This window comes from Streptomyces canarius, from assembly GCF_014650735.1.
GTDB classification, from domain to species: Bacteria; Actinomycetota; Actinomycetes; order Streptomycetales; family Streptomycetaceae; genus Streptomyces; species Streptomyces olivaceoviridis.
In genome coordinates, this window is record NZ_BMVN01000045.1 from 1 (window position 1) to 57,671 (window position 57,671).

Sequence of the window (57,671 nt, forward strand, 5' to 3'; positions counted from 1 at the left end):
CAGACCGCGCGGCAGACCACCGGAGGCGCCCTGGTAGGCCGCGTCGAAGGCGAGGGCGACGAAACCGCGCTCGGCCATCAGCTGCGCGTACGTACCCGACGTCTGCTCCTTCACGGCGGTACCGGGGTGGCCGACCACCAGGGCCGGACGCGGGCCCGGCGCCGGGGTGTCGGGGGTGTAGAGGTGGGCGGCGATCTCGATGCCGGCGCTGTCGAAGGTGACGGTGGTCCTGGCCATGGGGGCACTCCTGCCGAAGTCCGAAGAAGGTGGTGTGACACACCCGGAACGGCCGGCCCCCCGAAGTCGGGGGCCGTCCCTGCCGGGCACACATCCACACTCCGCCACCCCACACCCCGGCGGAAGAGACAAGTTCCTGCCCGGGAAGGATCCTGCCCCCCTTCCCGCCGCCTCGGGAGGGCGCGGCACACGTGTCCCTCCGCCCCGGCGGCCCGCCGTCCGCGCACCCCGGCCCGCCGTGCGGGAGGTCGTCAGGGGCGGACCGCGAGGATCCAGCGGTTGGCGGCCAGCGCGTCGTCCGGCGTCGGCCGCAGACCGACGCCGTGACGGTCCGCGAAGTCGAACGGCGTGTGCACGGCCGTGTCCCAGCCCCGGGCGTCGAGATCGGCGACGGAGTCCGGGCGGGGCGCGGTGTCGAACAGGGCGAGCAGGTCGATGCCGAGCCGCTCCCGGACCGCCGCGTAGACGGGATAGTCGCGTTGCCCGGCCGGGTCCACCCCGCGTTTGACCTCGTAGCCGAGCGCGCTGCCCGGTGCGCTGTGCGCGTTGACGGTGGCGAGCAGTTCCTGTTCCGCGGCCGGCGGCAGATACGGCACCAGCCCCTCGGCGAGCCAGGCCGTCGGACGCGTCGGATCGAAACCGGCCGCGAGCAGGGCGTGGGTCCAGTCCTGGCGCAGGTCGGCGGCGAGGGCGACGCGGGCGGCCCGCGGTACGGCCCCGAGCGTGTCCAGGACGGACTGCTTGAAGGCGAGCACCTCTTCCAGGTCGATCTCGAAGACCGTGCTGCCGTCCGGCCACGGCAGCCGGTGGGCGCGGGTGTCCAGACCGGCTCCCAGCACGACCACCTGCCGGCAGCCGCCGGCCGCGGCGCTGAGCAGGAACCCGTCGAAGACGCGGGTGCGCAGACCGAAGAAGCGGGCCAGCCGGCCCCACAGCGGATCGGCGTCGCCGTCCGGCACCTCGTCGAACCGGCGCGGCCAGTCGGCGCAGCCGGGCGCCGCGCGGACTAAATGCTCCGCGTACTCGTCCCGCGCCGGCGCGTCGGGCCGGGACGTCTCGATCGCGCGGGCCGCGGCGACCAGGAAGGCGGTCACGCCCACCCCCGCGACTCCGGTGCTGCTTGCTCGGGCGGTATCGGTCATGTCGCTCTCCGCGGTGCCGTGTCCTGGGCGGTTCCTGTGTGTCTAACACGTCGTCCAGCGGGTCGGGGGTTCACTCGACACGTGTGCGGATACCGGGCCCGGCGCCCGGCGGCACCCCGCGCCGAAGGCCGCCCGCGCCCGCCCCCGCCGCCCGTCGCCGTACCCCTGACGGCATGATGGTGCTCCCCGCACCCACGCGCCCGGAGGGGAAGACATGTCCGCCGTACCGGTACCGGAAGGCCGCCCGGCCTCCGTCTCCATCCTGCTCGTCGAGGACGACGAGGTGATCCGCAGGTCCGTCGCGCTCGCCCTGGAGCGCTACGGCTACCAGGTCGCCACGGCCGGGGACGGGCTGACCGGGCTGGAGCGGTTCCGGGAGGGCGGGCACGACGTGCTGCTGCTGGACGTGATGCTGCCCCACCTGGACGGTGTCGGACTGTGCCGGCGCGTCCGGGAGACCAGCACGACGCCCGTACTGATGATGTCCGCGCGCGGCGACGCCCTGGACGTGGTCTCGGGTCTGGAGGCCGGTGCCGACGACTACGTGGTCAAACCCGTGGACACCGCCGTACTGGTGGCCCGGATCCGCTCGCTGCTGCGCCGTGCCACCTTCGGCGCGGTCGACGCCTCGGCCGTCGCGAACGCGCGGAAGGACACCGTGCTGGTCTTCGGTGACCTGGCCGTCGACACGGCGGGGCTGGAGGTGTCACGGGGCGGTGAGCCGGTCGCGCTGGCCCCCACCGAACTGCGGCTGCTGTTGGAGTTCGCCGCCAACCCCGGCATCGTCCTCGACCGGCAGACGCTCCTTCGCACCGTGTGGGACTACGGCTGGGAGGGCGACACCCGGGTGGTCGACCTGTGCGTGCAGCGGCTGCGGAAGAAGATCGGCGCCGACCGGATCGAGACCGTACGCGGCTTCGGCTACAAGCTGCGGCGGACCTGACGTGCACACCGTCCGCTCCCTGCTCAACTGGCGTTCGCTGCGCTGGAAGACCGCCCTGCTGGTGGCCGTGGCCTGCTGCGCCGTCGCGCTGACCGTCGGACTGCTGGTCCACCGCAGCACCCTGGAGCGCTCCATGAACGACGGCGCGGCCAAGGCGGTGACCGCCCTGTCCCACTCCGTGGAGCGCTACGCGCGCGAGGGGACGCCCGAACCGGGCGACGAGCTGGACCCCGGGGCCATGCCCAAGGAGCTGCTGCGCCGGCTCCACGAACGGAAGGACCCGGTCCACAACCCCGTCACCTGGTACGACGGCGATCCCCACGCCCCCCGGATGTGGGCGGCGACCAGCTACCGGGGCGAGCCCTTCGCGGTGTACGCGGACATGACCCCCGATCTGCTCGCCCGGCAGGCGCTGGACCGGCACATGTGGAAGTACTCGCTGGTCGTGCTCGGGATCGTCCTGCCGGTGTCGGCGCTCGCCGCCGAGCTGCCCCACCGCAGACTGCGACGGGTGGCCAGGACCGCGCGCCGCATCTCGGACGGCGACCTGGCCGCGCGGACCGGGGCCGGCGGCGGGGACGAGATCAGCGCCATCTCCGCCACCGTGGACGCGATGGCCGACAGCCTGCACGAACGCCTGCTGGCCGAGCAGCGGTTCACCGCCGACGTCGCCCACGAACTGCGCACCCCGCTGATGGGGCTCGTCACCGCGAGCGGCCTGCTGCCCGAGGGCGAGGCGACCGGTCTGGTCCGGGACCGGGTGGCGGTGCTGCGGAACCTCGTCGAGGAACTGCTGGAGATCTCCCGGCTCGACGCGGGTGCCGAGACGGCCGATCCGCGCCCGGTGCCGCTGGCCGCCGTGATCCGCGACTCGCTGGCCCGCACCGGCCTCGGGGCACGGTTCACCGCGCACGGGGAGCCGTGGGTCGACACCGACCCGCGCCGGCTGGACCGGATCGTCGCCAACCTGGTCGCCAACGCACACCGGCACGGCCGCGCGCCCGTCGAGGTCGAGGTCACGGGCACGACGGTCACCGTACGCGACCACGGCCCCGGTTTCCCCGCCCACCTGCTGGCCCACGGACCGCAGCGATTCCGCACCGGGGCGGCCGAGCGCGGCCACGGCCACGGCCTGGGCCTGACCATCGCGCTGGGCCAGGCACGGGTCATCGGCGCCCGGCTGGATCTGGCCAACTCCCCCGACGGCGGGGCGGTGGCCGTGCTCCGGCTGCCCGCCGCGCCCTGAACACACCGTCGTACCCGGGCGCCGATACACGACGGATGCACAGCCGAGCGGTGCCGGAGAGACGGCCACCGCCTCCCGGACACGCCCTCCGCGCAAGGTAAGCGAGGTGCGTGGACGTCACGCACCTGCCCGTAGGAGGTGCGTTCCCATGTGCCCGGCCACCGTTCCCGGCGAGTCCGAGCTGTGCCCCGACCAGGTGCCACCGTCCACCGCCCCGCCACGCACGTCTCGGCCGCGCCGCCCGCTCCGGTCGCGCCTGGTCGTCTCCGGCGCCGCCGGTGCCGGCGCGCTGACCGCCCTGGTGGTGCTCGGCACCGTCGTACACCCCGGTGGTGACCGTCCGGCGGCCCCCGGGTCGCCGGCGTCCCTGTCCTGGCCGGCGCAGGGGCAGACCAGCATCCACGTCGAGGGCCTGGGCTCCCGGGGCGCACTCGGCTCCCGTGGCGCGCAGAAGCCCGTGCCGCTCGCCAGCGTGACCAAGGTGATGACCGCGTACGTCATCCTGCGCGACCATCCGATCCCTCCCGACGGGGACGGTGCCCGCATCACCGTCGACGCGCGGGCGGCCCAGGAGTCCAGCCTGGGCGCGGAGTCGACGGTGGCGGTCGAGGCGGGGCGCCGGCTGAGCGAACGGCAGGTGCTGCAACTGATGCTGCTTCCCTCCGCCGGCAACATCGCCCGGATGCTGGCCCGCTGGGACGCCGGCTCGGAGGAGGCGTTCGTCGGGAAGATGAACCGCGCCGCCCGCGATCTGGGCATGACGAACACCACGTACACCGACCCCAGTGGCATCACCCCGACGACGGTCAGTACCTCCGAGGACCAGCTGAAGCTGGCCCGGCAGGTGATGCGCGACCCGGTGTTCCGGTCCGTCGTCGCCGAACGGGAAGCCGGTGTGCCCGGGGTGTCCGGCACCGTCCGCAACACCAACACCCTGGTCGGCGAGAACGGGGTCATCGGCGTCAAGACCGGGTCCAGCACCCCGGCGGGCGGCAACCTGATGTGGGCGGCCACCGCGCCGGACCGCGACGGGCACCAGCGGCTGGCGCTGGGCGTCGTACTGCACCAGGAGGCCGGCACCGGCTCCGAGCAGGGTCTCGACGCCGTGCTGTCGGCCGGCGGTTCGCTGATCGCGAGCGTGCGGCGGTGGGTGGCGGCGATCGGACCGGCCACCCGGTGACGGGCCCGGCGCAAGCCGACGGTGCGTGTCACGGTCCGTGTGCCAGGGGCCGCGTCACCGCGTTGCCCGGCGTGCTGGCGGTGCCGAGGTGGTCCTACGACGACGGGCACCGCCGGCGGCGGCTGCGCGAACGCGGCGGGTGCCGGCCGCGGCCCGCCACGCGCCGGGCCGTACGACGAGCCGAGCCACACCCGGCGCCGGTCACTCCACGGCCGGGTCACACCACCAGCCGGGTCACCCCGCCGTTGACGTGGAGGTTCTGGCCGCTGACCCACCGCGACTGCGGACCGGCGAGGAAGGCGACGACGTCGGCGATGTCGGCCGGGTCGCCCAGCCTGCCGAACGGCGACAGCTGAGCGGCCTGCCGCAGGGTCTCCTCGGTGTTCAGGGACCGCAGCAGGTCCGTGTCGGTGAAACCGGGTGAGACCGTGTTGGCGGTGATGCCGCGCGGCCCGAGTTCGCGCGCCGCGACCGCCGTGAACTGTTCGACGGCACCCTTGCTGCCCACGTACACGGACGCGCCCGGAACCGTCATCCGGGTGTTGATCGTGGAGACGCTGATGATCCGCCCGCCGTCGCGCATGTGCCGGGCCGCCTCCTGGAGGGCGAGGAACACGGCCTTCGCGTTGACGGCCATGATCCGGTCGTAGTCCTCCTCGGTGACCTCCGCGATCGACGCGGGCAGCGCGGACCCCGCGTTGTTGACCAGGATGTCCAGGCCGCCCAGCCACTCCCGGGCCCCGCTCAGGAACCGCCGTACGGCGTCGGGCTCCGCGAGATCGACGCGGAACGCCTTCGCCGCGCCGCCGTTCGCCTCCGCCGCGCGTTCCACCTCGGCGGCGCGCTCGGTGCCGGAGAGGCAGGAGAACGCCACGCGCGCCCCGTCCGTGACGAGGCGTTCGACCACCGCCCGGCCGATCCCGTTGGACCCGCCGGTGACGATGGCCCCCTTTCCGCTCAGTACAGGCACGTCGTCCTCGCTGTTCGTTCCGGCGAAGTCCCGCCTCAGGCCTGCTCCTGCGGCAGACCGATGGTCCGGGCGATCTCCCAGATCCGGTCCGACCAGGGAGTGGGCGCGAAGGTGGTGCTGTCGAGGCGGACGACGGTGCGGCTGCCGTGCGCGTACGTCGTCTTCCCGTCGGCCGAGCACACCCGGTAGCCCGCGGTGGCGGAGGTGGTGCCCAGCCGCGTCATCCACAGGTGTACGGCGTACTCGCCGACCCCCGCCACGGGCTGGTCGTAGGTGATGTCGAAGTGCTTGGCGGCGTTGAAGCCGTCGCCTTCCAGGCCGCTCTTGCCGCCGATGCCCTTGTCCCGCCAGAACCACCCCCACGCCCGCTCGACCAGCACCTGGTAGTGGCCGTTGTGCAGCAGGCCCATCGAGTCGAGGTCGTCGAAGTGGACGACCACGGGCATCAGGACACCGACGTCGGTGCCGGGCGTGTCGACGGTGGGTGTGGGGGACATCGGTCTTCTCCTCGCGTCATGTGTGTCTCTTCGGACGATACCTGTCGCGACGGTGCCGGGCACGCAGTGATACATGTGTTTCGGTCGGATGTGAACGTGTGTCCACGGCGGGACGAGGTGGGATCAGTGATTCACGCAACTGATATCGTCGATTCATGACCACGGAGACGGCAACGGAGCAGGCAGGCACGACACTGCGGCAGAAGATCGTCCTGGCCGCCGCCCGGCTCCTTGAGGAGGGCGGCCTGGACGCGGTGTCGACCCGCGCCGTCGCCGCCCGCGCCGGCGTGCCGACACCGTCGATCTTTCGGATCTTCGGAGACAAGGAAGGGCTGCTGGAGGAGGTCGCGGAGCACGGTTTCCGGCGCTACCTCGACGTGAAGGCCGAACTGCTCACCGGCGACGACCCGGTCCAGGCGCTGCGCGACGCGTGGGACCTGCACATCCGCTTCGGACTTGAGCACCCGGCCTACTACTCGCTCGTCTACGGCCAGGTCCGCCCCGGCCACATGCCGCAGGCCGGACGACGGGCCGCCGCCGGACTGCGGCACATGATCACCCGAGTGGCCGCGGCCGGGCGTCTGCGGATGAGCGTCGAACGCGCCACCGAGGTGATGCACTCCGCCGGTGTGGGCACGATCCTCACGCTGATGAGCCGGCCCGAGGGCGGCTGCGACCCGCGGACCGCCGAGACGGCACGCGAGATGGTGATCGACACCCTCACGCTCCCGCCCGCGGGAAGCGGCGACGGCGACGACGGCGCCCCCCGCGCCGCCGTCGTGAGCAGTGCCATGGCGCTGCTGGCCGCCCTGGGGCAGGAGGGCACCGTGGCGCTCAGTCCCGCGGAGCTGAGTCTGCTGCGTGAGTGGCTCAACCGACTGGCCGACGCGGTGGACGTGGAGGACTGACGCGGTGGCCACGGTCGCAGTCCGTCCGGCACGGATGGTCAGTCGTCGTGGCGCACACGGTCACGTTCCGGCCGGCGCGGCGGCGCATCGTGGGGGCATGACCAGCAACGACACGTCCACTTTCGGTGGACGCCTGCTCATCGGCGCGACCGGCTCCGCCGCGATCGCCATGCTCCCGATGTACATCAACACCCTGCGCACCACCTTCACCGGGACCGTCACCGTCCTGATGACGCACACCGCTGCCACGTTCCTCCCGCCGCACACCGTCGGCTTGTTCGCGGACCGGGTGGTCACGGGCGCGACGCCGGACGACTGGGCCCACGAGAACCAGGCGACCCTCGCGGCGGAGCACGACATGATGGCCGTCCTGCCGGCCACCGCCAACATGCTCGCCGCCACCGCCACGGGTGCCGTGCCGAACATGCTGACCGCGACGATCGCCGCCGCCGACTTCCCCGTGGTGTTCTTCCCGGTGATGACCGGCGAGATGTGGCTGAAGCCCGCCGTCCAGCGCAATGCCGACCAGCTCCGCCAGGACGGCTACCACGTCGTCGACCCGCAGTGGGGACAGCGCTACGACGTCGGCCTGAAGCAGCTCGTCAAGGCTCCCATGCCGCCGGCTCCGCCCCAGTTCGTCGAGGTCGTCCGGGAACTCATGCCCCGGTGCGGGCCCGGGGAAGGCTGAGGACGCCCCGGGGACGGCCGGGGAGCCGCCGCATCCCCTCCGGTGACCGGACCGTCACCGCGCACCCGGCCGCCGGGCCCGGTAGGCGCCGGGCGTCATGCCCGTGACGGCCCGGAACGCCCGGTGCAGCTGTGCCTCGCCACCGAATCCGCACGCGCGGGCCACGGCGGCGAGGGGGCGTTCGGGGTGCGACAGCAGCAGCCGCCGGGCGTGCGACACCCGCAGTCGGCGGATCAGCTCCGTCAGCGATTCGCCGTCCGCGGCCAGGGCGCGGTACATCGTCCGCCGGGAGATCGCGCAGCCCGCGGCCACCCCGGCGGCGTCGAGGCCGGGATCCGTGGCGTGCCGGCGCACGAACCGGTGGATCCGTTCGCGGGTCAGCGCCGTGGCGGACGCCTCCCGCGGCGCGCTGCCCGCGGCCCAGGCCAGACCGGTGTCCAGCAGGTCGACGGCGTGCGGCAGCAGAGCCGCCGCCGCCCCGGCATCGTGCCCCTGCATACGGTTGAGGCCGACGAGGAAGTCCGCGATGACCCGGCCGGGCCCCGAGGAGCCCAGCTCCACGCTGGTCGCCCCGGCCGGCGGGCGGTGCGCCAGCCGGGCTTTGGGCACCTTGACCACCAGCTGGGAGAAGCCGTCCTCGAAGTCCAGCGCGTAGGGGCAGGTGCTGTCGACGAAGGCCATCGTGCCCGGCGTGAGCAGGGCGACCCGCCCGTTCTGCTCCAGCCTGCCCCGGCCGCGCAGCTGGATGTTGGCGAGGAAGACGTCCTCGGGGTCGCGTCCGATCAGCCGGCGCGTCCGGACCACCTGCTGGGGGCCCGCGGTCAGCTCGGCGAAGCCGATGCCGTCCAGGACGGAGTGCTCGATCCGCCCCTCGAAGACCCCGTCCGGCCCGGGGCGCACCGCCACTCCGACGAACGTGTCACAGATGACGTCGGCCCAGTAGGCGAACGCGTCGGAGGTGTCGACGTCCGCGCTGGACCACACGGTGCGCGGAACGGGGCGCGGGCAGGTGTTCATACCTCCATGATGGCGCTCCGCCGACCCATGGGGCAGCGCGCCAGGTGCGTCGACCCATGGGTCGACGCACCTGGCGCGCTCACCCCCGGCTGACCCAGGTGCCGTCCCTGGACCGCATCGCCGGACCGTCACCGGGCTCGGGTGCCGGTCGGATCAGTCGGCGGGCGCCGCGCCGGAGATCGGCTCGGCGCGGGCCCCTCCGCTCCCGCCACCGCCCCGCCGGTGCTCAGGACGTGGACCACTTCTGGTTGGGGCTGCCGGAGCAGGACCACAGCTGGAGCCGGGTGCCGTTCTCCGTGCCGTTGTCCCGGACGTCCGTGCACTTGTCGGCGAGCGTGCTGACCAGGTCGTGTCTGACGTTCAGCTCGAACCGCTGCGCCGGACTCCCGTCGCAGGAGGCGAGTTCGAGGTCCGCCCCGTCGGCGGTCGAACCGTTCACGAGCTGCACGCACATGCCGAGCGCCCGCATGGTTCCGCCCGTGAACGTCCAGTGCTGGGAGGCGGATCCAGAGCAGTCCCGGATCATCAGGCCCGCGCCCCGCACGGCCTCGCCGCCCACGATGTCTATGCAGCGCTGTGAGGCGTGGCTGAACACGTTCACCCCCGGTGCCGCGGCCGGCGCGGTCGTCCTGGTCCCGGTCGTGGCCTTCGCCGTGGCGGTGGAGTGCCGGCCGGGGGACGCGGAGGCCTTGCTCGACGCGCTGCTGCCGGGCGAGGCGGACGTGGGCGCGCGGGAACCGTCGGCCTTCTCGTCGGGGTCGGTCGCGGACGCCGTCACCGAGGGCGCCGGCACGTCGCCGAACCCGTCGATGACGTCGGTGCCCCGGCCCCGGGAGTCGACGGTCACCGAGGTCCCGTCGCGCTTGCCGTCGTCGTGACCGTTGACCAGGCCCAGGGTCAGCAGGACACCGCCCGCCGCCAGCAGTCCGACGACGCCCACGACGCCGAGAGCACCGCGCAGTCCCTCGCGCCGGATCTTGTCGCCCTTGCCCCGGCGGAACGTGTCGAGTGAGACGACCTGGTCCGCGGCGGGGCTCCGGTCCGTGTCGGCGCGGCGTGCGAAGGTGTCGCCGGGTCTGTCTGCGGCGGAGCCGCCCACCGCGCCGTCGGCGGCCGGGGACGACGGTCCGTTACCGCGGCCGGTGTTCCCCCGCGATCCCAGGGAGGAGATCTGGGTGAGCCGGGGCAGCGAGGTGCCTCTCCCGGCCGCGTCGGGCGCCCGGTCACCACTGCCCGGCGCGGGCGGCTCCGCGCCGCCGGCCGCGGTGCCGTCCTGGCCGGGCCCGGAACCGGAACCGGAACTGACGGATCTGGCGCTGCCCGGGACTCTCTTCGGGAGATCCCCCGCGGACCGGGGCGTGTGTGGAGGCTTCATGTGTTCCTTTCCAGCGGAGCCGGAGCATCGGCGGCGATGTCGCGGGGGGTGGCCCGACCGGTCTCCGGGACGGTCCGGCCCTGTCACCCGGGTAGCGGATCCGCCGCCGTTCCGGTTCACCGCTACGGCATGTCACTACTACGACACGTCACCGCTACGACATGTGACATGTGACTCATACCGGTCGGCGAGTGAGGACTCAAACCGGCGCATCGGACGGTGCGGCCGGCCGCACCGGTGGGCGGACGCCGCCGCACACACGAACGCCACCCGACCTCGCGGCCGGGCGGCGCCTGGGTGCTCCTAGGCCCAGCAGCCGTTCACGGTGGCGGCCAGACCGTCCATCGCGTCCTTGATGTCGTTCGGGGCAGCCGTCGAGCCGTTCTCGATGAAGGAGAAGACCCGCCACTCGCCGTCGTCGGTCCGGGTCAGACCGCTCAGGGCGATGGCACCGGTGAGGGTGCCGGTCTTGGCCTGCACCTTGCCGACGGCGCACTGGGAGTGCGGGTCGTCGAACCGGCCCCACTCCGGGCCGAGGGTGGAGCCCGCCTCACCGGCGACGGGCAGGCCGTCCAGGATGGCGCCCAGGGTGTGCGCGTAGCGGGGCTGGGTGAGCAGTTCGAGGATCTGCGCGAGCGTGGCGGCCGGGACGCGGTCGGTGCGGGACAGGCCGCTGCCGTCGTGGATCTCGAAGTTGTCGAGGGAGACGCCGTAGCGGTGGCTGAGCACGTGGCGCACGACCTCGGTGCCGCCCTCGAAGGTGGCGGGGCGTCCCGCACCCAGAGCGGTCATCCGCAGCAGGGTCTCGGCGATGTTGTTGTCGCTGGTCTTGAGCATCTTCTTGACGATGTCCGCCAGCGGGGCCGACCGGTGGTGCGCGACCGGCACATCGGTGTGGCGGGCCGTGCCGCGCGTGACGTCGCCGGAGACGGTGACACCGTCCTGGGCGAGCAGTCCGGCGAAGGTCTGCCCGGCGTCGATCGAGGTGTCCTGGACACCGCGGCCGTCGACGACGAGGGCGCGGACCGGGGCGACGGTGTCCGGGTAGTAGCCGTCGTTCCAGCCGTCGGCGAGAGCCGGTGCGGGGAACAGGCTGTCGTCCACGGCGACCTTCACCGTGCCGAGGCCGGCCTTCTTCAGCCCGGCGACCGCGGTCTTCGCCAGTTCCGCGAGGTCGGCGCTGCTGAGCGTGCGGTCGCCGCCGCCGACGAGGGTGAGGGTGCCGTGGCCGTAGACGACCCTGGTGGTGAAGCGGTGCTCGGGGCCCAGCACGGTCAGCGCCGCGGTCGCCGTGGCCAGCTTGACGTTGGAGGCCGGCATCAGCGCGGTGGAGCCGTCGTGGTCCCACAGGGTTTCGTCGGAGTCCGCGTCGAGGACCACGCCGCTCACGTCGGCGCCCAGCCGCTGGTCGAGCACGCGGGCATCGAGGTTCGCGGCCATCTGCTGGTCGCTGGGGTCGGCCGACTCCGCGCCGCCGGACGCGCCGCCGGCCGTCGTCGTGGTGCCGTTGCCGGCGGCGAAGGCCGAGGGCCCGGCCAGCGCGGCCGAGGCGACGGGCACGGCCAGCGCCAGCACGACGGTACGCCGCAGACCCGCGCTGCTCTGCTTCGTCCTCCGGTGCCGGCGACGGCCGCCCGGCACGAAGGAGCTGGTCTGTGTTTCCGCTGTGGAGTTGTTCATGGATTCCAGGTTCGATAGAGATACGTGTGAAATGGACCGGCGCGCACCTTACTCCGTCGCGTCCCGGCCCCGGACAGCTTCCGTCTCTCGCCACCACTTCTTCACACCGACGTCATCCCGGCGTGTGCCTAGACTGAGACAGATGTCTCGGGAACGGGAGTCGGGCACACTGTGTTCGTCCGTTCGACGCGCCACCGGGCCGGTGTGACATGTGGAGGGTACCGTCCGATGAAGTCCGCACGCCGGGAGAACGCACGGTGGCTCGCGGCGGGTACGTGGGCCGTCGTGCTGGGGCTGGCCACCGCGGGATGCTGGTTCTCCGGCCGGCCCGGCGAGTCGCCGAGCCATGCCGGTGACGCGACCGCCGACCGCGTGACCGCGGGCCGGGTGTGCCGGTCCGCCCTCCCGCGCGGCATGGAGCTGTCCTGTGGGACGTACGGCTTCGGCGACCTGCGGTACGTCTGCGCCGCCGGGCGGCACGAGGGTGCGCGGTGCGAGCGGACGTCGCAGGTGACGGTGCGCAACCCGGGCCGTGCCCTGGTGTACGTGACGTACCTGGCGGGCGCGCGGCCGGGCGTGCGCGAGGAGGGCCCGCGGCAGGCGGTCGAGCCGGGCGGCGAGACGACGCTGCGCCCCGGCGCGGGACGGCTGTTGTTCGACATCACGCTGCGCGGCACGGACGCAGGGCCGAGCCGCCTGGAGGTGGTCGGGGTCCGGTGAACCCGCAGGGGGCCGGCCCGCGTGTTGTGTGAAACGGCTTCCGCGGCCGGCCGGGCGGCCGGGCGGGCGGGCGGGCGGCCCGCGTTCCCGTCCCCGCGTGGACCGGCCGACGTGGTGAGCGCGTTTCCGTCCCCCGCGTGGACCGGCCGACAGGGCAGGCGCGTTCCGCGGCCGGCTCGGACCCCCGGGACTGTCCCGGGGCAGAAGGTGAGGAATCTCGGATGGACACGCACCAGCAGGCACGGCCGGTCGGTGAACCGCACGAGCGGGTGATCATGAGCCCGGAGTTCAAGGCGGACGCCCACCGGCAGTACGCGCGGCTGCGCGCGAAGGGCCCCGTCCACCCGGCGCAGTTCTTCCCGGGCATCACGGGCTGGGTGGTCGTCGACTACGACCTGGCCCGCGAGGCGCTGACCCATCCGGCGCTGCTCAAGGACCCGGAGCCGGCCGCGGAGATGCTGGAGGCGGCGGGCTTCCTGGGCCACAAGCGCGGCACCGGGTTCGGCGGCCAGATGCTGGAGGCGGACCCGCCCGAGCACACCCGGCTGCGCCGTCTGGTCTCCGGCGCCTTCTCCCCGAAGCGGACCGCCGAGATGGAACCGCGCATCACCGAGATCGCGGACCGGCTCGTCGACGCCATGCCGCCGTCCGGCGAGCTGGACCTGGTGGAGGCCTTCACCGCGCCGCTGCCGGTCGCGGTCATCGCCGAACTGCTCGGCATCCCCGAGGCCGACCGCCAGGACTTCCGCCGCTGGACGACGCTCGCCTTCCAGGTGGGCCACCCCGAGTACGCCTCGGCGGTGGCGAGCCTGCACGGGTTCCTGCGCGGGCTGGCCGACGACAAGCGCCGCGCTCCCGGTGACGACCTGATGTCCGCGCTGGTCGCCGCCCGGGACGAGGACGACGGCCGCCTCTCCCCGGACGAACTGGCCGGCACCGCGGCCCTGCTCGTCATCGCCGGCCACGAGACCACCGTCAACCTCCTGGGCAACGCCGTGCTGGCCCTGCTCCAGCACCCCGACCAACTGCGGATGCTGCGGGAGGACCTCGGCCTCCTGCCCGACGCGATCGAGGAGTTCCTGCGCTACGACACCTCCGTCGAGCGCACGACGAACCGGTACGCGGCCGAGGACCTGGAACTGGGCGGCGTACACATCCCCCGTGGCGGCATCGTCGCCGTGGCCCTCGCCTCCGCGAGCCGTGACGCCCCCCTGCCGGGCGGCGGCGACCCGGACGTGCTCGACATCACCCGTCCCGCCGCCCGGCACCTCTCCTTCGGCCACGGCATCCACCACTGTCTGGGCGCCCCGCTGGCCCGCCTGGAGGCCCGCATCGCCCTGCGCACCCTCCTCACCCGCGTCCCGCACCTGGAACTGGCGGTGCCCGCCGATTCGCTGGACTGGTTCCCGGCGGGCATGGTGCGCGGGGTGCTGTCGCTGCCGGTGCGGTACCGCAGGACCTGATGCCGGCTGTCACACATGTGCCGGCCGGCCCGGTGTCCGCCGTCCAGTGCCGCACCGGCGCCCCTGCCCGGCCGGCCTGGTGACGCCCGGAGCGGGTGTGCGGCGACCGCGGGTGTCCGGCCGGGCGTGTGACGGCCCACCTCCTGAGACGGCCATGTCGCCATCCGGCCCCGCCCTGTTACGTTTGCGGGCATCCGAGGCGCCGGCGCCGACCCGCGGCCGGAGCCCGAGGCCGGCAGCCGGGGGTGGGGATGGACGACAGGACCACGTTCGGCCGGTTGTTGCGTGCGGCCCGGCGGCGTTCGCTGTTCACGCTGGAGAGCCTCGCCGAGGCGTCCGGGGTGAGTGTGCGGGCCATCAGCGACATGGAACGGGGGCAGAGCCTGCCGCGGCAGGCGACACTGGGCGAGCTGATGGACGCCCTGGAGCTGGACGAGGCCGATCGGCGGCGGCTGGTGCAGGCGTCCGCGCGCCGCACCTGGCAGGTGCCGCGGCAACTGCCTCCCGATCCGGCCGGGTTCTGCGGTCGCAAGGAGGCGCTGGCGGAGGTCCACGGTGTCACGGCGCCGGTTCCCGGGCGGGCCGGGCGCGCGGTCGTCTCGGCGATCGTCGGTATGGCGGGGATCGGCAAGACGGCCCTCGCGGTGCACTGGGCACACCGGGTGGCCGACCGTTTCCCGGACGGGCAGCTGTATGTGAACCTGCGCGGATTCGAGGACTCCGAGCAGCCCCTGGACCCCGGAGAGGCTCTGGGCGGGTTCCTCAGAGCGCTGGGTGTGCCCAGTGGTGATCTGCCGCGCGGCACCGACCGGCGCGGCGCGCTCTTCCGGGAACACACCGCGTCCCGGCAACTGGTCGTCGTCCTCGACAACGCGCAGGACGAGGAGCAGGTCAGGCCGCTGCTGCCGGGTGCCGCGGGCTGCCTGACGATCATCACCTCGCGCAACCGGCTGGCCGGACTGGCGGCGCGCGAGGGGGCCTCACTGATCGGCCTGGACGTGTGGACGAGGCAGGAGGCGCTCGCCGCGCTGGCCGTGCGGATCGGCGAGGAGCGGTGCCGGGCCGAGCCGGAGGCCGCCGCCCGCCTGACGGAGCTGTGCGGGTGTCTTCCGCTGGCGATCGCCGTGGTGGGCGCGCAGCTCAGCGCCACACCCGGGATACCCCTGCGGCTCGCCGCGCGCGAGCTGGAGGAAGCCCGGCTGGACGCTCTGTCGACCAGCGACCGCCGGGCCGATGTCCGGGCCGTCTTCTCCTGGTCGTACCGGGCGCTCGACGCCGGGACGGCACGGGTGTTCCGGCACCTGGCCCTGCACCCCGGGCCGGCGGCATCCGTCGAGGCCGCGGCCTCACTCGTCGGGGCGGAGCCGGCGCGGGTCCGTCGGCAGCTGCGCGCGCTCGCCTCCGCCAGCCTGCTCTCCCGTGACGCCGACGGCCGCTACGTCCTGCACGACCTGGTCCGCGCCTACGGCATCGAACTCATCGAGAGGGAGCGCGACGACCGCTTGGCCGCCGAGATCCGCCTCATGGACTACCTGCGGCACAACGCGTACGCGGCCGGACTGTACGTGTCCAGGTACAAGGCCGACCCGCCCGGCGCCGCGGCCGAGGGTGTCGTGCACGTCCCGGTCGACAGCCGCGAGGAGGCGCTCGACTGGTACCGGCAGGAGGAGTCGACCACGGCCGCCGTTCTGCACGTCGTCCAGGACCCCCGGCTGCTGCGGCACTGTGTCGACCTCGTGCTGGAATGGGTGGGCTACAACACGGTCGAGGGCCGCTGGGCGGAGGAGATCACGGTCGAGCGCATCGCACTGGAGGCGGCCGGCGCGCTCGGTGACCCGGTCGCCATGGTGAGAACCAGCGCGATCCTGGCACGTGCCCTGATCGAGACGGGCAACCACGACGACGCGAACGAGCCGATCGGCGTCATGCTCACCCACATGCACCGGCTGCCCGACGCGGACCGCGCCCGCGCCGAGCTGAACCTCGCCTGGCTGCGTGAGCGGCAACGGCGCTTCACCGAGGCCCTCCGGCACGCGCGCAACGCGCTCATGATCTACCGAGCCCTCCGGCAGCCCGACAGGATCGGACGTGCGCTCTGCTATGTGAGCTGGTCCCTCGCCACACTCGGCGAGTACCGGCGGTCCATCGCCACGTGTGAGGAGGCGCTGCCCATGCTCCAGGAGGCCGGGGAGCGTCGTTTCGAGGCGCATGTCTGGAGCACCATCGGATACGCCCGGCAGGGACTGGGCGATCTCGACGCCGCCGTCGCCGGCTACGAGAAGTCGCTGCGGCTCTTCGGTGAAGTGCTCGACGACTACGGCGCCGCCGAGGTGTGGGACCATCTTGCGTCCGCTCAGCTGGAACGGGGGGACGCGGAGCAGGCGCGGGAGAGCTGGGCCAGGGCGGCCGAGCTGTTCGGCGGGCTCCGTGTCGCACGCGCCGCGCAGATGCGAGCCAAGGCACGGTCGGTGGCACGGCCGGGGACGAGGACGGCCCACCGCGCCGGGACGTGACCACCGGCCGCCGGGCCGCGGCAGCTGTCGTCGGACGGGTGAGAACAGCATCATCAGTGGCACAGCGACACGCAAGGAACAAGGCGACGGCAGTGCATCAACACAACGCGACGCGTTCCCTCGACGGCACCGGTCCGACGACGGAGCCCGGAGACCGGCAGGGGCGACTTCGCCGCTTCGGACACGTGGCACGCCCGGGGCCCGATACCCGTGAGCGTCTCGTTCCGCCCTTCCCGGAGCCGGCGGTCCGGCTGTGGGAGCTGACACGTCTCGATCCGGCACGTGTGTTCCCCGTCGCGAAGGCGATGGACTGGGTGGGGCCGTTACTCGTCGCCGTCCTGGCCGGAACGCTCCGCTTCTGGCACCTCGGCCGGCCGCGGGCCCTCGTCTTCGACGAGACCTACTACGCCAAGGACGCCTGGTCCCTGCTGCGGCTCGGCTACGAGGGCACCTGGCCGGACCGCAAGATCTCCGACCCGCAGATCCTCGCCCACCCCCAGGCGATCCCGCTCTCCGACACCGGGGCCTTCGTCGCGCACCCGCCGACGGGCAAGTGGGTGATCGCCCTCGGCGAGTGGATGTTCGGCCTGGACCCGTTCGGCTGGCGGTTCATGACGGCCGCCCTGGGCACCCTGTCGGTGCTCATGCTGTGCCGGATCGGCCGCCGCCTGTTCCGTTCGACGCTGCTGGGCTGCCTGGCCGGCGCGCTGCTGGCGGTGGACGGTCTGCACCTGGTGATGAGCCGTAACGCGCTGCTGGACCTCGTGGTCATGTTCTTCGTCCTGGCGGCGTTCGGCTGCCTGCTGATCGACCGGGACCACGCGCGGGCCCGGCTCGCGGCGGCCTTGCCGGTCGGCGCGGACGGCCGTGCGCGCCCGGACGCGCGCACCGGTGACCATGCCGGGACGGGGGTCCGCCCCTGGCGGCTCGCCGCCGGCCTCTTCCTGGGACTGGCGGCCTCCACCAAGTGGAACGGGCTGTACGTCCTGGCGTTCTTCGTGATCCTGACGGTGCTGTGGGACGTCGGCGCCCGCCGCGTCGCCGGGGCCCGCCGCCCGTACCGGGCGGTGCTGCGCAAGGACCTCGGCTGGTCGGTCCTGTCCCTGGTGCCGGTCGCCGTGACGACGTACCTGGCGACATGGACCGGCTGGTTCCTGTCCGACAAGGGCTACGGACGCCACTGGGCCGACGGCCGCGGCGGCACCTGGTCATGGGTTCCCGCTCCGCTGCGCAGCTGGTGGCACTACGAGTACGGGGTCTACCAGTTCAACGTGGGGCTGCACTCTCCCCACGCGTACGAGTCCAACCCCTGGAGCTGGCTGGTCCTGGGCCGCCCCGTGCTGTTCCACTACGAGTCGCCGAAAGCCGGGCGGGACGGCTGCCACACGGCGGTCGACTGCTCGCAGACGGTCCTCGCCCTCGGCACCCCGCTGCTGTGGTGGTCGGCATGCTGCGCCCTCGTGTACCTGCTCTACCGGTGGGCGCTGCGCCGCGACTGGCGGGCCGGCGCCATCCTGTGCGCGGTGGGCGCCGGTCAACTGCCCTGGTTCCTCTACCAGGACCGCACGATCTTCTCCTTCTACGCGGTGGTCTACGTGCCGTACCTGTGCCTGGCCGTGACGATGATGCTGGGAGCCCTGTCGGGGCCGCCGGGCGCGGACCGCGGACGCCGCACCGTGGGCGCGGTGGCCGCCGGCGTGCTCGTCCTGCTCATCGCCTGGAACTTCGTCTACTTCTTCCCGCTCTACACCGGGCAGACGATCCCGTACGCCGACTGGCACAGCAGAATGTGGCTCGACACCTGGATCTGACGGCCGGGTCGCGCATACGTGCCAGGTTGCCCGGCATTGCGCGAAACGCACATGTGTGTTCCGCTCTGTATGTGGACCGCGGCACCTGACGCAAGGGCCCACGCACTGGCCTGACACACCGACCTTCCTGACCCGAGGAGAACACGCAATGCTTCGCAACGGACTGGAACCCTGGCACCTGCTCATCGTGGCGGTCGTCCTCATCGCGCTGTTCGGGTCGAAGAAACTGCCCGACGCCGCCCGCGGACTGGGCCGCTCGATGCGCATCCTCAAGAGCGAGGCCCGGGCGATGCGGGAGGACGACGCCGCGGACGGGACCACCGCCTCCACCGTGCCGCACGCCGGCCGCACGCCTGCCGCGGACACCGCCACGGCAGAGCCCGTCACCGAGCGCTGACCGCCCCGCGGGCGACCGTGGCCGTCTCCGCCGGTGCGAACCCGGCCGAGGGCCGCATGCCGTGGCCCTCGGGCCGCCGGGGGGCGGAGCCGGACAGTCGTCCGACCCAGGGACGGACGACGCCGTCGCGCCCGTGACGCAGTCATTCGACGGATGTGTGCGCAATGTCGGTTCCCCGACACTGATCAGGCGCTGCTCACACGCGCCGGGCCGAGAACAGGCGGGCAACAGCCCACGAGCTTCCCCGCCGCCCCGGACGCGCTCACGACCGACGAAAGGCGACCCGTATGCCCACCTTCGCTGACCACGTCATCGCCTCCCTGAAGGCCTCGGGCGTGCGGCGCCTGTACGGCCTGCCCGGCGACTCCCTCAACGGTCTGACGGACGCCATCCGGCGCGACGGCGAGGTCGACTGGGTGCACGTGCGGCACGAGGAGAGCGCCGCCTTCGCGGCGGCGGCCGAGGCCGGGCTGACCGGAGATCTCACCGTCTGCGTCGGCAGCTGCGGTCCCGGCAACCTGCACCTGATCAACGGGCTCTTCGACGCCCAGCGCAGCCGCGTGCCGGTCCTCGCCATCGCCGCCCAGATCCCGGGCAGCGAGATCGGCTCCGGCTACTTCCAGGAGACGCGCCCGCAGGAACTGTTCGCCGATTGCAGCGTCTACGCGGAGGTCGTCACCAGCCCCGAACACGGGCCGCGCGTCCTGGAGATGGCGATGCGGGCGGCCGTCGAACGCAGGGGCGTGGCGGTCGTCGTCGTACCCGGCGAGATCTTCCTCGGCAAGACCGGCCGCGACCTGGCCCCCACGGTGGTGCGCCCGGCCAGGACCGTCGTCCGCCCGGACGACGCCGACCTGCGCGAGGCCGCCGCGCTGCTGAACGACGGGCAGCGGGTGACGATCCTGGCGGGCGCGGGCGCGGCCGGCGCCCACGACGACCTGGTCCGGCTCGCCGAGACCCTCAAGGCGCCCGTCGTGCACGCGCTGCGGGGCAAGGAGTACGTCGAGTACGACAACCCGTACGACGTCGGGATGACCGGTCTGCTCGGCTTCGCCTCCGGTTACAAGGCGATCGAGGAGGCCGACACCCTGCTGATGCTGGGCACCGACTTCCCCTACCGGCAGTTCTATCCGCAGGGCGCGAAGGTGATCCAGCTCGACATCCGCGGCGAGCAGATCGGCCGGCGCACCCATGTCGACCTGCCCCTGGTCGGCAGCGTGCGCGACACCCTGCCCGCGCTGCTGCCGCTGCTGACCGTCAAGAGCGGGCGCAAGCACCTCGACGAGGCCCTCGCCCACTACGCCCGCACGCGCAAGTCGCTGGACGCGCTCGCCGTCAACGACCGCGAACGCACCCCGATCCACCCGCAGTTCGTGGCCCGCACCCTGGACCGCCTCGCGGACCGGGACGCGGTCTTCACCGTCGACGTCGGTTCCCCGGTGGTGTGGGCGGCCCGCTACCTGACCTTCAACGGACACCGGCGGCTGCTCGGTTCGTTCAACCACGGCACCATGGCCTGCGCCCTGCCGCACGCCGTGGGCGCGCAGGCGGCGTATCCGGGGCGTCAGGTGGTCTCGCTGTCGGGCGACGGCGGGCTCACCATGCTCCTCGGGGAGCTGTTCACCCTGCGGCAGAACCGCCTGCCCGCCAAGATCGTCGTCTTCAACAACGGCTCGCTGAACTTCGTGGAGCTGGAGATGAAGGCGGCGGGCATCGTCAACTACGCGACCGAGCTGGACAACCCGCAGCTCGCCGAGGTCGCCGCCGCGGTCGGGCTGTGGGCCCGCCGGGTGGAGCGGCCAGGTGACCTGGAGGACGCGCTCAAGGGCGCCTTCGCGCACGACGGACCCGCTCTGGTCGAGGTCATGACGGCCCGCCAGGAGCTGTCCGTGCCGCCGGCGGTCACGGTCGAGCAGGCCAAGGGTTTCACCCTCTACGCCATCCGCACCATCCTGTCCGGCCGGGGCGAGGAACTCCTCGACCTGGTCACCACCAATGTCGCCCGGCGGATCCTGCACTGAGCGGCCGGGCATCCCGAAACACATGCCTCCGGTGACATGTGTGCTCCAGGGCACACCTGAAACGCTTGCCTCAGGCAACCGAGCAACTCCATAGTTGCCTTAAGCAAGAATGTTGGGAGGCACGTGTGGCCGACGCAGCGCAGTACGAGGAGCTGATGCGCCAGCTGAGCGCCATCGGGTCCGTACGGCGGGAGCTGGGCCGGAACCTTCCGGACGGCTGCTCCAACGTCACCGCCACGGTGCTGGCACTGCTCGGCCGCGACGGCGACATGCGCATCGGCAGGCTCGCCGAACTGCTCGCCGTCGACATGTCCGTCACCAGCCGCCACGTCGCGCACGTGGCGGCCCGGGGCTGGATCGACCGCAGCCCCGATCCCGCCGACCGGCGCTCGCGCATCCTGCGCCTGACCCCCGCGGGCCGGGCCGTGCTCGCCCGGCTGTCCGAGCACACCGCCCGGACGCTCGCCCGGCGGCTGAGCGGCTGGAGCGACGAGGAGATCCGGCGGCTGACGTGCCTCATGGCCCGGCTCCGGGCGAGCTTCGAAGATCCGTGGACCGATGAGGAGCCCTGGGCGGAACGGCACCCCGGGACCGAACAGGACCCCGGCACCGGACCGCCCAGGGACGAGCGCTCGCCCCGTACCTCCCAGGACGACCGGTCACCCCACGCCCCCGAGGACGACCGCTCGCCCCGTACACCCGCTGTCACCACGTAAGGACGAGAAACCCCATGACAACCACCCCGAAAGCCGGTGTGCGGGCCCACGCCCGTCCAAGAGGAGGTTCGCCCGACGCGCCGATGACCCACGCGCAGATCATGCGCGCCCTCTCCGGACTGCTGCTCGGCCTGTTCTGCGCCATCCTGTCCTCGACCGTGGTCACCAACGCGCTGCCGAGGATCATCGGCGACCTCGGCGGCGGCCAGAGCGCCTACACCTGGGTCGTCACCGCCTCCCTGCTGGCGGTGACCGCCTCCACCCCGCTGTGGGGCAAGCTCGCCGACCAGTTCAGCAAGAAGATCCTGGTCCAGTCGGCGCTGGTCGTCTACTCCATCGGTTCCCTGGTGGCCGGTCTCGCGCCGAACCCCGCGACGCTGATCACCGCCCGTGTCATCCAGGGCCTGGGCGGTGGCGGTCTGTCCGCGCTGGCGCAGGTCGTCCTGGCCGCGATGATCTCTCCGCGCGAGCGCGGCCGGTACTCCGGCTACCTGGGCGCGACCTTCGCCGTGGCCACCGTCGGCGGCCCGCTGCTCGGCGGTGTCATCACCGACACCAGCTGGCTCGGCTGGCGCTGGTGCCTGTTCGTCGGCATCCCCTTCGCGCTCGTCGCGCTGGTGGTCCTCCAGCGGACGCTGAACCTGCCCGTCGCCAAGCGCGACGTCAAGGTCGACTGGGCCGGCGCCTTCTTCGTCAGCGCGGCCGTCTGCACCCTGCTGATCTGGGTCACCTTCGCCGACGACAAGTACGCCTGGCTGTCCTGGCAGACGTACACCCTGGTCGGCGCGTCGATCGTGCTGGCGCTGATCTTCCTGTTCGTCGAGACGAAGGCCGCGGAGCCGATCATCCCGCTGCGGCTGTTCCGCAACCCCACCATCGCCCTCGCCTCCCTCGCCTCCCTCTTCGTCGGCATCGCGCTGTTCGCGGGCACCGTCTTCTTCAGCCAGTACTTCCAGCTCGCGCGCGGCGACTCCCCGACCATGTCGGGCGTCATGACGATCCCGTTCATCGCGGGCCTGTTCGTCTCCTCCACCGTCTCCGGCCGGGTCATCACCCGCACCGGCAAGTGGAAGGGCTGGCTGCTGACGGGCGGTGTGCTGCTGACGGCGGGCCTGGCCCTGCTGGGCATGCTCCGCTACGACACCCCGTACCTGTTCATCGCGCTGTGCATGGCGCTGATGGGCCTCGGCGTCGGCATGACGCTCCAGAACCTCGTGCTGTGCACCCAGAACCAGGTCGCCCCGAACGACCTCGGTGCCGCGTCCTCCACGGTGACCTTCTTCCGGTCCCTCGGCGGCGCGGTGGGCGTCTCCGTGCTCGGCTCGGTCCTCACCACCCGCATCGGCCACTACGCGCGCGAGACCGTCACCCAGCTCAGCCCGCCGGACCAGGCCGTGGCCGCCAAGGCGTCCGGCGGCGGCCAACTGCCCGACCTCGCCCTGCTGCCGGCCCCGGTCCGCACCTGGCTGGAAAGTGCCTACGGGCACGGCATCGGCGACATCTTCATGTACGTCGCCCCGGTCGCGCTGATCGCCTTCCTGGTGACCCTGTTCATCAAGGAGGTCCCGCTGCGTGCCTCCAGCGGCCTGGTCCAGGCGGCGGAGGCGGCCCAGGCGGCGGAGACCGCCGAGGCCGTCGCCGGGATACCCGTGCCGGCGGAGGCCGTCGACGCGGTCGCGCAGGCCCCCGGGGCCGAGGGCATCCCGGTCCGCGGCCGGGTCCGCGCCGCCGGGAGCGAGCCCGTCCCGCGGGCCGCGGTCACGCTGACCTCACCGGAGGGCCGGCAGGTGACCCGGGCGGAGGTACAGGCCGACGGCTCCTACACGCTGCAAGCCCCCGGCTTCGGGCGGTACGTGCTGATCACCTCCGCCGACGGCTACCAGCCGCAGGAGTCCACGATCGTGGTCGACGACGAGTCGGTCGTCCACGACGTCCTGCTGACGGCACCGACGGGCTGACCGGTACGACACAGCCGTGCCGCTTCCGCCAGGGACCGGCACGGCCACCGCCGTACCGTGCCGGCCGGGGCTACCGGCCGGGTCTCCGACGGCTGCGACGCCCCACACGTGCCCGAGGGGCTGGAAACGCGGGCGAGGTGTCTGACGCAGTGTCAATCACGCCGCCAGAGCGTCAGACGGCAGAGGCGCAGCCGGATCGACGATCTCAGACACGTATCTTTCCTCCCCTGTCAGCCGGTTGGGGGCGACCGCGCCCATCGGATACTGCCACGGAACATCCCGCCGGCCACCGGCGGGCCGCCACTCGCCGCGACAGCGGCGGGAGTTGGCGTGATGCTTGAAGCGGGCCGAAGCCCGAACCGGCCCGTCCCACCCCACGCGGCTGTGGCATCGTCCCGACGGCCGCCCGAGCAACGAGGTGAAGCCCGTGAGCGCACCCGTCCGCCCCCCGTCGGCCGCCACAGGCGGCACCGGCGGCGTTCCCGCCGAGCCGACCAGGTCCGCGCAGCGGGTCGTGGAGTGCCTGCAAGCGAACGACGTGCCGTACGTCTTCGGTGTCCCCGGCGCGAAGATCGACGCGGTCTACGACGCGCTGGTCGACGGGGGACCGGAACTCGTCGTCTGCCGGCACGAGCAGAACGCGGTCTTCATGGCCGCGGCCGTCGGCCGGCTCACCGGAATCCCGGGAGTGGTCCTGGTCACCTCCGGCCCGGGCACCAGCAACCTGGCGACCGGACTGCTGACCGCCACCACCGAGCAGGACCCGGTGGTCGCCCTGTGCGGCGCGGTCTCCCGGCCGGACCGGCTCAAGCGCACGCACCAGTCGATGGACGCCGCCGCGCTGCTGACGGCCGTCACCAAGTCCGCCGGCGAGGTCAGCCACCCCGACAACGTCCCCGAGGCCGTCGCCAACGCCTTCCGCTGCGCGCTGACCGAGCCACGCGGCGCCGCCGCCGTGATCCTCCCCGCCGACGTCGCGGCGGAGACCACGCCCGCGGCCATCCGCAAGCCGCTGCCCGTTCCGCCCGCGGGGCCCGCCCCCGCGGAGCAGATACGCGAGGCCGCCCGGATCCTGCGCGGCGCCCGCAACCCGGTCGTGCTGGTCGGCGCGCGCGGTGCCGGCGAGGCGGCCTGCGCGGCGATCCGCTCCCTCATCGCCGGCGGCGGACTGCCGGTGATCGAGACCTTCCAGGCGGCCGGTGTCGTCTCCCGTGACCTGGAGAGCCACTATCTCGGCCGGGTCGGGCTCTTCCGCAACCAGCCCGCCGACGTCGTCGCCGCCGCCGCGGACGTCATCCTCGCCATCGGCTTCGACCCGGTGGAGTACGACCCCGGACTGTGGAACACCGACCCGGAGCGCACCGTCGTGCACATCGACGCCCTGCCCGCCGAGATCGACAACCACTACCAGCCCGCGCTCGAACTGCGCGGCGACATCGCCGCCACCCTCGCCGAACTGGCCCGCCACACCGGGCCGGTCCGGCTGGACCCCGAGGCCGACGCCGCCGTGGCGGCGCAGCGCGCCCGGCTGACCGCCATCGACGACGAGGCCCGTGCCCGGCCCGTCTCCGACCGGGGTCTCGACCCCGCGGCCGTCTGCCTGGAACTGCGCGACCACCTCGACGACCAGGCCACGATCGCCTGCGACATCGGCTCGGTGTACATCCACATGGCCCGCCACTTCCGCGTCTACGAACCGCGGCGGCTGCTGTTCTCCAACGGCCAGCAGACCCTCGGCGTGGCGCTGCCGTGGGCCCTCGCCGCCGCTCTGGTCCGCCCCGGCACGCAGATCGTCTCCGTCTCCGGGGACGGCGGGTTCCTGTTCTCCGCACAGGAGCTGGAGACCGCGACCCGGCTGGGCCTGACCTTCGTCCACATCATCTTCCGCGACAACACCTATGACATGGTCGGTTTCCAGCAGGACCTCAAGTACGGGCGCAGGAGCGGCGTCGCCCTCGGCGACTACGACGCCGTCGCCTACGCGGAGGCGTTCGGCGCCCGGGGTGTGCGCGTGCGGACCATGGAGGAGTTCGGCAGCGCGCTGCGCCAGGCGCTCGGGGCCGACGGACCCACGATCATCGACGTGCCGGTCGACTACTCGCGCAACACCGAACTGGGCGAGCACCTGATCCCCGGCGCGTTCGAGTGAGGGGAGAACAGGACATGACCGCGACCGAAGCCGCCGCCGACCGGCTGCACCGATTCGTCTCCGCGCTGCGGCACCTGCCGCCGTTCCGCGACGCGCCACCGGAGCTGTACCAGACGTCGACCATGGCCGCCCTGCTCGCGGGCGTCTACGACGGTGACGTCACCGTCGCCGAACTGCTGCGGCACGGCGACTTCGGCCTCGGCACGTTCGACCGGCTCGACGGCGAGATGCTCGTCCTCGGCGGAACCTGCTACCGCCTGCGGGCCGACGGCTCGGTCGAGAAGGCCGGCGGCGACGAGCTGACCCCCTTCGCCGCGGTGACCCGCTTCCGGCCCGAACGGCGTGCCGGGCTGTCGGGGCCGCTGACCCGGGCCGAGACGGAAGAGGCCGTGGGCGGACTGCTGACCAGCCCCAACCTGGTGCACGCGGTACGGATCGACGGACACTTCACCGCCCTGCGCACCCGGACCGTGGCCCGGCAGCACCGGCCGTACCCGCCCCTCGCCGAGGCGACGGCCGGCCAGGCGGAGAACACCTTCCGCGAGGTGTCCGGCACGCTCGCCGGCTTCTTCACCCCCTCCTTCGAGCAGGGTGTGTCCGTCGCCGGCTACCACCTGCACTTCATCGACGAGAGCCGGACGCGTGGCGGCCACAGCCTGGACTTCACGCTCGCCGACGCACGGGTCGCCGTCGAAGCGATACCGGAACTGCGGCTGCGGCTGCCCACCACCCAGGACTTCCTGCGGGCGCGCCCGCCCTCGGCCCCCCTGGACGAGCAGATCCGCCGTATCGAGAACGGCTGACGGCCCGGACGGTATGTCTGTCCGAAGCGCACATGTTCTCCCGCCGGGACCCCGTCACACACGTGTCTGTGATGGCCGACTTTCACTCTTGTGGGTGTGCCGAAACGTGTGATTGCCTCGGAGAAAGAACGGTCGTTCTGCCTTGCGGCTCGGCCCCGACGAGAAGGACACACGATGATCAACCGACGCCTCCTGCTCCGCACGACCGGCGGCGCGGCGGCCGGCGCGCTCGGCGCCGCCGCCCTGTCGTCCACCGCCGCCGCGGCGGAGCCCGCCGGGCACTCCGCCGCCCCCCACCCGGTGGACCCCGACCCCACCGCGGGCGTGACGCGCACCCTGCTCCAGGAACACCCCTCGCCCGCCCAGGGCTGGGAAGCCGTGCAGACGCTCGTGCAGATCCCGCGGCACAAGGAGTCGGGCCGGCACAGCCACCCCGGCATCGAGGTCGGCTACATCATCCGCGGCGACGTCCTGATGGAGTTCGACGACAGGCCGCCGCTCAGGCTGCGCACGGGGGACCCGTTCTTCATCCCGAACGGCGTCATCCACAACGCCCGCAACGTCGGCACGGTGACGACCATGATGCTCTCCACGTACGTCGTCGACGAGACGAAGCCCCTCGTGACCACCTACTGATGCCGGACCGGGCGCACTCGTACACCGGGTGCGCCCCGGGGGCCGTTCCGTCCGTACCCTGCTGCCATGACGTCGGGCGCCACCCACCACACGCATCCGCGAGACCGGCTGCTGGGCACAGCGGCCCGGCTGTTCTACGAGAACGGCATCCACACCGTCGGCGTGGAACAGCTGGTCACCGAGGCCAAGGTCACCCGGGCCACCTTCTACCGCCACTTCGCCGGCAAGGAGGGCCTGGTCCTGTCCTACCTGCGGCAGCGGGACGCGCGCGTGCGCCAGGAGGTGGCCGCCGTCCTCGCCGCCCACCAGGGACGCGAGGCCCTGCTCGCCATCATGGCGATGATCGGCGACAGCGTGCGGCGGCCGGGGTTCAGGGGCTGCGGTTTCCTCAACGCCGCCGCCGAACACCCCGACCCCGGGCACCCGGTGCGCCGCTGCGTCGCGGAGCACCGCCGGTGGTTCCTGGGCGTCCTGCGGGACGCGGCCGACGCGGCGGGCCACCCGGAACCCGAGGACCTGGCGCGCACGCTGGTCGTCCTGCGGGACGGGGCGATGGCCGGCGGCTACCTCGACGACCTCGGGGACGTGGCCGAGACGCTGCGGAAGACGACGGAGCGGCTGCTGGACGCCTGACCGGCCCGGACAGGCCCCGTGCCCCGGGGCCACGCGTCCTTCCCGGTGCTCCACCCGTGGGCCGGGAGCGGCATGCGTTCCGCACCGCTCACCCGACCTCGGCGCCCACCGCCCGCGTCACCGGTACCGCCGCCGCCCGCACACCCGGTCCGAGCGCGGCGAGCACACCGACGGCTCCCGCGCCCGCGAACAGCGCCAGCAGGGCGGCCCACGGCACCGAGACCACCGCCCCGTGCTGTCCGGCCACCGCCGCCACCCCCGCCGCCGCGCCCGCGAGGATGCCCAGCCCGGCGCCCAGCGCCGAGACCACCACCGCCTCCACCCGCAGCATGGACCGCACGCCCGCACGGTCGAGACCGACCGCGCGCAGCAGGCCGATCTCCCGCACCCGCTCGAAGACCGCCATGCCCATGGTGTTCGCCACGCCCAGCGCCGCGACGGCGACCGTGACACTGAGCATCGCGTACAGCACCGACAACAGCGGGCCGAAGCCGCGCTCGGCGTCCCGCGCCGCGTCCGCCCGGTCCTCGACGAGCAGCACCGGATTGCGCAGGGCCCGGCGGATCTCCTCCTTCAGCACGGCCGTGCGCCCCGGCTCGGCACGCACCAGCACCGACACCACCGCACCCTCCGGCGCACCGCTCCCGGCCACCGCGCTCTCCGGCAGCAGGGCCGGGCCGAGGGCGTCGGGGCCGTCGTAGACCGCGACGATCCGGCGGTCCAGCGCCGGGCCGTCCGCCGCGCCCTCGTCCGACAGACGCCTGCCGGCGATCCGGTCGCCCAGGTGCCACCCGTGCTCCTCGGCCAGGTCCCGCGTGACCGCGATGGCGTCGGTCCGGTCGGCCAGCTCGTCCAGGTCGCCCGCGCGCACCGTGAGGTCGGCGAGGCGTCCTGGGCCCACGGCCCGCGGATCCACCACCGTGGTCCACAGGTCGGAACCGTCGCGGAGGCGGATGCCGGCCTCGCGGACCGCGCTGACCGCCGCCACGTGCGGCAGCCGTGCCACCCGCGCCGCCGTGTGCGCGCCGATCTGCGCGTAGTCGACCGCGGTGATCCGCAGGTCCGTCGGCATGCCGGCCTCCGCCTGACGCCCCGCCGTGGCGCTCAGCGAGGACAGCGCCATGGTGACCGCGCTGACGAGCGCCACGCACACGGTGAGCGCCCCGGCGGTCGCGGCCGTACGCCGTGGATCGCGGCGCGCGTTGGCCAGGGCCAGGGTGCCGCGTACCCCGGTCAGCCGCCGCACCGGCGCGCGCAGCGCCCGGGTGGCGGCGCGCGCGAGCTGCGGCGTGAGCAGGATCAGCCCGGCCAGCAGCACCGGCGTGGCGAGGGACAGGACTGCGAGGTCGCCCTCGCCGGCGGCCATCAGCAGCGCACCGGCCGCGGTGACCGAGAGGCCGGCCAGGTTGCGGCGCCGCAGCGCGGCGGCCGGGGTCGGCAGGTGCGTGCGCAGTGCCGCCACCGGGGCGACGGCGGAGGCCCGCAGGGCGGGAACGTACGCGGCGGCGGCCGTGAACCCCACGCCGACGCACAGGGCCGTCAGCAGCGGAACGGGGGACAGCAGCGCCGACGCAGCGGTGTCCGCGGGCCCGGCGGCCGGTCCGAACAGGGCGCCGAGCAGCGTGGCCACGCCCACCCCGAGCGCGTACCCGGCCACGGCCGCCACGGCTCCGACGACGGCCGCCTCGGCGAGCACCGTGCCCAGCACCCGGCGGCGGCTCGCGCCCACCGCGCGCAGCAGGGCGTGCTCGCGTGCCCGCACCGCGCTCAGCATGGTGAAGGTGTTGCTCACCAGGAAGGCGGAGACGAACAGGGCGATGCCGGCGAAGAGCAGCAGGAGCGTGCCGAGCTTCTGCCGGTCGGGCGCCGCCGCGGCCTCCCTGTCCAGTGCGGCACGGGTCACCGCGTCGAGGCCCCGCGGCAGGATCCGCGACGCCCGCTGCGCGAGGGCCGTCGCCGAGGTACCGGGGGCGGCCGTGAGGGTCACCGACGCGTACCGGCCGGGCGCCGGCGCGAACAGGGCCCGTGCGGTGGCACCGTCGAACGCGGTGACCGTGCCGCCGGCGGCGGTGGCGGGGTCGTACACGGTGAAGACACCGGTGAGCCGGACCGAGCGGACCTCGCCGGCGACGACGACCCGCATCCGGTCACCGACCCGGTGCCCGGCCCGCTCGGCCGACCACCGGTCCACGGCGATCTCCCCGGGACCCTGCGGGCCGCGCCCCCGGGTCATCGGGTAGCGGGGGTCGGCGCCGTGCGCGTCCGGTACGAAGTTCACCCCGGCGTCGGCGGACGGCGGCCCCACCAGGGTGCCGTCGCGCGCCACGAGGAAGGCCGGGCCGCGCAGGGTGCCCCGGGCCGCCGCCACCCCGGGCAGCGCGGCGAGCCTGCGCCGCAGCGCCTCGCCGGGCGCCGCGCCGCCTCCGGTGGGACGCACCTCCACGGACACGTCCGGGCGCGAGGCCCGCTGGAGCCGCTCGGCGCCCCGGGCCAGGGACTCGGTGTACAGCAGGGAGCCGCTGACGCAGGCGACCCCGATCAGCACGGCCAGGGCGGGCAGGACGAAGCGGTGCCGGTCGCGGAGCACGGAACGCACGACGGTACGGAGCATGAGGCCTTCCAGTGCTGCGGACGGGGGTGACGGTGCCGGGGAGCCGGCGGACGGTCCGATCCTGACCGGGGCCGGGGTGCGCGCGGATCAGCCGGAGGTGCGAAGGTCCGGGGCGCGGGCCGGGCGTTACTCGGCCGAACGGACGAGGCGCGGCGGCGAGGCGGCGCCGTACCCTCCCGGCATGAACCAGCTCTTCGACGTCCCGGCGGGAGGCAGGCGGATCGCGGCGGCCTGCGCGGCGGTGCTCCTGATCGCCGCGGTGGCGGCCGAGGGCGCGGACACCGGCTCCGTGCCGCTGGCCGCGGCCTGGACGGTGGCCGGCGGCCTGCTGCTCGCCGCCGCCGCCGTGCGCCGGGACCGTTTCGACGCGGTGGCCGCCGCGGGCGTCCTCGCGTCCTGCCTGGTGACCCTCATGACCACCCGGGTGGCCGCCCGGCCCGACACCACCTTCGGCCTCGTCGAGACCTGTGCCCTGCTGCTGGTCGTCGTCCGCGCGGCGCGCCTGCGTCCGCCGCTGCGCGCCGCGGCACTGGCCGGCGGGGCGCTGGTCGCGCTGACCGTGATCCTCCTGCGGCTGCCGCGGTCCGAGTACGAACCGCTCGTGCCGTTCGTGGTCCCGGCGCTCTGGTTCGCCGCCGTCCTGGCGGCGGTACTGGGCCTGTACCTCCGGCTGCTCGACCGGTACCGGGCGCAGGAGCACCAGGCCGGCCTCCAGGCGCAACGCCTCGACTACGCGCGCGAACTGCACGACTTCGTCGGCCACCACGTGACCGCGATCATCGCCCAGACCAAGGCCGTCAGGTACGCGACGGCGGCGGGCCGCCCCCCGTCGCCGGAGGAACTGGACGGCATGCTGGCGGCCGTGGAAGAGGCCGGGTCGCAGGCCATGCAGTCGATGCGCGGCATGGTGGCGGTCCTGCGCGACCCCGCCGGCCCGGCGTCCACGGCGGGTCCGGGCGGGGAACTCGCCGACCTGCGCACCCTGACCGAACGCTTCTCCGCGACCGGCCCGGCCACCAGGCTCGCCCTCGATCCCCGCCTCACCGCGGCCGCTCTGCCGCCGGGGGTGGCCGCCACCGTGCACCAGGTCGTACGCGAGTCGCTGACCAACGTGCGCAAGCACGCGCGCGGGGCCGAGTCGGTCACCGTCGACGTACGGCTGGGCGGCGACACCGCCCGTCCGGCGGTGCTGGTGTCGGTGACCGACGACGGACCGGACGCCGCCGGGAGCGGCGCGGAACCCGCCGACGGCGGCGCGGGCGAACCCGCCGCCGGGGGCATGGGCCGGCCCGCGCGCTCCGGCTACGGACTGGTCGGGCTGGCGGAACGCGCGGCCATGGTCGGCGGCACCGTCACCGCGGGGGCGCGGGCGGGCGTCGGCTGGCTCGTCGAGGCACACATCCCGCTGCCCGGCCCGCTCCCCGTCCCCGGCGACGACCGGCGTCACGGTGACGACCGTACGGCTGCCACCCTGGAGTCATGACGATCAGCATCCTCATCGCCGACGACCAGCAGATGATCCGCTCGGCCTACGGCATGATCCTCGGCGCCCAGCCCGACATGGAGATCGTCGCCTCGGTGGCCGACGGCACCAGCGCGGTCCGCGAGGCCCGGCGGCTGCGTCCCGACGTGTGCCTGCTGGACATCAGGATGCCGGGGATCGACGGCCTGGAGGCGACCCGGCTGCTGGCGGGCCCGGAGGCGGCCGACCCGCTGAAGGTGCTCATCGCCACCACCTTCGACCTGGACGAGTACGTGTACCGGGCGCTGCGCAACGGCGCCTACGGCTTCCTCCTCAAGGACGGTTCCCCCGCGCTGCTCGTCGAGGCCGTGCGGGCGGTGGCCGCCGACAACGCCCTGATCTCCCCGGCGGTGACGGTGCGGCTGCTCCGGCACATGACCGACGCCGCGTCCGAGGCCGCGTCCCTGTCTGCCCCCGGCAAGCCCGCGGACCGGCGGCGCGGCTCGTCCCGGACCCGCCCGACAGCGCTCGAACTCCCGCTCACCGCCCGCGAGCTGGACGTCGTACGACTCGTCGCGCGCGGCCGTACCAACGAGGAGCTGGCGGCCGAGCTGCACGTCTCCCTGTCCACCGTCAAGACGCACCTCGGGAGCGTCCAGCGCAAGCTCGCCGCCCGCAACCGGGTGGAGATCGCCGCCTGGGCCTGGGAGAACGGGGTGTGCACCGGCCAGGACGCACGGGGTCCGGCCGCCGGCTGACGCCACGGACGCGCTGCGGAAACGGTGTCGCCGGGCACCCGTCCCTCACGGATGCCCGGCGACACCTGCCGCGGTCGGTGCGTCCCCTGGGGACCGCGGCGGTTCCGGGGAGGTCAGGACATATGTTTCTCGCCGCGGACGTCCCGCGCGATGGAGCGGACCCCATGTTTCCACGGCGGTGTGTGTAGGGCCCGCCCTACAGGTGTGCCCCGGTGACGCCGCTCCCGGTGGCGAGGGCCAGGCCCAGTTCGTCCGCCACCTCCAGCACCGTCTTCACGGCGTCGGGGGCGGTCCGGAAGTTCACGAAGCAGACGCGCAGGCAGGTGCGGCCGTCGACGACGGCCGGCGCGAGGAAGACCCGGCCGTCGGCTTGCAGGGCGCGGGCGAGACGCTCGTTGTGGGCGTCGAGTTCCGCGTCGGCCAGCCCCGGAACGACGTGCCGGAAGCAGACGGTCGACAGCATCGGCTCGTGCAGCAGCTCGAACGAGGCGTGCGCCCGCACCTCGTCGGCGAGCAGCGCGGCGTGGGCGAGCGTCCGCTCGATCCAGGCACGGAACCGGTCGGCGCCGTGCACCCGCAGGGACAGCCACACGCGCAGGGAACGGAACGGCCGCGAGTACTCGAAGGTGTGGTCGACCGGGTTGCCGGTGTCCTCCTGGTGGAGCATGTAGCGCTCCTCGTGGCCGAACGCCGCCCGCAGCGGGCCGCGCCGCCGCAGCATGACCACGCTGCAACTCTTCTGCACGCCGAGCCATTTGTGCGCGTCGACGGTGACGGAGTCCGCCCGGTCGAGCCCGGCGAACAGGTGCGCGGCCGTCCGGGTGGCGGCGGCGGGCAGGCCGTAGGCGCCGTCGACGTGCAGCCACACGCCCTCGCGCTCACACACGTCGGCGATCGCGGCGAGCGGGTCGACCGCCCCGGTCAGCGTGGTGCCGGCGGTGGCGACGACGGCGACCGGGGTGCAGCCCTCCGCCCGGTCGCGTACCAGGGCCGCGCGCAGCAGGTCCGCCCGCATCCGGCGCTGCCCGTCGGTCGGTATCCGGCGCAGCGCCCGGCGCCCCAGTCCCGCCGCCTCCACGGCCCGTACGACGGAGTGGTGCGCCTCGTCCGAGCAGTAGACGGTGGCCCGCCGGCCGGCCACCCCGTGCTCGCGGGCGCCCGGCAGCGCCTGCTCCCGCGCCGCGAGCAGCGCGGTGAAGTTGGAGGTCTGGCCGCCGCTGGTGAAGTGCCCCTCCGCCACCGGGTAGCCGACGAACTCGGCCACCCAGCGCACGGCCTGCTCGTCGAGCAGGTCGGCGGCCCCGGCGGCGGTCGCCAGGTTCGCGTCGTAGGCGGCGGACAGCGCCGAGGCCAGCACACCCGTCTCCAGACCGGTGGAGCCGACGTAGGCGAGGAACAGCGGTCGCGACGGCGACACACTGGCCTCCAGGACGCGCACCGCGTCGTCCAGCGCGGCACGTGTCTCGCCCGGCAGCTCCGGCAGCGCGCCGCCGAGCCTGCCGACCAGCTCCGCGTCCGGGTGCGGTTCGCTCGGCCGCGGACGGTCGAACGACTCCCACGCCGTCGCCAGGTAGCGGCGGAGGTCGTCGAGGATCTCCGCCCGCTCGGCCGGGGCCGCGGGCGGGCCGCAGGGCGGCACGGACAGGGGAAGTTCAGGGGATCGAGGCATGGAGGCAGCGTGCGGAACACGTGTGGGACCCCGCAACAGAGCGACCTGTCACTGAGCATTATGATACGTGCACAAGGCATCGAATATCAGAATGGTCACCATGGACGCTCTCGACGCCCGTATTCTGCTCGCCGTCGACGACGACCCCGACGCCAGCAGCCTCGCCCTGGCCAAGCGACTGGGCATCGCCCGCAACACGCTCCACTCCCGGCTCCAGCGGCTGCGGGCGAACGGTGTCGTCCGCGAGTTCTCCCGGCGCGTCGACCCCGCCGCCCTCGGCCACGGCCTCGTCGCCTTCGTCTCCGTCGCGCTGAGCCAGACCACCGGGCGCCGGGCCACCGCCGCGCTCGCGGCCTTCCCCGAAGTGGTCGAGATGCACTCCACCACGGGCGAGGCCGACCTGCTGCTGAAGGTCGTCGCCCGTGACACCGCGGACCTGCACCGCGTCTCGGGGGAACTCCTCGACGTGCCGGGTGTCGTGCGCACCAGCACCGTCGTCTCGCTGCGCGAGGAGCTGCCGCCGCGCACCCGCGCGCTGATCGAGCGGGCCGCCGAGGGGGGAGGGGAGGCCGGGCGGCCGAGGCGGAACCCGCCCGACGCCGTCCGTCCGGTGCGGGAGGCCACGAGGGCGCGTGCGGAGATCCCCTTGCATGAGTGATACACAAATCGTAGGGCTCCCCCTATGGCCCCGCCGTCCGACCGTTGGGCATGCTGAGGACATGTGCATCAACATCGTCGTCGTCGACGACGACCCCGGATTCCGCCGCATCGCCACGACGCTGCTGACGGCACGGGGCCTGCGTGTCGTGGCGGAGTCCCGGGACGGCGCCTCGGCCTTGGCCGCGGTGCGGGCACACCGCCCCGACGGACTGCTGCTCGACCTGCACCTGCCCGACCTGGACGGACTGAGCGTGGCCCGCCGGCTGACCGAGGAGGACGCTCCGCCGCGGATCGTGCTGACCTCCACGGACAAGTCGTTCTGGTCGCAGGAGGAACTGCGCGGAGCGGGAATCGAGTCCTTCGTCGCCAAGGACAAGCTGTTCGACGCCGATCTGCGGGGCCTGTTCGCCCCCTCGGCGCCCTGACGGCCCGGCCCGGCCGGGCCCGCGGGCCCCGGACAGTGGGCCCCGGCGGCTCCCGCTACTGCCCGAGGTAGCGCAGCACCGCCAGCACCCGCCGGTGCTGCCCGGAAGCCGACTGGCTGAGCCCCAGCTTCATGAAGATGCCGGTCACGTGCCGTTCCACGGCGGCGACGCTCACGAAGAGCTTCTCGGAGATCCCGGTGTTGGAATGGCCCTCGGCCATGAGGGCCAGAACCTCCCGCTCCTTCGGCGTCAGCGCCGCCAGCGGGTCCTCCGGGCGCTTGCGCCCCAGCAGGGCCGAGATGACGTCCGGGTCGAGGGCCGAGTCGCGGGCCACGACCCGCTCGACGGCGTCTGTGAGGATCTGGGGACTGGCCACCTTCTCCTTCAGCAGGTAGCCCACCCCGCTCGGGTCGTCCCCGACCAGATCGAGCGCGTAGGAGGAGTCGAGGAACTGCGAGAGGACGATCACGGCGGTCTCCGGCCGCACCGCGCGGATCTTCCGTACGGCGTCCAGGCCGTCGGCCTCCAGGGCCGGCGGCATCCGGATGTCGGTGATCACCACGTCGGGCCGGTGTTCCTCGGCGGCGCGGACGAGGTCTACCGCGTTGTCGACGGACGCGACGACGTCGATGCCCGCATGGCGCAGGATGGTCGCGATGCCCTCGCGCACGATCGGCTGGTCTTCTCCGAGCACCGCCCGCAGTGGTTGGCTCATGACAGGAATCCTAGCCTGCGGTGAGCGTGTCGAGTTGACGAGGAGCGTGATCGGCACGGGCACCGGAGGGCATCGCCCCCGCCGCCGGGAAGCGGCCGGGGCGATGTCCGGTCGGGCGCGGACCTCAGCTCGCGTCGGCGAGAGCGGCCAGGACGTCCTTGGTCGTGCCGGTCTCGGCGATGCGCGGGTAGATCCTCGCGATGGTGTGATCGTGGGCCGCGCCGTCGGTGTCGGTGACGGCGTCGACCGGCACCGTGACGTGGTAGCCCTGCTCGTGCGCGTCACGAACGGTGGACTCCACGCCGCTGCTGGTGGCGATGCCGGTGACCACGACCTGGGTGACACCTCGCTCGCTCAGCCACTCGTTCAGGCCGGTCTTGGTGAAGGCGCTGCGGGAGTACTTGGTCACCAGGTGGTCGCCCTCGGTGGCGCCCAGTTCGGGGGCCAGTTCGGTCCACTCCGCGGACGGGGCGGGGAAGCTCGCGCCGAGGTCGTTGCGCCCTGCGGGGCCTCCGGCGACATTGACGAGGACGACGGGCAGGCCGCGGCGGCGGAACTCCGCGAGCAACTCGGCGTTACGAGCGAGCACATCGGCGGCCGGGTGCGCGAGGGGCAGCCCTACGATGCCCTTCTGGAGGTCGACGACGATCAGAGCGGTCTTCGGGTCCAAAACGGTGACAGGCATGGTCTCTCCTTGACGGACGGTTTCGAGGTGGAGCGGGCTGGGCGTCGAACGGACAGGGCAGGGGCTCAGGGGTAGTCGGCGAGGCGGCGCAACGCCGGCACACTCGCGGCGAGGAGATCGGCTTCCTCGGGTGTGAGGCTGTGCAGGATCGCCCGCGTGAGCCAGTCGTCCTTGGCGAGCCGCCCGGTGCGGAAGTGCTCCCGGGCGGTGTCGGTGAGGGCGAGCAGAGTGCGGCGGCCGTCGGACGGGTCCGCCGAACCGGTGACCAGCCCCGCTTCCTCCAGCGCCTGGACGACCTGGGCCATCGACTGGGGACGCATTCCCTCGGCCCTCGCCAGTGCGGTCGTGGTGGTCGAGCCGTCGCGCTCCAACCGCAGCAGCACGGCCTCCTGCGACTTCGTCAGATCACCCACCGTGCTCTGCTCGCGCAGCCTGCGGACGAGCCGGCTGAGCACGATACGCAGATCCGTGGCGAGCAGCAGGGAGTCCCGACGCCGATCTTGTTGCTGTCGGTCATACATGTTTCTACGGTAACACGTATGCAGGTACCTGTTCAGTTGCCTTGATGGATGCCGGGCGCTCAGGCGGAGACCGCCGCCGAGTCGACCTCCCGCGCGTACAGGCGGGCCAGCTGGACCCGGGAGCGGACGCCGAGCTTCTCGAAGGCGTGCCGCAGGTGTGTGTTCACGGTGTGCGGGGACAGGAACAGCCGCTCCGCCGCCTCGCGATTGGTGGCACCGTGGGCGATCAGCCGCACCACGCCGAGCTCCGACCGGGTCAGCCCGCGCCATTCCGGCTCCGGGACGGCGGGGGCGGCGGCGCCCGCCGCGCCGAGGGGCCGGATGCCGAGTTTGCGGAGCCTGCCGTGCACCCGCCGCCCGTCGCGCTCCGCCCCGCACCCGGTGTAGAGCCGGGACGCCTCCTCGAAGTGGGACCGGGCCGTGGCGGCGTCGGCCTCGGCGGCGCACTCCCCGGCGTCCTCCAGGGCGCGGGCCCGCAGCAGGGGACGGGCGGTCCCGTAGCGTTCCGCCGCCTCGGCGAGCAGGTCCGCGTCCCGGGCGAACAGGCCCCGGGCGTGCGCGGCGGCGCCCGCGAACAGCGGCAGACCGGGGTTGAGCCGGGCCCGTTCCTCGGCGAACTCCACCGCCGCGGCGGCCATGTCCCGCTGGCCGGAGGCCAGCGCCGCCGCCACCAGCAGCACCACGTCCCCGGCGTCGAGGCAGGTCGCGTGGAGGAAGCCGCGGCGCAGGTGGGCGGCGGCCACGCCGAGCTGGTGACGGGTCAGGGCCTCGTCCCGGTACAGGGCGGTCAGGACCGCGATCCACGCCCCGGCCCTGCGCGACTGCCGGTCCTCGGCCTCCAGGTAGGTCTCCGCCAGGGCCGAGCACGCCTCCAGTTCGGCGTCGTCCCCGGTGTGGAAGGCGATCCGGGCCCGGGCGCACACCATGGCCGCCTCGCTCGCCGCGGACGTCCCCCGAGCAAGCGGTCCGGCCCCGGCCGCGGCCACTTCCCGTGCCGCCTCCGGCAGCCGGCCGCCGTCCAGCAGCAGCCGGGCCCGCGCGGTGCGCCACAGCGGCAGGTACGCCCGTCGGCCCCGCTGCTCCGCGTCCGCCAGACCGCCCTCGACCAGTTCCGCGGCGGCCGTGCCGTCACCGGCCAGGCCCAGCAGCGCGGCCCTCCAGACCGTCGAGACGACCACCTCGGGGAGGGCGGGCCCGTACGCCGGGTCCAGCTCGGCGACCTTCGCCGGCACCGACTCGCTGTGTCCGAGCGCCTCGGTCCACCGCTGCCGGTGGCAGGCGCTCATCGACCGGAGGGTGCGTTGCGTCAGGTCGTTGAGCGGGTGGGTGCCCCGGGCGCGCGCCAGGGACCCGGCCAGGGTTCCGCCGGCCTCCTCGGCCTCGCCCGCCAGCAGACGGTTCAGCAGGGTCGTCGACAGCAACTGGTCCTTCACCGGCTGCGGCACCCCGCGTTGGCCCAGGGCCCGGCGCAGATGCGCCTCGGCCTCGGCCACCGGGAACCGGCCGCCCATCCGGGTCAGCTCCAGGCACACCCGCGCGTGGGTGGCCGCGTCCGGCGGCACCTGAACCACCTCGCGGGCCAGGGCGCGGGCCTCGTCGGACTCGCCCGTCTCCCACAGCAGCGGAATCAGCCGCGCCGCCAGCCGCATCCGCCGGGGAGCGGCGTCCCGGCTCAGCTCCACCGCACGGCGCAGGTGAGCCGCGGCCGTCGCGGGCGAGTGGGGCGCCAGCTCCCGGGCAGCGGTCGCCAGGACGCGGATCGCGTGCTCGTCGCCGGGCTCGGCCAGTTCGGCGATCTCGGCGGCGAGCACCGCAGGGGGCGTGCCGTCCGCGAGCCGCAGGTCGACCGAGCGCCGGCGCACGGACAGCCGTACGGGCGACGGCAGGGTGGCGACGACGGCGTCGCGCACCGACGGGTGCGCGAAGGCGAGGTGCTGCTGCCCGGCCCGCATCAGCCCTGCCGCCAGCACCTCGCCGAGGGGGCGCAGCAGGGCGGACTCGCCGCAGCCGAGCACCCGGGACAGGTGCCGCACGGTGAGGCTGTCGCCCAGCGCGGAGGCGATCAGCACCAGCTCCTTCGCGTGCTGCGTCAACTGGTCGAGCCTGCGGGCGGCCACCGCCCCGGCCACCGGGTCCGCGCCGGTACGGACGGCGCCGGCGGTCCCGGTCCGCGAGGCGAGGAGGGCGCACAGCTGTCTGACGGCGCCCGGCAGGCCGCCGCAGAGGGGCAGGTACGGATCCGCCTGCGCGGCCCGCGGCCCCAGCAGGTCCCGGACCAGCAGCCGTACGGCGTCCGGCTCCAGGGCCGTGACGTCGAGGGGGACCGCCCGCTCGGCGAGCAGATCGCGCCGCAGCGACTCCACGGCCGGCACGTCGAGGTGGGACCGTGCGGCGAGCACCCACAGCACCGGCAGCCCGGCGAGCCGCGCGGTGAGCCCCCGCACCGCGAGCAACGTCAGTTCGTCGCAGTGCTGCACGTCGTCGAGGACGACGACGAGCGGCCGGTCGTGGGCGAGGTCCCGCAGGCGGTCCTCCACCTGCCGCATCAACTGGTACGGAGACCCGGCCTCGGGGTACGGCGACCCCGGCTCGCGATGCGCGGTACCGGGCTCGCGGCTCCGGAGGGCCGGTAGCGGACCGAGGGCGTCCAGCAGGGGGGCCAGCGGCGGCATGCCGTGCGCGGCGACGCCGCCGCCGGTCAGGACCAGGGCCCCGGCCGGCGCCGCCTCCTCGGCGGCGAAGGCCAGCAGGCGGGACTTCCCGGCGCCGGCGGGCCCCTCGATCCACAGCACCCCGCCCTCGGCACGGTGGAGGAGCCGCAGCACCCGCTGGAGGATCTGCTCCCGCTGGCGCCCGTGCCCGCGCGGGACCGCCGCGGGCACGGGGACGGCGGCGACGTCCGTCGTCGGCGGGATGTCAGTCGCCTGGATCAAGGCAGCCTCCAGTGGTCGTGTGCCGCGCGGCCGGCCGCGTTTCCGCCTGGCCGAGGACCCGCACACGTGATGTGACCTCGGTTCGGTTCGTGACACAGGATGTGCCGCCGTCGCCTCCAGTGGCTGTCAAGCACACCTGAAAGGCGCAGGGGGGCGTACTCCACGGGCGATGTGGGGACAACCCGACGTCTGCGCGTGTGCCACCCCGGATCCGGCCGGCGCGCCGCGGCCGGCGCGGGCACGCCGCCGCACGTCACACGGCCGATGCCCGTCCGGATGTGGGGCGGACCCTACACGGGCGTGGGGGAGCCCCTATGAAGGGCGAGGGACCACACGACAGACCCGGATGCGGCCCGATCCGAGACTAACGCTTGTATCCGGGGGGTTCCCGGTCAGACCCGGCCCGCCGCCACGGGGGTCCGGAGGGCCGGCGGACGCAGGGGTGCTGTCCAGGGGAACGCGACGCGACGGACAGCCGCCACCACTGGACACCTTTCGCGCCGACCGGCCCACCGGAACCGGCACGTCTGAACGACCACGAAGACAACAAGGCCCGCAGTGCACCGGACGCCTGCGGCTGACGAACGGGAACTGGGCATGGCACAGCTGGACACCATTCGGGCCGAGGTCCGTCACCCCCTGGGCAGCACCGGCGTACGCATGGTCGCCGGCCCGGGCGGTGTCCTCACCCGGAGGGCGATGCTGGCCGGTTCCCTGGTCTCGGCGACCGTCGGGGGCGCGCTGATCGTCGCGCACGTCCGTACGGTGACGCAGGCCGGCGCGTTCTTCGGGGTGCACCTGGCCGTGCAGGGGATCCTGCAACTGCTGGCGGTCCACGAGTCGAAGGCGTCGGCGGCGGTCCGCTGGATGCTGGCCGCCGGAGGCATCGCCGCCCTGCTGGTCGGCGCGGCCCTCTTCCACGGCTGGGCCGACACCGTGTTCCTGCTCGGACTGTGGGCCGGCTGCGGATGGCTGCTGCGGGGACTCACCATGGCCGTCTCCGCCACCTCGTCCTCGGTGAGTCATGTCTTCGTCTACGACGACGTACTGAACGCGGTGATCGTCTCGGCGGGTCTGTTCATCACCGCCTTCCCCTTCTCGTCCCTGGGGCAGCTGGCCGACGTCGGCGGCTCCGTACTGATGGCCACCGGCGCGGTCGAGGCGTTCGCCGCGGTACGGCGGCACCCCCGCACCCTGCGCGCGATCGACTGAGGCGGGCCCCGGCCGGGGCGGCGCACTCCCAGGCAGCCGCGCGGCAGGACCGCAGAACACGACAACCCACGTTTCCAGGCCGGTCGACCGGCCGAGCCCCGAGGAGGCGACCATGAAGAAGTGCCAGCTCTCACTGGAGGTCACACACTGGGTGACCTCGGACCTCACCCTCACGCTGAACTCCGAGATCTCCTACGACGCCCATGACCCGCTGGCCGTCACCCTGGTCCTCGACTCCGACGGCGAGCGGCCGGTGCGCTGGGTCTTCTCCCGGGACCTGCTGGCCGACGGCATGTCCGCCCGGGTGGGCGAGGGCGATGTGGCGCTCTGGCCGGTGTGTGACCTCGACGGCGAACCCTCCTCCTTCTGCGTGCGGGTGGGAGGCGCCCACACGGCGCTCTTCGAGATCCCCGCCGCACCGGTCACGACGTGGCTCGCCGGGACCTACACCATGGTGCCGCGCGGGGCCGAGCTGGACGGGGTGGACTGGGACGAACTGGTCCAGCTGGCGGAGTGAGGCGTCCACCGCCGGCACAGCACGAACGAGCAGATACCGGGACATGCGTCCCGAAGGACCGTCGCACACCCCTTGTCGGAAGGAAGACGAAGACCATGCAAAGCAACCCGCGGCCCCTCCTCAGCGACTGGCAGTGGCAGCAGCGCGCGGCCTGCCGCGGCATGAGCATCTCCACCTTCTTCTCCCCGCCGGGGGAGCGGGGGCGGGCGCGCCGCGACCGGGAGGAGCGGGCCCGGCGCATCTGCGGCCGGTGCGAGGTCGCCGACATCTGCGCGGCCACGGCCCTGAAGCACGGGGAGTCATACGGAATCTGGGGCGGGATGTCGGACGCGGACCGCCGGCAGTTCGACACGGGTACCGCGGGCGCGGCCTGACGCAGGCGCGTCGCCGCCCCGGTACGGCGCGACACGTGCCACGGGCCGATCACTCACATGTGTGATGTGCCCCCGAGGGTTCGGTACCACCATGTCGAACGCGGCGCCGGCGCCGTGAGGTGTCGACGGGAGCGGCGAGTGAGGAGACCCAGGTGTCTGGCTTTATCCGTGGAAGGGACGACGTGGCGCGCCGTCCGGATGCCTTCGGGACGCGGGAGCGTCGCGTCCGGGTCCTGGGCGGCCACGACGTGGCGCTGGTGAACGGCCCGGTGTTCCTGGTCGGTCTGTTCTACGCCGTGTCGCCGTGGGTGCTGGGTTTCGCCGCCGCCCACCACGACCTCGCCGTGCACGACCTGGTCGTGGGCTGCGCCATCTGCCTCCTGACCGTCGGCTTCACGGTGGCCCCCGAGCGCATGACCGGGCTGAGCGCCGCACTGGGGGTGACGGGTCTGTGGATGGCGTTCTCGCCCTGGGCGGTGGTCCGGCATCCGGGACGCGCCGCCGCCGTCGACGGTGTGGTCCTCGGCGTGCTCGCCCTGGTCCTCGGCCTGTTGTCCACCGCCATGGTCCGGCGCGCCAACCGCCTCCCGTGACCCACCGCCTTCCGTGACCCACCGCCCCCCGTGACCCACCACCACCCGTGACCAACCACCACCCGTGAACGACGCCCCGCACCGCCCGGCACCGCCACCCCCGCACCCGTCCGCAGACGAGCACCCCGTCGCCCGCAAGGAGAAGCCCGATGGCCGCACCCGTACCGCCCCGACACGACCCACGGTCCCCGTGGCGTTCCGAGGGAGTGCCGGGCGGGCCGCCCGCGCCGAACGGCCGGCGCTCCCGCGGCGGCTGTCTGGTGCAGATCGTGGTCATCCTCGTCATCTACCTGGGGACCGGCCTGCTCTACAACACCATGCACGGCGACGGCACCACGTCCATCGACTACACCGACTTCACCGCGCAGCTGGACTCGGGCAACGTCAAGACCGTCTACTCCCAGGGTTCGCAGATCCAGGGAACGCTGAAGAAGGCCCGCGAGGTGCCCGGTGGTGACCACGGCTCCACCTACGTCCGGTTCAAGACGTACGAGCCCGCCTTCGCCGACGACGAAGGGCTGTGGCGGGAGATCACGCGGCAGAAGGTCTCGGTCTCCGCGTCGCCGGTGGCGCAGGGGCCGGGCCTCGGCCAGTCGTTGCTGGTGTCGCTGCTGCCGACCGCGCTGCTCATCGGCGTATGGGTGTTCGTCGCCCGCAAGACGGGCGGCGGTCTCGGCGGCGGCATGAGCGGGATCCTGGGCCGCAAGCCGCCGAAGCCGGTGGAGGCGGAGCAGGGGCGCACGACGTTCGCCGACGTGGCCGGCATCGACGAGGTCGAGGGCGAACTCAACGACGTCGTCGACTTCCTCAAGCGGCCCGAGGCATACCGCCGCATGGGCGCGAAGATGCCCCGCGGTGTCCTGCTCGCCGGTCCTCCCGGCACCGGGAAGACGCTGCTCGCACGGGCGGTGGCCGGCGAGGCCGGGGTGCCCTTCTTCTCCGCCTCGGCCTCCGAGTTCATCGAGATGATCGTCGGCGTGGGCGCCTCCCGGGTGCGCGAGCTGTTCGCCGAGGCCCGCAAGGTGGCCCCGTCGATCGTCTTCATCGACGAGATCGACACCATCGGCCGGGCGCGCACCGGTTCGGCGGTGGGCGGACACGACGAACGCGAGCAGACGCTCAACCAGATCCTCACGGAGATGGACGGCTTCTCCGCCTCCGACGGCGTCGTCGTGGTCGCCGCGACCAACCGGGCCGAGATCCTGGACCCGGCGCTGACCCGGCCCGGCCGGTTCGACCGGGTGGTCACCGTCTCCCCGCCGGACCGCAAGGGCCGCGAGGCCATCCTGCGCATCCACACCCGGTCCATGCCGCTCGCCGGGGACGTCGACCTGGCCCGGATCGCCCGTACGACCCCGGGCATGACCGGCGCCGAACTGGCCAACCTCGCCAACGAGGCCGCGCTGCTCGCGGTCAAGCGCGACCAGGACCGGGTGACCGGACACGATCTGTCCGACGCCCTGGAGAAGGTGCAACTCGGCGCGCAGCGCCCGCTGGTGATGCCCGAGGAGGAGCGCCGGCGCACCGCGTACCACGAGAGCGGCCACGCCCTGCTCGGCATGCTCCAGCCCGGCGCCGACCCGGTCCGGAAGATCACCATCGTGCCGCGCGGCCGGGCCCTGGGGGTGACCCTGTCGACACCGGACGCCGACAAGTACGCGTACACGGAGGAGTACCTGCGCGGCCGGATCATCGGCGCCCTCGGCGGCATGGCGGCCGAGAAGGTCGTGTTCGGGGTGATCACCACCGGCGCCGAGAACGACCTGGAACACGTCACCGGCCTCGCCCGCGGGATGGTGACGCGGTGGGGGATGAGCGACCTGGTGGGACACCTGTCGGTGCTGCCCGACGACAGTCAGCAGCCCTACGGGATGTCCGCCGCCCCGCGCACCCTCGACCTGGTCGACGGCGAGATGCGCCGGATCGTCGAGGAGTGCTACGCCGAGGCGTGCCGCACCCTGGAGGAGAACCGCCACCGCCTGGACGGTCTGGCCGTCGCCCTGCTGGAGCACGAGACGCTGGAGGAGGCGGACGCCTACCGCGTCGCGGGCATCACGCCCGCCGCCGCGGGGCGGGAGTGAACCCGCCCCGCCCGGCGGCAACCGGCTGACCGGCCGCGCTCCGCGGCGGACCGCCCCCCGGCACCGCGCCGTATCGGCACCGCGCACATCCCACGAGGCGCCTTCCAGTCAAATGACGGATGCGTCGACCGGGTGTGTCTGTGAAAGTCGTGCCGAGCCTGGGGGGAAGGAACGAGCGCGATGACGTCGATCGAAGAAGAGCTGGGAAGCGTCTTTGACGTCATACGGCAGCCGGTCTGGGCCGTGGACGCCGATCACTCGGTGCGCTACGCGAACCCCGCCGCCGCCGAGGCGTTGGGACACGGCCGTCCGGCCGGCCTACTGGGCACGGACGGCCGTCCGGCTGACGTACCGGGCACCGACGGCGACCCGTCCGACCTGCCGGGCACTGATCGCCGTCCGGCCGACCCGCCGGGCACCGACGGCGACCCGGCCACCGCCTCCGGACAGCCGGAGACCGCCGGGCGGACCGGCCCCGCAAGCGGTCGGGGCACGCTCACCCGGGTCGACGGCTCCCTTCTCCCGGTCGAGTGGACCCGCGTGCCGCTGTCCCGGCCGGGCGGCGACGCGGCCCTGTACGTCTTCCTGCCCCTCGCCGGGCCGGCCCGCGCCGGGCACGGGACGCCGGACGACGGGCCGTTCCCGCTCCTCGCGCACCGGCAGGTGGAACGACAGCACCGCTACGCCCGGACCCTCCAGCACACGGCCCAGGAGCGCTTGGTACGAGCCCTGCTCGGCCTGAGCCTGGCACAGCAGGAGCTGGGCCCGGCACCCGCTCGGGTGATCGATCTGCTCCACGACGTGGTCCGCGACACGGAGGAGGCCCTGGCCGGCGTGCGGGAGGTCACCGACGCCCTGAGCCCCGGAGCCCTGCGCGTCGGAGGGCTTCCCGCGGCGCTCGCCGCCCTCGCCGGGCGCTGCCCGGTGCCGATGACGGTCTCGGGCTCCCTGGCAGGACGGCTGCCCCGGCTGGTCGAGTCGCACCTGTACCTCCTCGTCGCGGAGGCCGTCGAGCGAGCCGTGGAGAACGGCGGCGCCGACCGCGTCCGGGTGACCGCCGACCTCGGGGCGAGCCTCGTGGTCACCGTCGTGGACGACGGGGCACCGCCGGCCGGGGCGGCGGACCTGGCGGCGCTGGCCGCCCTGACGGAGCGGGCCGCGAGTCTGGACGGCACCCTGCGGGTGTGTCACACGCCCGGCGCCGGCACCACGGTCACGGCGGTCGTCCCGCTCTGACCGCGCGACCGTGCCCACGGACACACGTGTGAGAGCGGAACTCCCGCCCTCCGGCTCAGGCCGGGATCGGTATCTGGATCAGGATGGTGGTGCCGCCACCGGGCGGGGACTCGATGGCCAGCTTCCCGTCGAAGGCCGCCACGCGGTCCGCGAGTCCGCTCATCCCGCTGCCGGCGGTGGCCTTGCCGACGCCGCCGACGCCGTCGTCGGCGACCTTGATCCGCAGCACGTCCCCGAATGCGAGGGTGACGTCGATCCGGGACGCCTGGGCGTGCTTGACCGCGTTCGTCACCGCCTCGGCCACGACGAAGTACGCGTTCGACTCGACGGTGGAGGAGATCCGCCGCTCGTCCCGGCTCTCGACGACGGTGGGCACCGGGCACCGGGAGGCCAGGTCCTTCACCGCTGCCACCAGCCCCTTCACCGTCAGCACGAGCGGATAGATGCCCGAGGCGAGTTCCCTCAGCTCGTTGATCGCCGTCTGCGCGTTGTCGATGGACTGGTCCAGCAGGTCGATCGCGGCCGTCTCCGTCTGCGGTATCAGCTCCCGTGCCAGCCGGAGCCCGATCATCAGGCTCACCAGCCGCTGCTGTGCCCCGTCGTGCAGGTCCCGGGCCGTACGCCGGTGCACGGCCTCGGTGCTCTCCATGATGCGTCGGCGGCTGTCCTGGAGGGATGCCGCCATGGTGTTGAAGGAGGTGCCCAGTGCCCCGATCTCCGCCACTTTGCTGGGCGCCATCCGCACGCTCAGGTCACCGCCCGCGAGTTCCTCCGCCGCTGCTGCCGCCCCGCGCACCGGCCGTACCACCGCACGGTGCTGGAGCACCGTGAAGACGGCCACGAGCGCGGTCGACGCCGCGAGTCCCAGGGCGGCGGCGAGCACCGCCTGGCGGCTGTTGGCGCCCGCCGCGTCCGTGCGTTCCGCGAGCTGGGCACGCTCGTCCGTCATGTACCTGTGGAACTGGGCCCGCAGGGCGTCGACGCGCTGTTTGCCCTCGGCCGTCTCCTTCAGGCCGGACGCGGCGGGATCACCCCGCCGGACCATCTCGACCAGCGGGACCGAGTAGTCGTCCAGGAAGGACTGGACGCCGCGCGTGATCTGCTCGGCGGTGCGCCGCTGTCCCGGGGAGGTGGCGCTGTCCGTGAACCGCCGCTCCTCCGCGGGCAACGCCTTGCGCGCCGCCTGCCACGGCTGGAGGAACTCCTCCCGCTCGGTGATCACATAACCGCGCTGCCCGGTCTCCAGGTCGAGGAGCAACCGCTCCATGGTGCCGGCTTCGACGAGGGCCGTCCGGGACGCGCGCCGGGCCGAGGCGGAGCTGTTCGCGTCGGAGATCGCGAACAGCAGGACGGCGAACGCCACACCGATCAGCAAGGCGAGCAGGCCGCTCGCCGCGACCGTGAGGCTCGTCAGCCCCAGCCGCCGGCCCGTGTTCTCCTGTCGTGCGCCCATGTTCCGCCTGCCCGTGAATGAATCGAGACACCTGAAGTCTGCAATGTATCCGCACGGGAGCGGAAGACATGTCCACATGGCAGGCGCGGGCGCACGCCCACGAGGTATGCGAGCAGGCGCAGCCTCGTGCCATCGGCCGGCCGTGCACCGGGCGGGGGCTCCGGATCTGCCGTGGCCTGCGTGAGGCCCCCAGGTCGCAGGGTGCAGCAGGGCGAGCGTGGGCGCGGCGCTGAAGCCCTCGGCCGGCGCGGGCGGGGCCAGGACCGCGGTGAGGCCACAGGCGACGGTCGACCAGCGGGTCGCCGGGACGGTGCCACCCGGCCACCACCGTGCAGGCGCCCCCGGCGGCCCACAGTGAGCAGGCGCCCACGACACCGCCGCGCAGCCGGTACGGCATGATCAGGGCCGGCCCCGGACAACACGCTCATCGCACACCCATGGCGGCGCCCGGCGACATCACCGCGATGTGGTCCAGGACCCGGTCCGCCCGGCGCACGGCGGTCGGCGTCTCGTCCCGCGCCCTGCCCGGCCGGCACCGCGTTCTCCCAGCGCCGGCCCGCCGCCGTGGGCGTGCTCGTCGTGATCGGGGTGTACGTCGGTGCCATGCGTTCGGCGTATACCTCAGCCATCGCCCGGCCCGCCACACAGGTGTCCAGGAGCCCATATCGCGCAAACGTGTGATGCCGGGCCCACCGGTCGATGTCTACCTTTCCGGCCAACCACCTGTCCGCCGTCACGGTCCGTCCCCGAGGAGAGACCCATGCGCGCAGTCACCTATGCCACCTGGCCCGCCCTCGCCGCGGCGGCGGCCCTCACCCTCACCGCGTGCGGCGGCGGTGGCGGCTCGGACGGCGGCGGCAGCGGCGACGCCGTCCTCAGCGCGGTCTGGGGCGATCCGCAGAATCCGCTGGAGCCGGCCAACACCAACGAGGTGCAGGGCGGCAAGGTGCTCGACATGATCTTCCGGGGGCTGAAGCAGTACGACCCCAGGACCGGCAAGGCCGAGAACGCGCTGGCCGAGAGCATCACCACCAAGGACTCGCAGACCTTCACCATCAAGGTCAAGAAGGGCTGGACGTTCAGCAACGGCGAGCCCATCACGGCCACGTCCTTCGTCGACGCCTGGAACTACGGCGCGAGCCTGAAGAACAACCAGAAGAACGCCTACTTCTTCGGCTACATCGACGGCTACGACAAGGTCCACCCCGACAGCGGGAAGCAGACCGCCGACACGCTCTCCGGCCTCAAGGTCGTCGACGACCACACCTTCACCGTCAAGCTCAGCCAGAAGTTCTCCACGTTCCCCGACACCCTCGGCTACGTGGCGTTCGCGCCCCTGCCGAAGGCCTTCTTCACCGACCACGCCGCCTGGCTGGCCAAGCCGGTCGGCGACGGCCCGTACACCATCAAGTCCTACACCAAGGGCTCCGAGATGCAGCTGCGCAAGTGGGACGCCTACCCCGGCGCGGACAAGGCGATGAACAACGGTGTGGACCTGAAGGTGTACACCGACAACAACACGGCCTACACCGACCTGCTGGCCGGCAACCTCGACCTCGTCGACGACGTCCCCGCCCAGCAGCTGGGCAACGTCCACCGGGACCTGGGCAACCGCTACCTGAACACCCCCGCCGGCATCATCCAGACCCTCGCCTTCCCGTTCTACGACAAGGGTTGGAACACCCCCGGCGCCGCGAAGGTCCGCAAGGGCCTGTCGATGGCGATCAACCGCGCGCAGATCACCAAGACGATCTTCCAGAACACCCGCACCCCCGCCACCGACTGGACCTCCCCGGTCCTCGGCGCGAGCGGCGGCTACGACAAGGGGCTCTGCGGCGCCGCCTGCGACTACGACCCGACCGAGGCCAAGAAGCTCATCGAGGAGGGCGGCGGCATCCCCGGCGGCCAGCTCAAGATCACGTACAACGCGGACACCGGCTCGCACAAGGAGTGGGTGGACGCCGTGTGCAACTCCATCAACAACGCCCTCGGCGACGACAAGGCATGCGTCGGCTCCCCGGTCGGCACCTTCGCCGACTTCCGCAACCTGATCGGCCAGGACAAGATGACCGGGCCGTTCCGGTCCGGCTGGCAGATGGACTACCCGCTGATCCAGGACTTCCTCCAGCCGCTGTACTACACGAACGCCTCCTCCAACGACGGCAAGTGGTCCAACAAGCAGTTCGACCAGCTCGTCGACGAGGCCAACGCGCAGACCGACCCGCACCGGGCCGTCCAGCTCTTCCAGCAGGCGGAGGGCGTCGTCCGGGACAACATGGCGTCCGTCCCGCTGTGGTACCAGAACGGCAGCGCCGGCTGGTCCGACCGGCTCTCGCACGTGATGCTGGACCCGTTCAGCGTCCCCGTGTACAACGAGATCAAGGTCGGCTGATCCACGTGGGGCGGTATGTGGTCCGGCGGCTGCTCCAGATGATCCCGGTGTTCATCGGGGCCACGCTGCTGATCTTCCTGATGGTGAACGTGCTGGGCGACCCGGTCGCGGGCCTGTGCGGTGACAAGGCCTGCGATCCGGCCACCGCGGCCCGACTCAAACACGAGTTCGGCCTCGACAAGCCGGTGCTCCAGCAATACGCGACCTACATGGGCCATGTCTTCACCGGTGACTTCGGCACCGCCTTCAACGGTGAGAAGGTCATCGACCTGATGGGCAGTGCCTTCCCGGTCACCGTCCGGCTGACGATCGTGGCGATCCTCTTCGAGATCGTCCTCGGCCTCGGCCTCGGCGTGCTCACCGGTCTGCGCCGGGGCCGCCTCCTCGACACGGCCGTGCTGCTGCTCACCCTGGTCGTCATCTCCGTGCCGACGTTCGTCACCGGCCTGCTGCTCCAGCTGCTGCTCGGCGTCGAGTGGCGCTGGATCTCCCCGTCGGTGTCCCCGCAGGCGGCCTTCGGCGAGCTGATCGTGCCGGGCCTGGTGCTCGCCTCGGTGTCGCTTGCCTACGTCACCCGGCTGACCCGGACCTCCCTCGCCGAGAACCTGCGTGCCGACTACGTGCGCACCGCCGTCGCCAAGGGCCTGCCCCGGCACCGGGTCATCACCCGGCACCTGCTGCGCAACTCCCTCATCCCCGTGGTCACGTTCATCGGCACGGACATCGGCGCGCTGATGGGCGGGGCGATCGTCACCGAACGGATCTTCAACATCCACGGCGTCGGCTACCAGCTCTACCAGGGCATCCTGCGCCAGAACACCCAGACGGTCGTCGGCTTCGTCACCGTGCTCGTCCTGGTCTTCCTGGTCGCCAACCTGCTCGTCGACCTCCTGTACGCCGTACTCGACCCGAGGATCCGCTATGCCTGAGCAACCGCCGTACGAACCCGAGGGCGCCGTCGCCGGGACCGGCACGGGCGGCGCGATGGACCTCGCGGCGAGCGAGGCCCGCTCCCTGGAGCCCACCGCCGCCGACCCGCGGGGAAAACCGCGCGGCCTCTGGTCGGACGCCTGGCGCGACCTGCGCCGCAACCCGGTGTTCCTCGTCTCCGGCCTGGTGATCCTCTTCCTCGTGGTCATCTCGGTCCGGCCGTCGCTGATCGCGTCGGGCAACCCCCTCGCGTGCGACCTGGCCAAGGCCCAGCAGGGCTCACAGCCGGGCCACCCGTTCGGGTACGACGGCCAGGGCTGCGACGTCTACACGCGCACCGTGTACGGCGCCCGCACCTCGGTCACCGTGGGCGTCCTGGCCACCCTCGGGGTCGCGGTCCTGGGCTCCGTGCTCGGCGGCCTCGCGGGCTTCGTCGGGGGCGTCTGGGACGCGATCCTGTCCCGCGTCACCGACGTCTTCTTCGCGATCCCGGTCGTCCTCGGCGGTCTAGTCCTGCTGTCGGTGGTCACCAGCGCCACCGTCTGGCCGGTGATCGGCTTCATGGTGCTGCTCGGCTGGCCCCAGGTGTCCCGGATCGCGCGCGGCTCGGCCATCACCGCCAAGCAGAACGACTACGTCCAGGCCGCCCGTGCCCTGGGCGCGTCCAGCTCCCGCCTGCTGCTGCGGCACATCGCGCCGAACGCGGTGGCCCCGGTGATCGTCGTGTCGACCATCGCGCTGGGTACCTACATCTCGCTGGAGGCGACCCTGTCCTACCTCGGGGTGGGACTCAAGCCGCCGACGGTGAGCTGGGGCATCGACATCTCCGCGGCTTCGCCGTACATCCGCGACGCCCCGCACATGCTCCTGTGGCCGGCGGGCGCGCTCGCGATCACGGTGCTGGCCTTCATCATGCTCGGCGACGCGGTGCGCGACGCCCTCGACCCGAAACTGAGGTGAGTCGTCGTCATGCTGCTAGAAGTGCGTGACCTGCACGTGGAGTTCCGGACCCGGGACGGGGTCGCCAAGGCGGTCAACGGCGTCTCCTACGGCGTCGACGCGGGCGAGACCCTGGCGGTGCTCGGCGAGTCGGGCTCGGGCAAGTCGGTGACCGCCCAGGCCGTGATGGGGATCCTCGACACACCGCCGGGCCGGATCACCGGCGGCCAGATCCTCTTCCAGGGGAAGGACCTGCTGAAGCTGAAGGAGGGCGAACGGCGCCGGGTGCGCGGCGCGCAGCTGGCGATGATCTTCCAGGACGCGCTGTCGTCGCTCAACCCGGTGCTGCCGGTCGGGGACCAGCTCGGCGAGATGTTCGTGGTGCACCGGGGGATGTCGAAGAAGGACGCGCGGGCCAAGGCCGTCGAGCTGATGGACCGGGTGCGCATTCCGGCGGCGAGGGAACGGGTCAGGCAGTACCCGCACCAGTTCTCCGGCGGCATGCGCCAGCGCATCATGATCGCCATGGCGCTGGCCCTGGAACCGGCGCTGATCATCGCCGACGAGCCCACCACCGCGCTGGACGTGACGGTGCAGGCCCAGGTGATGGACCTGCTCGCGGAACTCCAGCGCGAGTACCGGATGGGACTGATCCTCATCACGCACGACCTGGGGGTGGTCGCGGACGTGGCGGACCGGATCGCGGTGATGTACGCGGGCCGGATCGTGGAGCAGGCACCGGTGCGCGACATCTACAAGACGCCCGCCCACCCCTACACCAGGGGTCTGCTGGAGTCGATCCCGCGCCTGGACGCCAAGGGCCGGGAGCTGTACGCCATCAAGGGTCTGCCGCCCAACCTCATGGACATCCCGCCGGGCTGCGCCTTCCACCCGCGGTGCCCGATGGCCCGGGACGTCTGCCGCACCGACGCACCCGCCCTGCACCAGGTGGCCGACCACCGGGTGAGCGCCTGCCACTTCTGGAGGGAGTGCCTCGATGCCTGAGCCGATCCTCGAAGTCAGCGGGCTCGTCAAGCACTATCCGCTCACCCAGGGCATCCTGCTCAAGAAGCAGATCGGTGCCGTCAGGGCCGTCGACGGCGTCGACTTCACCCTCGGCCGCGGGGAGACCCTCGGCATCGTGGGGGAGTCGGGCTGCGGCAAGTCCACGGTCGCCAAGATGCTGGTCAGCCTGGAGCGGCCGACGGCCGGCGCCATCCGGTACAAGGGCGAGGACATCACCAGGCTCTCGGGCCGGGCCCTGAAGGCCGTACGCCGCAACATCCAGATGGTGTTCCAGGACCCGTACACCTCCCTCAACCCCCGTATGACGGTGGGGGACATCATCGGAGAGCCGTACGAGATCCACCCCGAGGCGGCCCCGAAGGGCGACCGGCGCCGCAGGGTGCAGGAACTGCTGGACGTCGTCGGCCTCAACCCCGAGTACATCAACCGCTACCCCCACCAGTTCTCCGGCGGCCAGCGCCAGCGCATCGGCATCGCCCGCGGACTCGCGCTGCGCCCGGAGATCATCGTGGCCGACGAGCCGGTCTCGGCGCTCGACGTCTCCGTCCAGGCGCAGGTCGTCAACCTGCTCGACCGGCTCCAGAGCGAGTTCGACCTCTCCTACCTCTTCATCGCGCACGACCTGTCGATCGTGCGGCACATCTCCGACCGGGTCGCGGTGATGTACCTCGGACGGATCGTGGAGACCGGCACCGAAGCCGAGATCTACGACCATCCCACCCACCCCTACACCCAGGCGCTGCTGTCCGCCGTGCCCGTCCCGGACCCGGAGGCCAGAGGCCACCGGGAGCGGATCATCCTCAGCGGAGACGTGCCCTCCCCGACGAACGTCCCCTCCGGCTGCCGGTTCCGCACCCGCTGCTGGAAAGCCCGGGAACGCTGCGCCATGGAGGACCCGCTGCTGGCGGTCCCGGCGGAGTTCCGGCACACGACCGGCCCCACCGCCCACGCCTCCGCCTGCCACTTCGCCGAGGAATGGGCGACTGGCCCAGCAGTCTAGGGACTTCCTCATGCCGTCCGCGTTCCGATCGTGGGGTGTGCCCCATGGCGGCGGAGGCCGTACGGCGCGAGAGTGGAGGTGTTCGGTTCGGACGGGATCCGGACCGTGCCGGATCCCGGCGATCGGGACACCCGACCACCTTGGACCACGTGTGGCGCAGCGGCCCCATCCCCCCGAGGGCTGAGCGCCACCTTCCCCGCGGTGCGGGCCCGGTGTCCCCCGCACCGGGCCCGCACCCACGTCGGCCGGTCCCCCACCCGGCTCAGGCACGGGCGGCGGAGACAGCCGGGACGACCGCACACCAAGGCCCCGCTCCGGCCCACCGGTTCAGTCGACCTGAGCGGTGGCCTGGTCGACGAGGCGCTGCGCGAGTTCGCCCAGCCGGGCGGGGTCGCGCTTGAGGGCCCAGACGCCCAGGAAGTCGATGAGGTCGAAGAACGTGTCGTCGCTCTCGATCTTCCGGTCCAGCAGCATCGCGAGGGGGCCGGGCTCGTCGTACGGCAGTGTCCGGGTGGGCTGCCCGTTGGCGGCCGGGGGCGGGGTGCCGTCGGAGGGGGCGGCGGCCGTGCGCGGAGGGGCGACAGGCGGGGCCGGCTTCGACGGCACCGGGGAGGACACGGCGGGTGACGCCTCGGACCGGGCGGCTTCCCGGTCCGCGTCGGCGGTGCCGGCCGGCGTCGGCGGCGCCTGGACGCTGTCCGTGGTGGCTGCCTGGGCCCGTGGCGTCCGGACCGTCTCGGCGGTCTCCGCCTGTGCCGGCGGCGCCTGGACGCCGTCGGCTGTCCGGGGCGGTGGTGCCTGGACCGGTACCGTCGGCGGCTCGTCGTGCACCGTGGGCGGTTCGTCGTGCGCCGCCGGTGCCGCGGCACCGGTGACCTGCCCGGCATCGGACACGGCCGGGTGGCCGCTCCCGGCCGCACCGGAGCCGGCCGCCGCCGTTTCCGCTTGGCGAGCGGCCTTGAGTGCCGCCTTCTCCGCCTCCTTGCGGGCACGTTCGGCCTTGAGCGCGTCGAGCGCCGCCATCTGCTGGTCGGCCGGCTTGTTGCCGACGGCGCGCAGCAGGTCGATGGGTTCCTGGCCGATCCGCGCCTGGAGTTCGGGGGTGAGGGTGAGCAGCGCCAGCCGCTGCGACACCCAGCCCTGGGAGCGGTGCAGCCGTTTGGCCAGGGCCGTCTGGCTGCCGTGGATGACGAGCAGCCGCTGGAGCGCCCGGGCCTCGTCGAGTTCCTCCAGGTCCTGCCGGTGGATGTTCGCGACCAGCGCGGATTCGAGCAACTCCTCCGAGGTGCTGCCCTGTTCGTCGCTCACCATGACCTTGACGGTGGCGAGGCCGGCTTCGCGGGCGGCGGCCAGGCGGCTGCTGCCGTCGATGACGACATGGGTGGTGTTCGGCTCCAGGTCGCCCGCGCGGTCCGGGTTGGCCGCGAGATAGGCATCGCGGTTCATGACCGTGATGGCCTGCTTCTGGCCGTGGGTCTTCAGGCTTCCCGCGAGGTCGGTCAGATCGCCCAGCTGCGAGCGGGGGTTGTCGGGGTTGGGGCTGATCTGGTGGACGGGCAGTTCACTGGGCGGAGCCACGCCCTCGGTCGGCACTCCGGTCGCCGCGGCCACGGCCTGCCGGCGTGCGCTGACGGGCCGGGCGCCGCCGAAACGCCCGGCGCCCAGCTGGTCGGCCTTGCTCATGAGATCTCCCGGGCCAGTGCGCGCATCCCGATGGCCTGCTGCGACTTGGGGGCGTAGGACAGCAGGGGCTGCTTCATGCGGACCGCTTCCTTCTGTTCCTTCAGGTCGCCGATCAGCCCCACCACCCTCGGATTCTTTATGTCGACCCAGCCCTGGAGCGAGGAGGTGGCGATGTAACCGCGGCGCGAGTCGTAGAGGTTGACGACGATACCCAGGTAGTCGATGTCGATCTGGAGGTCGTCGCGCAGGTCGTCGATCTGCGTGGTGAGCAGTTCGTAGGCGTCGGCCGAACTGTCCTCGGCCTGCACGACGATGAGCGCCCCGGACTGACCGGGCTTCTCGCCGTCGCGTCGCCTGCCGTAGTAGGCGGCGGCGTCCATGCTGAGGCCCAGGCTGGGCGGGCAGTCGACGATGATGACGTCGTAGTCCGCCTCCAGCGGGGCGAGTGCCCGCTCCAGCGCGGCTTCACGGGCCCGTACGGCGGACAGCCGCACGTCGAGGAGGAAGGCGTCGTTGCACGCGGGCAGCAGGTGCAGGCGGTTGCCGAAGGTCTCCTCGTCGATGGGCACGACGAGGTCGCGCAGGTCGCCCTTGGGGTCGCCCGCCATGTGGTTGGTGAGGCTGTCACCGTTCATCGGCAGGGGCGCGGCGCCGAGCTGGTTGGTGAGGTGGCACTGGGGGTCGAAGTCCACCAGCAGGACCCGCATGCCGAGGCCGGGCAGGCTCTCGATCTCCAGGGGCTCGTCCTCGCCCGCCGCGGCGTCGCTGGCCCGCAGGGCCTTGGCGAGTGCCTTCGACACGCGTACGGCGTGCAGGGCGTTGGGGGACTCGGCGAGCGCCTCGCCGACGCCGGCCGTGATGGCGGTCTTGCCCACCCCGCCCTTCTGGTTGCAGACGATGACGCGGCGGGTGACGCTCGGCCGCTCGACGTCGGGCGCGGGGTTGGAGTCGAGCCACAACCTGACGGACTGGGCGAGTCCCTGGATGAGGGAGACGCTGCGGTCCGCCGCCACCTTGCGGAACGTCTCCCACTGTCCGGGCGGGAGGAAGGTGGAGAAGGAGTCGGCGCCCGCGGTGTCGACGGGTTCGGTGGCCGAGGCGAGGGCGCACCAGTCCCTGATGCCCTGCTCGACGGCGGCCTGGATCTCGATGCCGTGCTGGGCGGCTCTGATTTTCAGGTCCTGCCGCAGCTGGCCCGGCAGCTTGGAGACGACCTTGTCGCGGTCGCCGGAGGAGGCTGGAGAACTCATGGGGGTACCTTACTAACGCTCGTGATCGTTCGCGCCGCCGACACGTTAGTTAAGCCGACTGCCTGGCGGTCCGCGCCGCCCGTCACGGCGGCCGGACATGCCGCTGGCGCGCCATGTCCCCCCATGGGTAACGGATTTCACCGCTCGTCGGATCAGTTCCGATTCCGCCCGCCCGGCTGAGCCGGTCACCCGCGAGCGGCAGTCCCCGACGGACACCGACGGCGCCGCGTCGCTCAGGCGCGCCGCAGCCGCAGCGTCACCAGCTCGAACGGCCGCAGCCGTACGGTGATCCGGTCACCGTCACGCTCCGGGGCGGTCGCCGTGGCGAGCGGGCGCTCCAGCAGGTCCGTCACCGTCACCTCCGCGACCTCGACACCGGCCGTGAGCGTGGCCAGGGCCCGGCCGCCGTGAGCCTCGTGGAAGCGGACCACCACGTCCCCGCTGCCGTCGTCGGCGAGCTTCACCGCCGTGACCACGACCGCGTCGTCGTCCACGGTGACCAGCGGAGCGACCTCGTGGGCGCCGGGCAGGCGCAGTTCCGGCAGATTGACGCGCCAGCCCTCGCGCACCGCGTCCGCGATCCCGGCGCCGGGCACCAGGGCGTGCCGGAAGCGGTGGACGCCCTGATCGGTCTCGGGGTCGGGGAAGCGCGGGGCGCGCAGCGACGACACCCGGACCGTCGTGGTCGTACCGCGGTCGCCGTCGGACCGCACGGTCCGGGTCACGTCATGGCCGTACGTCGAGCCGTTGACGACGGCGACGCCCCAGCCGGGCTCCTCCAGGTGGACGAAGCGGTGGTTGCAGGCCTCGAACTTGGCCGCCTCCCAGGAGGTGTTGGTGTGG

Annotated in this window: 48 protein-coding genes and 1 pseudogene (1 of these 49 running past the window's edge); 32 read left to right on the top strand and 17 right to left on the bottom strand. The window is 73.0% G+C overall.

The features are described from left to right. The coding region (locus IE294_RS37815) for an alpha/beta hydrolase (protein WP_189893774.1) at positions 1-237 on the bottom strand (237 nt) is incomplete at its 3' end. 251 nt (positions 238-488) lie between these two features. Beyond that, the gene (locus IE294_RS37820; protein WP_189893776.1) at positions 489-1,379 is read right to left on the bottom strand and encodes a class I SAM-dependent methyltransferase; all 891 of its coding nucleotides are present in this window, start codon (positions 1,377-1,379) and stop codon (positions 489-491) included. Between the two features lie 214 nt (positions 1,380-1,593). On the opposite strand from IE294_RS37820, the gene cseB reads away from it, so the two are divergent. From cseB to IE294_RS37835, 3 genes are all read left to right on the top strand, one after another. Continuing rightward, a complete protein-coding gene (gene cseB / locus IE294_RS37825; protein ID WP_189893778.1) occupies positions 1,594-2,322 on the top strand; it encodes a two-component system response regulator CseB in 729 nt (242 codons plus the stop codon). A 1-nt stretch (position 2,323) separates the two neighbouring features. Then, a complete protein-coding gene (locus tag IE294_RS37830) occupies positions 2,324-3,568 on the top strand; it encodes an ATP-binding protein (protein WP_189893780.1) in 1,245 nt (414 codons plus the stop codon). A gap of 148 nt (positions 3,569-3,716) precedes the next feature. After that, a complete protein-coding gene (locus IE294_RS37835; RefSeq protein ID WP_189893781.1) occupies positions 3,717-4,748 on the top strand; it encodes a D-alanyl-D-alanine carboxypeptidase family protein in 1,032 nt (343 codons plus the stop codon). Positions 4,749-4,965: 217 nt separating this feature from the next. Here the strand turns inward: IE294_RS37835 and IE294_RS37840 are convergent, their stop codons facing one another. Both IE294_RS37840 and IE294_RS37845 read right to left on the bottom strand, forming a co-directional pair. Continuing rightward, positions 4,966-5,718 (bottom strand): SDR family oxidoreductase, encoded by a 753-nt coding sequence (locus IE294_RS37840; protein WP_189893783.1) that lies wholly within the window; start codon positions 5,716-5,718, stop codon positions 4,966-4,968. 35 nt (positions 5,719-5,753) lie between these two features. Then, positions 5,754-6,215: an acyl-CoA thioesterase gene (locus IE294_RS37845; protein WP_189893785.1), complete on the bottom strand. Its 462-nt coding sequence runs from the start codon at positions 6,213-6,215 to the stop codon at positions 5,754-5,756. Positions 6,216-6,370: 155 nt separating this feature from the next. On the opposite strand from IE294_RS37845, the gene IE294_RS37850 reads away from it, so the two are divergent. Beyond that, the gene (locus tag IE294_RS37850) at positions 6,371-7,123 is read left to right on the top strand and encodes a TetR/AcrR family transcriptional regulator (RefSeq protein ID WP_189893787.1); all 753 of its coding nucleotides are present in this window, start codon (positions 6,371-6,373) and stop codon (positions 7,121-7,123) included. 97 nt (positions 7,124-7,220) lie between these two features. Next, a complete protein-coding gene (locus IE294_RS37855) occupies positions 7,221-7,811 on the top strand; it encodes a flavoprotein (protein WP_189893788.1) in 591 nt (196 codons plus the stop codon). A 54-nt stretch (positions 7,812-7,865) separates the two neighbouring features. On the opposite strand, the gene IE294_RS37860 is transcribed toward IE294_RS37855, so the two are convergent. The 3 genes from IE294_RS37860 to dacB form a co-directional block, all read right to left on the bottom strand. Next, positions 7,866-8,828, bottom strand: a complete 963-nt coding sequence (locus IE294_RS37860) for an AraC-like ligand-binding domain-containing protein (RefSeq protein ID WP_189893790.1) — start codon at positions 8,826-8,828, stop codon at positions 7,866-7,868. A 226-nt stretch (positions 8,829-9,054) separates the two neighbouring features. Beyond that, positions 9,055-10,203 carry a ricin-type beta-trefoil lectin domain protein gene (locus tag IE294_RS37865; RefSeq protein WP_229917741.1) on the bottom strand — a complete coding sequence of 383 codons (1,149 nt, stop codon included), beginning with the start codon at positions 10,201-10,203 and terminating at the stop codon, positions 9,055-9,057. A gap of 303 nt (positions 10,204-10,506) precedes the next feature. Next, the gene (gene dacB / locus IE294_RS37870; RefSeq protein WP_189893792.1) at positions 10,507-11,883 is read right to left on the bottom strand and encodes a D-alanyl-D-alanine carboxypeptidase/D-alanyl-D-alanine endopeptidase; all 1,377 of its coding nucleotides are present in this window, start codon (positions 11,881-11,883) and stop codon (positions 10,507-10,509) included. 228 nt (positions 11,884-12,111) lie between these two features. On the opposite strand from dacB, the gene IE294_RS37875 reads away from it, so the two are divergent. The 12 genes from IE294_RS37875 to IE294_RS37930 all read left to right on the top strand — a co-directional run bounded on the left by IE294_RS37875 (position 12,112) and on the right by IE294_RS37930 (position 27,703). Continuing rightward, complete coding sequence (locus tag IE294_RS37875) at positions 12,112-12,603, top strand: hypothetical protein (protein ID WP_189893794.1); 492 nt, start codon at positions 12,112-12,114, stop codon at positions 12,601-12,603. A gap of 221 nt (positions 12,604-12,824) precedes the next feature. Further along, positions 12,825-14,066: a cytochrome P450 family protein gene (locus IE294_RS37880; protein WP_189893796.1), complete on the top strand. Its 1,242-nt coding sequence runs from the start codon at positions 12,825-12,827 to the stop codon at positions 14,064-14,066. Positions 14,067-14,317: 251 nt separating this feature from the next. Continuing rightward, positions 14,318-16,579 (top strand): helix-turn-helix domain-containing protein, encoded by a 2,262-nt coding sequence (locus IE294_RS37885; protein ID WP_189893798.1) that lies wholly within the window; start codon positions 14,318-14,320, stop codon positions 16,577-16,579. 92 nt (positions 16,580-16,671) lie between these two features. Beyond that, positions 16,672-18,390, top strand: coding sequence for a dolichyl-phosphate-mannose--protein mannosyltransferase (locus IE294_RS37890; RefSeq protein ID WP_373315920.1), 1,719 nt, complete (start codon positions 16,672-16,674; stop codon positions 18,388-18,390). A gap of 148 nt (positions 18,391-18,538) precedes the next feature. Continuing rightward, entirely contained in the window at positions 18,539-18,787 is a 249-nt protein-coding gene (tatA, locus tag IE294_RS37895) for a Sec-independent protein translocase subunit TatA (protein WP_189893800.1), read from the top strand. Between the two features lie 287 nt (positions 18,788-19,074). Next, positions 19,075-20,808, top strand: a complete 1,734-nt coding sequence (poxB, locus tag IE294_RS37900; protein WP_189893802.1) for a ubiquinone-dependent pyruvate dehydrogenase — start codon at positions 19,075-19,077, stop codon at positions 20,806-20,808. A 125-nt stretch (positions 20,809-20,933) separates the two neighbouring features. After that, entirely contained in the window at positions 20,934-21,524 is a 591-nt protein-coding gene (locus IE294_RS37905; RefSeq protein WP_189893804.1) for a MarR family winged helix-turn-helix transcriptional regulator, read from the top strand. Between the two features lie 83 nt (positions 21,525-21,607). Then, a complete protein-coding gene (locus IE294_RS37910; protein ID WP_189893860.1) occupies positions 21,608-23,482 on the top strand; it encodes an MFS transporter in 1,875 nt (624 codons plus the stop codon). 427 nt (positions 23,483-23,909) lie between these two features. Further along, the gene (gene alsS, locus IE294_RS37915; RefSeq protein WP_189893805.1) at positions 23,910-25,631 is read left to right on the top strand and encodes an acetolactate synthase AlsS; all 1,722 of its coding nucleotides are present in this window, start codon (positions 23,910-23,912) and stop codon (positions 25,629-25,631) included. A gap of 14 nt (positions 25,632-25,645) precedes the next feature. Further along, on the top strand, positions 25,646-26,434 hold the full coding sequence (gene budA / locus IE294_RS37920) for an acetolactate decarboxylase (RefSeq protein ID WP_189893807.1): 789 nt from the start codon (positions 25,646-25,648) through the stop codon (positions 26,432-26,434). 174 nt (positions 26,435-26,608) lie between these two features. After that, positions 26,609-27,070 (top strand): cupin domain-containing protein, encoded by a 462-nt coding sequence (locus IE294_RS37925; RefSeq protein ID WP_189893809.1) that lies wholly within the window; start codon positions 26,609-26,611, stop codon positions 27,068-27,070. 66 nt (positions 27,071-27,136) lie between these two features. Beyond that, positions 27,137-27,703 carry a TetR/AcrR family transcriptional regulator gene (locus IE294_RS37930; RefSeq protein WP_189893811.1) on the top strand — a complete coding sequence of 189 codons (567 nt, stop codon included), beginning with the start codon at positions 27,137-27,139 and terminating at the stop codon, positions 27,701-27,703. Positions 27,704-27,791: 88 nt separating this feature from the next. On the opposite strand, the gene IE294_RS37935 is transcribed toward IE294_RS37930, so the two are convergent. Then, on the bottom strand, positions 27,792-30,314 hold the full coding sequence (locus IE294_RS37935) for an FtsX-like permease family protein (protein ID WP_189893813.1): 2,523 nt from the start codon (positions 30,312-30,314) through the stop codon (positions 27,792-27,794). Positions 30,315-30,495: 181 nt separating this feature from the next. On the opposite strand from IE294_RS37935, the gene IE294_RS37940 reads away from it, so the two are divergent. Together IE294_RS37940 and IE294_RS37945 are read left to right on the top strand one after the other, a co-directional pair. Next, the gene (locus tag IE294_RS37940; protein WP_189893815.1) at positions 30,496-31,797 is read left to right on the top strand and encodes a sensor histidine kinase; all 1,302 of its coding nucleotides are present in this window, start codon (positions 30,496-30,498) and stop codon (positions 31,795-31,797) included. After that, complete coding sequence (locus tag IE294_RS37945) at positions 31,794-32,534, top strand: response regulator transcription factor (RefSeq protein ID WP_189893817.1); 741 nt, start codon at positions 31,794-31,796, stop codon at positions 32,532-32,534. The genes IE294_RS37940 and IE294_RS37945 overlap by 4 nt, the downstream gene beginning before the upstream one ends. A gap of 196 nt (positions 32,535-32,730) precedes the next feature. Here IE294_RS37945 and IE294_RS37950 read toward each other — a convergent pair whose 3' ends face one another. Continuing rightward, a complete protein-coding gene (locus IE294_RS37950) occupies positions 32,731-34,203 on the bottom strand; it encodes a pyridoxal phosphate-dependent decarboxylase family protein (RefSeq protein WP_189893819.1) in 1,473 nt (490 codons plus the stop codon). Positions 34,204-34,303: 100 nt separating this feature from the next. On the opposite strand from IE294_RS37950, the gene IE294_RS37955 reads away from it, so the two are divergent. Together IE294_RS37955 and IE294_RS37960 are read left to right on the top strand one after the other, a co-directional pair. Beyond that, positions 34,304-34,861: an Lrp/AsnC family transcriptional regulator gene (locus tag IE294_RS37955; RefSeq protein WP_229917743.1), complete on the top strand. Its 558-nt coding sequence runs from the start codon at positions 34,304-34,306 to the stop codon at positions 34,859-34,861. Between the two features lie 61 nt (positions 34,862-34,922). After that, positions 34,923-35,288 (top strand): response regulator, encoded by a 366-nt coding sequence (locus IE294_RS37960; RefSeq protein WP_189893823.1) that lies wholly within the window; start codon positions 34,923-34,925, stop codon positions 35,286-35,288. Between the two features lie 55 nt (positions 35,289-35,343). Here IE294_RS37960 and IE294_RS37965 read toward each other — a convergent pair whose 3' ends face one another. From IE294_RS37965 to IE294_RS37980, 4 genes are all read right to left on the bottom strand, one after another. Further along, positions 35,344-36,003, bottom strand: coding sequence for a response regulator transcription factor (locus IE294_RS37965; protein WP_189893825.1), 660 nt, complete (start codon positions 36,001-36,003; stop codon positions 35,344-35,346). Positions 36,004-36,127: 124 nt separating this feature from the next. Beyond that, positions 36,128-36,688: a cysteine hydrolase family protein gene (locus IE294_RS37970; RefSeq protein WP_189893826.1), complete on the bottom strand. Its 561-nt coding sequence runs from the start codon at positions 36,686-36,688 to the stop codon at positions 36,128-36,130. 65 nt (positions 36,689-36,753) lie between these two features. After that, the gene (locus IE294_RS37975) at positions 36,754-37,209 is read right to left on the bottom strand and encodes a MarR family winged helix-turn-helix transcriptional regulator (RefSeq protein ID WP_189893827.1); all 456 of its coding nucleotides are present in this window, start codon (positions 37,207-37,209) and stop codon (positions 36,754-36,756) included. 59 nt (positions 37,210-37,268) lie between these two features. After that, positions 37,269-40,142, bottom strand: coding sequence for a helix-turn-helix transcriptional regulator (locus IE294_RS37980; protein ID WP_189893828.1), 2,874 nt, complete (start codon positions 40,140-40,142; stop codon positions 37,269-37,271). 597 nt (positions 40,143-40,739) lie between these two features. Between IE294_RS37980 and IE294_RS37985 the strand changes: the two genes are divergently transcribed. The 6 genes from IE294_RS37985 (at position 40,740) to IE294_RS38010 (ending at position 46,155) form a co-directional block, all read left to right on the top strand. Beyond that, on the top strand, positions 40,740-41,354 hold the full coding sequence (locus tag IE294_RS37985; protein ID WP_189893829.1) for a hypothetical protein: 615 nt from the start codon (positions 40,740-40,742) through the stop codon (positions 41,352-41,354). A 112-nt stretch (positions 41,355-41,466) separates the two neighbouring features. Further along, positions 41,467-41,871, top strand: a complete 405-nt coding sequence (locus tag IE294_RS37990; protein WP_189893830.1) for an SsgA family sporulation/cell division regulator — start codon at positions 41,467-41,469, stop codon at positions 41,869-41,871. 95 nt (positions 41,872-41,966) lie between these two features. Continuing rightward, positions 41,967-42,245 (top strand): WhiB family transcriptional regulator, encoded by a 279-nt coding sequence (locus tag IE294_RS37995; protein WP_189893831.1) that lies wholly within the window; start codon positions 41,967-41,969, stop codon positions 42,243-42,245. 182 nt (positions 42,246-42,427) lie between these two features. Beyond that, positions 42,428-42,838: an SPW repeat protein gene (locus IE294_RS38000; protein WP_189893832.1), complete on the top strand. Its 411-nt coding sequence runs from the start codon at positions 42,428-42,430 to the stop codon at positions 42,836-42,838. Between the two features lie 149 nt (positions 42,839-42,987). Then, complete coding sequence (gene ftsH, locus IE294_RS38005; protein WP_189893833.1) at positions 42,988-44,919, top strand: ATP-dependent zinc metalloprotease FtsH; 1,932 nt, start codon at positions 42,988-42,990, stop codon at positions 44,917-44,919. 180 nt (positions 44,920-45,099) lie between these two features. After that, positions 45,100-46,155 (top strand): PAS domain-containing protein, encoded by a 1,056-nt coding sequence (locus IE294_RS38010; protein ID WP_189893834.1) that lies wholly within the window; start codon positions 45,100-45,102, stop codon positions 46,153-46,155. Positions 46,156-46,210: 55 nt separating this feature from the next. Here IE294_RS38010 and IE294_RS38015 read toward each other — a convergent pair whose 3' ends face one another. Continuing rightward, positions 46,211-47,608 (bottom strand): CHASE3 domain-containing protein, encoded by a 1,398-nt coding sequence (locus IE294_RS38015; RefSeq protein WP_189893835.1) that lies wholly within the window; start codon positions 47,606-47,608, stop codon positions 46,211-46,213. Positions 47,609-48,368: 760 nt separating this feature from the next. Between IE294_RS38015 and IE294_RS38020 the strand changes: the two genes are divergently transcribed. From IE294_RS38020 to IE294_RS38040, 5 genes are read left to right on the top strand one after another with little or no spacing between them, the layout of a single operon-like run. After that, the gene (locus tag IE294_RS38020) at positions 48,369-50,000 is read left to right on the top strand and encodes a peptide ABC transporter substrate-binding protein (RefSeq protein ID WP_189893836.1); all 1,632 of its coding nucleotides are present in this window, start codon (positions 48,369-48,371) and stop codon (positions 49,998-50,000) included. Positions 50,001-50,005: 5 nt separating this feature from the next. Then, entirely contained in the window at positions 50,006-50,929 is a 924-nt protein-coding gene (locus IE294_RS38025; protein ID WP_189893838.1) for an ABC transporter permease, read from the top strand. Further along, positions 50,922-51,890: an ABC transporter permease gene (locus IE294_RS38030; protein WP_189893840.1), complete on the top strand. Its 969-nt coding sequence runs from the start codon at positions 50,922-50,924 to the stop codon at positions 51,888-51,890. Before IE294_RS38025 ends, IE294_RS38030 begins: the two co-directional genes overlap by 8 nt. Before the next feature lie 9 nt (positions 51,891-51,899). Beyond that, positions 51,900-52,874, top strand: a complete 975-nt coding sequence (locus tag IE294_RS38035; RefSeq protein ID WP_189817670.1) for an ABC transporter ATP-binding protein — start codon at positions 51,900-51,902, stop codon at positions 52,872-52,874. Beyond that, the gene (locus IE294_RS38040; protein WP_189893842.1) at positions 52,867-53,895 is read left to right on the top strand and encodes an ABC transporter ATP-binding protein; all 1,029 of its coding nucleotides are present in this window, start codon (positions 52,867-52,869) and stop codon (positions 53,893-53,895) included. The genes IE294_RS38035 and IE294_RS38040 overlap by 8 nt, the downstream gene beginning before the upstream one ends. A gap of 327 nt (positions 53,896-54,222) precedes the next feature. On the opposite strand, the gene IE294_RS38045 is transcribed toward IE294_RS38040, so the two are convergent. The 3 genes and pseudogenes from IE294_RS38045 to IE294_RS38055 form a co-directional block, all read right to left on the bottom strand. Further along, positions 54,223-55,578 carry a ParB/RepB/Spo0J family partition protein gene (locus tag IE294_RS38045; RefSeq protein ID WP_189893844.1) on the bottom strand — a complete coding sequence of 452 codons (1,356 nt, stop codon included), beginning with the start codon at positions 55,576-55,578 and terminating at the stop codon, positions 54,223-54,225. Continuing rightward, on the bottom strand, positions 55,575-56,828 hold the full coding sequence (locus IE294_RS38050) for a ParA family protein (protein WP_189893846.1): 1,254 nt from the start codon (positions 56,826-56,828) through the stop codon (positions 55,575-55,577). Before IE294_RS38050 ends, IE294_RS38045 begins: the two co-directional genes overlap by 4 nt. Positions 56,829-57,061: 233 nt before the next feature. Beyond that, positions 57,062-57,671: pseudogene (locus IE294_RS38055) on the bottom strand (glycoside hydrolase family 38 C-terminal domain-containing protein) (its annotated part continues 86 nt past the right edge of the window); the annotation flags it as partial.

Coding starts and splice junctions, on each gene's coding strand:
- IE294_RS38050 (WP_189893846.1), bottom strand. CDS start 56,828: ATGAGTTCTCCAGCCTCCTCCGGCGACCGCGACAAGGTCGTCTCCAAG.
- IE294_RS38010 (WP_189893834.1), top strand. CDS start 45,100: ATGACGTCGATCGAAGAAGAGCTGGGAAGCGTCTTTGACGTCATACGG.
- dacB (WP_189893792.1), bottom strand. CDS start 11,883: ATGAACAACTCCACAGCGGAAACACAGACCAGCTCCTTCGTGCCGGGC.
- IE294_RS37855 (WP_189893788.1), top strand. CDS start 7,221: ATGACCAGCAACGACACGTCCACTTTCGGTGGACGCCTGCTCATCGGC.
- IE294_RS37885 (WP_189893798.1), top strand. CDS start 14,318: ATGGACGACAGGACCACGTTCGGCCGGTTGTTGCGTGCGGCCCGGCGG.
- cseB (WP_189893778.1), top strand. CDS start 1,594: ATGTCCGCCGTACCGGTACCGGAAGGCCGCCCGGCCTCCGTCTCCATC.
- IE294_RS37850 (WP_189893787.1), top strand. CDS start 6,371: ATGACCACGGAGACGGCAACGGAGCAGGCAGGCACGACACTGCGGCAG.
- IE294_RS37950 (WP_189893819.1), bottom strand. CDS start 34,203: ATGCCTCGATCCCCTGAACTTCCCCTGTCCGTGCCGCCCTGCGGCCCG.
- IE294_RS37865 (WP_229917741.1), bottom strand. CDS start 10,203: ATGAAGCCTCCACACACGCCCCGGTCCGCGGGGGATCTCCCGAAGAGA.
- IE294_RS37845 (WP_189893785.1), bottom strand. CDS start 6,215: ATGTCCCCCACACCCACCGTCGACACGCCCGGCACCGACGTCGGTGTC.
- ftsH (WP_189893833.1), top strand. CDS start 42,988: ATGGCCGCACCCGTACCGCCCCGACACGACCCACGGTCCCCGTGGCGT.
- IE294_RS37975 (WP_189893827.1), bottom strand. CDS start 37,209: ATGTATGACCGACAGCAACAAGATCGGCGTCGGGACTCCCTGCTGCTC.
- IE294_RS37860 (WP_189893790.1), bottom strand. CDS start 8,828: ATGAACACCTGCCCGCGCCCCGTTCCGCGCACCGTGTGGTCCAGCGCG.
- budA (WP_189893807.1), top strand. CDS start 25,646: ATGACCGCGACCGAAGCCGCCGCCGACCGGCTGCACCGATTCGTCTCC.
- IE294_RS37965 (WP_189893825.1), bottom strand. CDS start 36,003: ATGAGCCAACCACTGCGGGCGGTGCTCGGAGAAGACCAGCCGATCGTG.
- IE294_RS37910 (WP_189893860.1), top strand. CDS start 21,608: ATGACCCACGCGCAGATCATGCGCGCCCTCTCCGGACTGCTGCTCGGC.
- IE294_RS37835 (WP_189893781.1), top strand. CDS start 3,717: ATGTGCCCGGCCACCGTTCCCGGCGAGTCCGAGCTGTGCCCCGACCAG.
- poxB (WP_189893802.1), top strand. CDS start 19,075: ATGCCCACCTTCGCTGACCACGTCATCGCCTCCCTGAAGGCCTCGGGC.
- IE294_RS38030 (WP_189893840.1), top strand. CDS start 50,922: ATGCCTGAGCAACCGCCGTACGAACCCGAGGGCGCCGTCGCCGGGACC.
- IE294_RS38035 (WP_189817670.1), top strand. CDS start 51,900: ATGCTGCTAGAAGTGCGTGACCTGCACGTGGAGTTCCGGACCCGGGAC.
- IE294_RS38040 (WP_189893842.1), top strand. CDS start 52,867: ATGCCTGAGCCGATCCTCGAAGTCAGCGGGCTCGTCAAGCACTATCCG.
- IE294_RS38045 (WP_189893844.1), bottom strand. CDS start 55,578: ATGAGCAAGGCCGACCAGCTGGGCGCCGGGCGTTTCGGCGGCGCCCGG.
- IE294_RS37995 (WP_189893831.1), top strand. CDS start 41,967: ATGCAAAGCAACCCGCGGCCCCTCCTCAGCGACTGGCAGTGGCAGCAG.
- IE294_RS37970 (WP_189893826.1), bottom strand. CDS start 36,688: ATGCCTGTCACCGTTTTGGACCCGAAGACCGCTCTGATCGTCGTCGAC.
- IE294_RS37940 (WP_189893815.1), top strand. CDS start 30,496: ATGAACCAGCTCTTCGACGTCCCGGCGGGAGGCAGGCGGATCGCGGCG.
- IE294_RS37880 (WP_189893796.1), top strand. CDS start 12,825: ATGGACACGCACCAGCAGGCACGGCCGGTCGGTGAACCGCACGAGCGG.
- IE294_RS37820 (WP_189893776.1), bottom strand. CDS start 1,379: ATGACCGATACCGCCCGAGCAAGCAGCACCGGAGTCGCGGGGGTGGGC.
- IE294_RS37990 (WP_189893830.1), top strand. CDS start 41,467: ATGAAGAAGTGCCAGCTCTCACTGGAGGTCACACACTGGGTGACCTCG.
- IE294_RS37955 (WP_229917743.1), top strand. CDS start 34,304: ATGGACGCTCTCGACGCCCGTATTCTGCTCGCCGTCGACGACGACCCC.
- IE294_RS37985 (WP_189893829.1), top strand. CDS start 40,740: ATGGCACAGCTGGACACCATTCGGGCCGAGGTCCGTCACCCCCTGGGC.
- IE294_RS37935 (WP_189893813.1), bottom strand. CDS start 30,314: ATGCTCCGTACCGTCGTGCGTTCCGTGCTCCGCGACCGGCACCGCTTC.
- IE294_RS38015 (WP_189893835.1), bottom strand. CDS start 47,608: ATGGGCGCACGACAGGAGAACACGGGCCGGCGGCTGGGGCTGACGAGC.
- IE294_RS37925 (WP_189893809.1), top strand. CDS start 26,609: ATGATCAACCGACGCCTCCTGCTCCGCACGACCGGCGGCGCGGCGGCC.
- tatA (WP_189893800.1), top strand. CDS start 18,539: ATGCTTCGCAACGGACTGGAACCCTGGCACCTGCTCATCGTGGCGGTC.
- IE294_RS37960 (WP_189893823.1), top strand. CDS start 34,923: ATGTGCATCAACATCGTCGTCGTCGACGACGACCCCGGATTCCGCCGC.
- IE294_RS38020 (WP_189893836.1), top strand. CDS start 48,369: ATGCGCGCAGTCACCTATGCCACCTGGCCCGCCCTCGCCGCGGCGGCG.
- IE294_RS37875 (WP_189893794.1), top strand. CDS start 12,112: ATGAAGTCCGCACGCCGGGAGAACGCACGGTGGCTCGCGGCGGGTACG.
- IE294_RS37930 (WP_189893811.1), top strand. CDS start 27,137: ATGACGTCGGGCGCCACCCACCACACGCATCCGCGAGACCGGCTGCTG.
- IE294_RS37945 (WP_189893817.1), top strand. CDS start 31,794: ATGACGATCAGCATCCTCATCGCCGACGACCAGCAGATGATCCGCTCG.